This window comes from Herbidospora sakaeratensis (assembly GCF_001570525.1).
Classification (GTDB): Bacteria; Actinomycetota; Actinomycetes; order Streptosporangiales; family Streptosporangiaceae; genus Herbidospora; species Herbidospora sakaeratensis.
The window spans coordinates 272,290-329,960 of sequence record NZ_BBXC01000007.1; the positions used below are offsets into that span (position 1 = coordinate 272,290).

At 74.1% G+C, this 57,671-nt stretch carries 33 protein-coding genes (2 of these 33 only partly in view); 16 read left to right on the top strand and 17 right to left on the bottom strand.

Features of this window, described 5'->3' with window-relative positions:
• The 9 genes in view from AW271_RS01275 to AW271_RS01315 are tightly spaced (at most 42 nt apart) and all read left to right on the top strand, a layout consistent with a single transcriptional unit that may run on beyond the window.
• On the top strand, positions 1 to 5,042 hold the 3' portion of the coding sequence (locus AW271_RS01275) for a type I polyketide synthase (protein WP_062330484.1). The gene continues 355 nt to the left of window position 1, outside the view; 5,042 of the gene's 5,397 nt are visible here — the last part of the coding sequence; the start codon falls outside the window, past its left edge; its stop codon occupies positions 5,040 to 5,042.
• Positions 5,043 to 5,084: 42 nt separating this feature from the next.
• Positions 5,085 to 9,872: a type I polyketide synthase gene (locus tag AW271_RS01280; protein ID WP_062330486.1), complete on the top strand. Its 4,788-nt coding sequence runs from the start codon at positions 5,085 to 5,087 to the stop codon at positions 9,870 to 9,872.
• Positions 9,873 to 9,883: 11 nt separating this feature from the next.
• Positions 9,884 to 18,985 carry a type I polyketide synthase gene (locus AW271_RS01285; RefSeq protein ID WP_062330488.1) on the top strand — a complete coding sequence of 3,034 codons (9,102 nt, stop codon included), beginning with the start codon at positions 9,884 to 9,886 and terminating at the stop codon, positions 18,983 to 18,985.
• Between the two features lie 35 nt (positions 18,986 to 19,020).
• Positions 19,021 to 19,869: a 3-hydroxyacyl-CoA dehydrogenase family protein gene (locus AW271_RS01290; protein ID WP_062330490.1), complete on the top strand. Its 849-nt coding sequence runs from the start codon at positions 19,021 to 19,023 to the stop codon at positions 19,867 to 19,869.
• 10 nt (positions 19,870 to 19,879) lie between these two features.
• On the top strand, positions 19,880 to 20,128 hold the full coding sequence (locus AW271_RS01295) for an acyl carrier protein (RefSeq protein ID WP_061297865.1): 249 nt from the start codon (positions 19,880 to 19,882) through the stop codon (positions 20,126 to 20,128).
• Position 20,129: 1 nt separating this feature from the next.
• A complete protein-coding gene (locus AW271_RS01300; RefSeq protein ID WP_062330492.1) occupies positions 20,130 to 21,278 on the top strand; it encodes an acyl-CoA dehydrogenase family protein in 1,149 nt (382 codons plus the stop codon).
• Positions 21,278 to 22,357 carry an HAD-IIIC family phosphatase gene (locus AW271_RS01305; protein WP_062330494.1) on the top strand — a complete coding sequence of 360 codons (1,080 nt, stop codon included), beginning with the start codon at positions 21,278 to 21,280 and terminating at the stop codon, positions 22,355 to 22,357. The genes AW271_RS01300 and AW271_RS01305 overlap by 1 nt, the downstream gene beginning before the upstream one ends.
• The gene (locus tag AW271_RS01310) at positions 22,347 to 23,126 is read left to right on the top strand and encodes a thioesterase II family protein (RefSeq protein WP_083975915.1); all 780 of its coding nucleotides are present in this window, start codon (positions 22,347 to 22,349) and stop codon (positions 23,124 to 23,126) included. Before AW271_RS01305 ends, AW271_RS01310 begins: the two co-directional genes overlap by 11 nt.
• The gene (locus tag AW271_RS01315) at positions 23,123 to 23,749 is read left to right on the top strand and encodes a 4'-phosphopantetheinyl transferase family protein (protein WP_062330496.1); all 627 of its coding nucleotides are present in this window, start codon (positions 23,123 to 23,125) and stop codon (positions 23,747 to 23,749) included. The genes AW271_RS01310 and AW271_RS01315 overlap by 4 nt, the downstream gene beginning before the upstream one ends.
• Here AW271_RS01315 and AW271_RS01320 read toward each other — a convergent pair.
• From AW271_RS01320 to AW271_RS01340, 5 genes are read right to left on the bottom strand one after another with little or no spacing between them, the layout of a single operon-like run.
• A complete protein-coding gene (locus AW271_RS01320; RefSeq protein WP_062330499.1) occupies positions 23,712 to 24,872 on the bottom strand; it encodes an acyl-CoA dehydrogenase family protein in 1,161 nt (386 codons plus the stop codon). The genes AW271_RS01315 and AW271_RS01320 overlap by 38 nt on opposite strands.
• Positions 24,869 to 28,654 carry an SDR family oxidoreductase gene (locus AW271_RS01325; protein WP_062330500.1) on the bottom strand — a complete coding sequence of 1,262 codons (3,786 nt, stop codon included), beginning with the start codon at positions 28,652 to 28,654 and terminating at the stop codon, positions 24,869 to 24,871. The genes AW271_RS01320 and AW271_RS01325 overlap by 4 nt, the downstream gene beginning before the upstream one ends.
• Complete coding sequence (locus tag AW271_RS01330; protein WP_063817818.1) at positions 28,651 to 33,354, bottom strand: type I polyketide synthase; 4,704 nt, start codon at positions 33,352 to 33,354, stop codon at positions 28,651 to 28,653. The genes AW271_RS01325 and AW271_RS01330 overlap by 4 nt, the downstream gene beginning before the upstream one ends.
• 42 nt (positions 33,355 to 33,396) lie before the next feature.
• A complete protein-coding gene (locus AW271_RS01335; protein WP_062330502.1) occupies positions 33,397 to 34,191 on the bottom strand; it encodes an ABC transporter permease in 795 nt (264 codons plus the stop codon).
• A complete protein-coding gene (locus tag AW271_RS01340; RefSeq protein WP_062330504.1) occupies positions 34,181 to 35,017 on the bottom strand; it encodes an ABC transporter ATP-binding protein in 837 nt (278 codons plus the stop codon). Before AW271_RS01340 ends, AW271_RS01335 begins: the two co-directional genes overlap by 11 nt.
• A 301-nt stretch (positions 35,018 to 35,318) precedes the next feature.
• Between AW271_RS01340 and AW271_RS01345 the strand changes: the two genes are divergently transcribed.
• The 3 genes from AW271_RS01345 (at position 35,319) to AW271_RS01355 (ending at position 38,017) form a co-directional block, all read left to right on the top strand.
• The gene (locus AW271_RS01345) at positions 35,319 to 36,827 is read left to right on the top strand and encodes a glycosyltransferase family 39 protein (RefSeq protein WP_218007911.1); all 1,509 of its coding nucleotides are present in this window, start codon (positions 35,319 to 35,321) and stop codon (positions 36,825 to 36,827) included.
• Positions 36,828 to 36,906: 79 nt separating this feature from the next.
• Positions 36,907 to 37,596: a phosphotransferase gene (locus AW271_RS01350; protein ID WP_062330506.1), complete on the top strand. Its 690-nt coding sequence runs from the start codon at positions 36,907 to 36,909 to the stop codon at positions 37,594 to 37,596.
• Positions 37,580 to 38,017, top strand: coding sequence for a DUF1707 SHOCT-like domain-containing protein (locus AW271_RS01355; RefSeq protein ID WP_062330508.1), 438 nt, complete (start codon positions 37,580 to 37,582; stop codon positions 38,015 to 38,017). The genes AW271_RS01350 and AW271_RS01355 overlap by 17 nt, the downstream gene beginning before the upstream one ends.
• Here the strand turns inward: AW271_RS01355 and AW271_RS01360 are convergent.
• Both AW271_RS01360 and AW271_RS01365 read right to left on the bottom strand, forming a co-directional pair.
• Positions 37,978 to 38,640 (bottom strand): dihydrofolate reductase family protein, encoded by a 663-nt coding sequence (locus tag AW271_RS01360; protein WP_062330509.1) that lies wholly within the window; start codon positions 38,638 to 38,640, stop codon positions 37,978 to 37,980. The genes AW271_RS01355 and AW271_RS01360 overlap by 40 nt on opposite strands.
• Before the next feature lie 82 nt (positions 38,641 to 38,722).
• Positions 38,723 to 39,913: a hypothetical protein gene (locus AW271_RS01365; RefSeq protein WP_062330511.1), complete on the bottom strand. Its 1,191-nt coding sequence runs from the start codon at positions 39,911 to 39,913 to the stop codon at positions 38,723 to 38,725.
• 231 nt (positions 39,914 to 40,144) lie between these two features.
• On the opposite strand from AW271_RS01365, the gene AW271_RS01370 reads away from it, so the two are divergent.
• On the top strand, positions 40,145 to 40,876 hold the full coding sequence (locus AW271_RS01370) for a neutral zinc metallopeptidase (protein ID WP_062330512.1): 732 nt from the start codon (positions 40,145 to 40,147) through the stop codon (positions 40,874 to 40,876).
• Between the two features lie 144 nt (positions 40,877 to 41,020).
• Here AW271_RS01370 and AW271_RS01375 read toward each other — a convergent pair whose 3' ends face one another.
• Genes AW271_RS01375 through AW271_RS01390 form a run of 4 tightly spaced genes read right to left on the bottom strand, consistent with a single transcriptional unit; the run spans position 41,021 to position 44,406 of the window.
• Positions 41,021 to 41,323: a hypothetical protein gene (locus AW271_RS01375; protein ID WP_062330514.1), complete on the bottom strand. Its 303-nt coding sequence runs from the start codon at positions 41,321 to 41,323 to the stop codon at positions 41,021 to 41,023.
• A complete protein-coding gene (locus AW271_RS01380) occupies positions 41,320 to 42,018 on the bottom strand; it encodes a gamma-glutamyl-gamma-aminobutyrate hydrolase family protein (RefSeq protein ID WP_062330516.1) in 699 nt (232 codons plus the stop codon). Before AW271_RS01380 ends, AW271_RS01375 begins: the two co-directional genes overlap by 4 nt.
• A 2-nt stretch (positions 42,019 to 42,020) precedes the next feature.
• Positions 42,021 to 43,067, bottom strand: a complete 1,047-nt coding sequence (locus AW271_RS01385; RefSeq protein WP_062330518.1) for an aminotransferase class I/II-fold pyridoxal phosphate-dependent enzyme — start codon at positions 43,065 to 43,067, stop codon at positions 42,021 to 42,023.
• Positions 43,048 to 44,406 (bottom strand): PLP-dependent aminotransferase family protein, encoded by a 1,359-nt coding sequence (locus tag AW271_RS01390; RefSeq protein ID WP_157553849.1) that lies wholly within the window; start codon positions 44,404 to 44,406, stop codon positions 43,048 to 43,050. Before AW271_RS01390 ends, AW271_RS01385 begins: the two co-directional genes overlap by 20 nt.
• Positions 44,407 to 44,508: 102 nt before the next feature.
• Between AW271_RS01390 and AW271_RS01395 the strand changes: the two genes are divergently transcribed.
• From AW271_RS01395 to AW271_RS01405, 3 genes are read left to right on the top strand one after another with little or no spacing between them, the layout of a single operon-like run.
• Positions 44,509 to 46,194: a non-ribosomal peptide synthetase gene (locus AW271_RS01395; protein ID WP_062330523.1), complete on the top strand. Its 1,686-nt coding sequence runs from the start codon at positions 44,509 to 44,511 to the stop codon at positions 46,192 to 46,194.
• 18 nt (positions 46,195 to 46,212) lie between these two features.
• The gene (locus AW271_RS01400) at positions 46,213 to 46,581 is read left to right on the top strand and encodes a nuclear transport factor 2 family protein (RefSeq protein WP_062330524.1); all 369 of its coding nucleotides are present in this window, start codon (positions 46,213 to 46,215) and stop codon (positions 46,579 to 46,581) included.
• Between the two features lie 11 nt (positions 46,582 to 46,592).
• Positions 46,593 to 47,687 (top strand): branched-chain amino acid aminotransferase, encoded by a 1,095-nt coding sequence (locus AW271_RS01405; RefSeq protein WP_245652886.1) that lies wholly within the window; start codon positions 46,593 to 46,595, stop codon positions 47,685 to 47,687.
• Here AW271_RS01405 and AW271_RS01410 read toward each other — a convergent pair.
• The 6 genes in view from AW271_RS01410 to AW271_RS01435 are tightly spaced (each overlapping or abutting the next) and all read right to left on the bottom strand, a layout consistent with a single transcriptional unit that may run on beyond the window.
• Positions 47,684 to 48,889, bottom strand: a complete 1,206-nt coding sequence (locus AW271_RS01410) for an MFS transporter (protein WP_062330526.1) — start codon at positions 48,887 to 48,889, stop codon at positions 47,684 to 47,686. The two genes, AW271_RS01405 and AW271_RS01410, sit on opposite strands and share 4 nt — an antisense overlap.
• On the bottom strand, positions 48,886 to 49,674 hold the full coding sequence (locus tag AW271_RS01415; protein ID WP_062330528.1) for a class I SAM-dependent DNA methyltransferase: 789 nt from the start codon (positions 49,672 to 49,674) through the stop codon (positions 48,886 to 48,888). Before AW271_RS01415 ends, AW271_RS01410 begins: the two co-directional genes overlap by 4 nt.
• Positions 49,671 to 50,579 (bottom strand): alpha/beta hydrolase family protein, encoded by a 909-nt coding sequence (locus AW271_RS01420; RefSeq protein WP_062330531.1) that lies wholly within the window; start codon positions 50,577 to 50,579, stop codon positions 49,671 to 49,673. The genes AW271_RS01415 and AW271_RS01420 overlap by 4 nt, the downstream gene beginning before the upstream one ends.
• Positions 50,576 to 51,478 carry a COG3415 family protein gene (locus AW271_RS01425; RefSeq protein ID WP_062330532.1) on the bottom strand — a complete coding sequence of 301 codons (903 nt, stop codon included), beginning with the start codon at positions 51,476 to 51,478 and terminating at the stop codon, positions 50,576 to 50,578. The genes AW271_RS01420 and AW271_RS01425 overlap by 4 nt, the downstream gene beginning before the upstream one ends.
• Complete coding sequence (locus AW271_RS01430; RefSeq protein ID WP_062330535.1) at positions 51,472 to 53,058, bottom strand: MBL fold metallo-hydrolase; 1,587 nt, start codon at positions 53,056 to 53,058, stop codon at positions 51,472 to 51,474. Before AW271_RS01430 ends, AW271_RS01425 begins: the two co-directional genes overlap by 7 nt.
• A protein-coding gene (locus tag AW271_RS01435) for a non-ribosomal peptide synthetase (protein ID WP_062330537.1) crosses the window boundary here: on the bottom strand, positions 53,055 to 57,671 show its 3' portion. 2,772 nt of this gene lie beyond the right edge of the window; 4,617 of the gene's 7,389 nt are visible here — the last part of the coding sequence; its start codon lies off the right edge, out of view; the stop codon is at positions 53,055 to 53,057. The genes AW271_RS01430 and AW271_RS01435 overlap by 4 nt, the downstream gene beginning before the upstream one ends.

Consider the following 57,671-nt stretch of genomic DNA (forward strand, 5'->3'; position numbering starts at 1 on the left):
CCGACCCGCAGCACCGGCTCGTGCTGGAGTCGTCGTGGGAGGCGATCGAGCGGGCCGGCATCGACCCGGCCACCCTGCGCGGCAGCCTCACCGGCGTCTACGTCGGCAACATGTACGAGCACTACGCCGGCCGTTTCATCGGCACCGTTCCGGCCGGGGTCGAGGGCACGCTGTTCACCTCCAGCGCGTCGAGCGTGTTGTCGGGGCGGGTGTCGTACACCTTCGGGCTGGAAGGCCCGTCGATCTCGGTCGACACGGCCTGCTCCTCCTCGCTGGTGGCGATCCACCTGGCGGTGCAGGCGCTGCGGCGGGGGGAGTGCGAGCTCGCGCTCGCCGGGGGCGCGACCGTGATGGCCTCGGCGGAGCCCTTCATCGAGTTCTCCCGGCAGCGGGCCATCTCCGCCGACGGCCGCTGCAAGTCCTTCAGCTCGACCGCCGACGGCGCGGCCTGGGCCGAGGGCGTCGGCGTCCTGCTGCTGGAGCGCCTGTCGGACGCACGGCGCAACAACCGCAGGATCCTCGCGGTGGTGCGCGGCTCGGCCGTCAACCAGGACGGCGCGAGCAACGGCATGACCGCGCCCAACGGCCCGGCGCAGGAGCGGGTCGTGCGGCAGGCGCTGGCCGACGCGCGGCTCGACACCCGCGACGTCGACGCCGTCGAGGCGCACGGCACCGGCACCCGGCTCGGCGACCCGATCGAGGCCCAGGCCCTGCTCGCCACCTACGGACGCAAGCGGGCGGCCGACCGGCCGCTCTGGCTCGGCTCGGTGAAGTCGAACATCGGGCACACCCAGGCCGCCGCCGGCGTGGCCGGCGTGATCAAGATGATCAAGGCGATGGAGCACCGGACCCTGCCGGTGACCCTGCACGTGGCGGAACCGACGCCACACGTCGACTGGTCGTCGGGAGGGGTGCGGCTGCTCACCGAGCCCGTCCCGCTGCCCGCCGACCGGTTGGTGCGGACGGCCGTGTCGAGTTTCGGCATCAGCGGCACCAACGCGCACCTCATCCTGGAGGAGGCGCCCGCCGCCGAGACCGAGACCGAGGCCGAGGCGCCGGCCCCCGGCCCCCTCGTCTGGGTGCTCTGCGCGAAGTCCGCCGCCTCGCTGCGCGGCCAGGCCGCCCGGCTGGGCGGGTTCGCCGGTGGCGCACCCGAAGCCGACCTGTTCGCGGCCGGCCGGCTCCTGGCCCGCCGCTCCGGCTTCGCCCACCGCGCCGTCGTCGTCGCGGCCGACCGCGCCGAACTGGTCGACGCGCTGACCGCCCTCGCCGACGGCGCCCCGCACGCCGCGGTCGTGACCGGGGTCGCCCCCGCCGACCCCCGGCCGGTCTTCGTCTTCCCCGGCCAGGGCTCCCAGTGGGCCGGCATGGCGGTCGACCTGCTCGACTCCAACGAGGCGTTCCGCGCGCAGATGCAGCGCTGCGAGAAGGCCCTGCGCGTGCACACCGGCTGGTCGGTCACCGGCGTGCTGCGCGGCGACGAGGGCGCGCCGCAGCTGGAGGGCACCGACGTCATCCAGCCGGTCCTGTTCGCGGTGATGGTCTCCCTGGCGGCGCTCTGGCGCTCGCTCGGCGTCGAGCCCGCGGCGGTGGTCGGCCACTCCCAGGGCGAGATCGCCGCCGCCTGCGTGGCGGGCGCGCTCTCCCTGGAGGACGCCGCGAAGATCGTCGCGCTGCGCAGCAGGGCCCTGGTCAAGCTGAGCGGCACCGGCGGCATGCTCGCCGTGTCGCTGCCCGCCGGGAGGGTGCACGACCTGCTGGAGCCGTGGCTCGACCAGATCTGGATCGCGGTGCACAGCAGCCCCGCCGGCTGCGTCGTCGCCGGAGACGTGGACGCGCTCGACGCGTTCACCGCCGCCCACGGCGACACCGTCCAGATCCGCCGGATCGTGGTCGACTACGCCTCCCACACCCCGCACGTCGAGGCGCTCCGCGAGGAGCTGCTGGCCACCCTCGACGGGGTCGCGCCCCGCGCCACCGACATCGTGTTCAGCTCCGCGCACCGGGGCACCTTCATCGACACGGCCGAGCTGACCACCGCCTACTGGTACGACAGCCTCCGCAACCCGGTCCTGATCGAGTCGGCGGTCACCGCCTTCGCGGGCGAGGGCACCCCGCTGTTCATCGAGGCGAGCCCGCATCCGGTCCTCGGCCACGACCTGCGCGAGATCTGCGAGTCGGCCGGGATCCCGGCGGGCGTCGCGGCGACCCTGCGCCGGGGGGCGGGCGACTGGCGCCGGTTCCTGACCGCGCTGGCCGACGCCTACGTCCTCGGCGCGGAGGTCGACTGGAGCGCGGCCGTCACCCCCGGGCCCGACCGCAACGTCGACCTGCCGACCTACGCCTTCGAGCGCCGCCGCTACTGGCTGGGGGCCGCCGGGCCGGCCGGGATCACGCCCGCCGGGATCGACGTCTCCGGCCACCCGCTGCTCACCGCCGTGGTGCCGACGGCCGACGACGGCTTCCTGCTCACCGGGGAGCTGAGCGCGGCGACCGCGCCCTGGCTGGCCGACCACGCCGTCGAGGGCGGCGTGCTGCTGCCCGGCGCGGCCTTCGTCGAGCTGGCCCTCGAAGGCGGCGCGCTCGCGGGCTGCGACCACCTGGAGGAACTGGTCATCGAAGGGCCGCTGTTCCTCTCCGAGGGCGACGCCGTCCCCCTGCAGGTCATCGTCGGCCCGCCCGGCGACGACGGCCGCCGTACCGTCGCGGTCTTCGCCCGCACCGGCGTGACCTGGACGCGGCACGCGACCGGCCTCCTCGTCACCGGCTCGCCGGCCGCGCCGGACCCGTCCGCCTGGGCGGCCTCCTGGCCGCCCGCCGACGCCGAGCCGTTCCCGATCGAGGGCGGCTACGAGCGGCTGGCCGACCTCGGCTACGAGTACGGCCCGGCCTTCCAGGGCGTGCGCGCCATGTGGACCCGGGGCGCCGAACTGTTCGCCGAGATCGCCGTGGACGCGGACGTGGACGTGACCGGCTTCGGCATCCATCCCGCCGTGCTGGACGCGGCCTTCCAGCCGATGGTGCTGGCCGCCGGGCCGGGCGGCGGCACGCGCCTGCCGTTCGCGTTCCGGGGCGTCGGCCTGCGCGCGGCGGGGGCGACCCTGCTGCGGGTCCGGCTGGTCCCGTCGGGCGACGACGCGACCGTCGAGGCGGCGGACGCGTCCGGCCGCCCGGTGTTCTCCATCGGCGACCTGCGGGTGCGGACCGCCCCGGCGCGCACGTCCGGCGCGCGGGGCCCGGTCCTCCACGGGATGGACTGGGTGAAGGTCGCCGCACCGGCCGGAGACGCGAACGTGTTCGTCTTCCTCGGCGCCGGTCCGTTGCCCGCGGACGTGCCCGGTTTCGTCGTCGCCGCCGTCGGCGCCGACCCGTCGAGCGGGCTGCCGGCCGCGCTGCGCGAGGAGTGCGCTCGGGCGCTCGACCTGATCCGGATGTGGGCGGGCGACGAGCGCTTCGCCGACTCCCGCCTGGTGTTCGTCACCCGGCCCGGAGATCTGGTCGGCGCGGCGGTGCGCGGCCTGGTCCGCACCGCGATGTCGGAGCATCCCGGCCGGTTCGTGCTCCTGGACGCAGAAGAGGGGTTCGCCGACTGGCCCGCCGTGGCCGGCGCGGTCGCGGCGGGGGAGAGGCAGCTCGCGGCCGTGGAGGGCGCGCTGCTGGCCCCCCGCCTCGCCCGCCGCACCGCCGGACCGACCGAGTCTGGCGCGACGCCGGGCCTCGGCGACGGCACGGTGCTGGTCACCGGCGGCACCGGCGGCCTCGGCAGCCTGGTCGCCCGGCGGCTGGTGGAGCACCACGGCGTGCGGGACCTGCTGCTGGTCTCCCGGCGCGGCCTGGACGCGCCCGGCGCGGACGAGCTGGCCGGAGACCTGGGCGCGCTCGGCGCGCGGGTCACGGTCGTCGCGGCCGACGTCGCCGACCGCGACGCGCTGGCCGCCGCGCTCGCGCTGATCCCGCCCGACCGGCCGCTGACCGGCGTCGTGCACACCGCCGGCGTCCTGGACGACGCGACCGTCGAGCAGCTGACCGGCGACCGCCTCCACACGGTGTTCGCGCCCAAGGCCGACGCCGCCTGGCACCTGCACGAGCTCACCCGCGACCTCCCGCTGTCGGCCTTCGTGCTGTTCTCCTCGCTGGCCGGCACGCTCGGCAACGCCGGGCAGGGCAACTACGCCGCCGCCAACGTCTTCCTGGACGCCCTCGCCGCGCACCGCCGCGAAGCCGGCCTGCCGGGCGTGTCGATCGCCTGGGGCCTGTGGGACGCCGGCACCGGCATGACCGGCGGGCTCACCCACGGCGACGTGGCCCGGATGGCCCGCTCCGGCGTCTCCCCGCTCACCGCCGAGGCCGGTCTCGACCTGTTCGACGCGGCCCTCGGCAGCGCCGAACCGCTGGTCGTCGCCGCCGGCTGGGACACCGGCGGGCTCCAGGCCCGCGCCGAACGGGGCGACCTGCCGCCGATGCTGCTCGGCCTGGTGCGCGCCCCGCGCCGGCAGGCCGCATCGGGCGGCGCCGCGTCCGCGCCCGCCGGCGGCGACCTGCGCGGACGGCTGGCCGGCGTGCCCGAGACCGAGGCCAGGCGGCTGCTCACCGACCTCGTCCGCGCCCACGTCGCCGCCGTGCTCGCGCACGGCAGCGCCGCCGGGATCGACGTCGACCGGGCGTTCAGCGAGCTCGGCTTCGACTCCCTGACCGCCGTCGAACTCCGCAACCGGCTCAACGCCGAGACCGGCCTGCGGCTGCCCGCGACGCTCGTCTTCGACCACCCGACCGTCACCGCGCTGACCGGCTACCTGTTCCGGCACCTCGCCCCCGCCGCGCCCTCGCCCGAGGAGACGCTGCGGGGCGCGCTGGAGCGGGTGGAGGCCGAGCTCGGCTCCCTCAACGGCGAGGCCGACGCGGTCAGGAACAAGCTCGTCGCCATCCTCCAGACCGGCCTGACCCGGCTCGCGCCCGGTCCGGCCGCTCCGACCGAAGTGGTCGCGAAGATCGGCTCGGCCTCCGACGAGGAGATCTTCGCGCTGATCGACAACGAACTCTGACCACGTCCCGACCACCCCCTCGCTACTGGAAAGGCTCGACAGATGGGGAACGAGGAAAAACTCCGCGCCTACCTCAAGCGTGTGACCGTCGAACTGACCCAGCTGCGCCGTCTGCTCGCCGCCGCCGAGGACCGGACCCACGAACCGATCGCGATCATCGGCATGGCGTGCCGCTACCCTGGCGGCGGAGAGACGGTCGAGGGGTTCTGGGACATGTTGTCGCAGGGCCGCAACGGGGTCTCGGAGGTGCCGGCCTCGCGCTGGAACATCGACGACTACTACGACCCCGACCCGCGCACCCCGGCCGCCATGTACACCCGGCACGGCGCGTTCCTGCCGGAGATCACCACGTGGGACGCCGAGTTCTTCGGCCTGTCCCCGCGTGAGGCGCTCCGCGTCGACCCGCACCACCGGCTCCTGCTCGAACTGACCTGGGAGGGCCTGGAGGACGCCGGCGCCTCCCCGGCCCGGGTGGCGGGCAGCCGCACCGCCGTGATGATCGGCCTGATGGACACCCTCCAGTACGGCCGTCTCCAGCTCGACCGCCAGGGACGGGACGCGCTGGCCGACCCCTACCTGGCGTCGGGGGCGTCCGCCAGCGTCGCCGCCGGGCGGATCGCCTACCAGTTCAACCTGTCGGGCCCGACCCTCACGGTCGACACCGCCTGCTCCTCGTCGCTGATCGCGGTGCACCTGGCCGCGGAGAGCCTGCGGCGCGGCGACTGCGACCTGGCCATCGCGGCCGGGGCGTCGCTGACCATCCACCACACCAACTTCATCCAGGCCTGCGCCGGCGGCATGCTCTGCCCGGACGGCAGGTGCAAGACCTTCGACGAGGGCGCCGACGGCTACGTGATGGGGGAGGGCGCCGGGCTGGTCGTGCTCGAACCGCTCTCCAAGGCGATCGCGAACGGCCGCCGCATCCGCGCCGTGCTGCGCGGCTCGGCCGTCAACCAGGACGGCCGCAGCAACGGCCTCACCGCGCCCAGCCGCGGCGCCCAGGTCGCGGTGATCACCAGCGCGCTGGCCGCCGCCGGGGTGTCGCCCGACGACATCGACCACGTCGAGGCGCACGGCTCCGGCACCCACCTCGGCGACGCCATCGAGCTCGGCGCCCTGCACGACGTCTTCGGCGGCCGGCCGGCCGACCGGCCCCTGCGGGTCGGCGCGGTCAAGACCAACATCGGCCACACCCAGGCCGCCGCCGGCGTCGCCGGGCTGATCAAGTCGGTCTTGATCCTGGAGAACCGGCTCATCCCGCAGACCCTCAACTTGACCCGGCCGTCCCCGGCCGTGCCCGCCGACGGCTCGATCGAGCCGGCCGTCGACGCGGTGCCGCTGCCCGGCGAGGGCACGCCGCGCCTGGTCGGCGTCAGCTCGTTCGGCCTGTCGGGCACCAACGCCCACCTGGTGCTCGAATCGGCGCCACCGCCCGAACCCGCGACGGAGGTCGCCGAAGGGCCGCACGCGCTGCCGCTCTCGGCCGCCGGGGACGCGGCGTTCCGCGCCCACGCGGCCCGCCTCGCCTCCTGGCTGGAGGACCACCCCGACGCCGACCTGGCCGACGTCGCGCACACGCTGCGGGTCGGCCGCGCCGAGCACGACCACCGCCGTGTCCTGGTCTGCGACGACGTGGCCGGGGCCGTGCGCTCGCTGCGGAACGCCGCCGCGTCGGGGGCCGCCGCCCGCGTCAAGGGACGGCCGCGCGTCGCCTTCCTCCTCCCCGGCGTCGGCGACCAGTACGCCGGCCTCGGCCGGGAGCTCTACCGGTCCGAACCCGTCTACGCCGAAGCGGTCGACCGCTGCGTCGAACTCGTCGAGAGCGTCGACCTGCGCCCGCTGTTCGACCCACCGAAAGACCTACCGAAAGCCCCGGCGAAAGACCCGGCGAAAGACCCGGCAGAAGACGCGGCAGAAGACGCGGCCGAGCGGCCCGCCGCGCCCACCGGCGACCTGGCCGCCCTGCTCGGCCGCGCGCCGGCCGCCACGTCTTTTGGCGAGGGCGCCGACGAGCGGCTGGCGCACGCCGAGGTCGCCCACCCGTTCCTGTTCACCGTCGAGTACGCGCTGGCCCAGCTGCTCGCGCACCGGGGCGTGCGCCCGGACGTCCTGCTCGGCTACAGCCTCGGCGAATACGTCGCCGCCACCCTGGCGGGGGTGTTCACCCTGGAGGACGCGCTGCGCGTCGTCACCGAACGCGCCCGCCTGATCGCTGCCATCCCGGCCGGGAAGATGGTCGCGGTCGCGGCCGGCGAGGAGCGGATCCGCGCCCTCGGGGCCGGGACCGGCATCGCCGCGCTGAACGGCCCGTCGATGACCGTCCTCAGCGGCACGCCCGACGAGATCGACGCCGTCACCCACCGGCTGCTCGCCGAGGGCGTCGCCTGCCGCCCGCTGCGCTCCGCGCACGCCTTCCACTCGTCGCTGCTCGAACCCGCGCGGGAGAAACTGGCCGCGCTGATCGAGTCGGTGCCCCGGCAGGCCCCGTCCACCACGATCCTGGCCAACCTCACCGGCCTGCCGATGACCGCCGAACAGGCCACCAGTAGCGCCTACTGGGCCGACCAGCTCGTCAGCACGGTCAGGTTCGCCGACGCGGTCCGGCACTGCGTCGAGCAGGACGTCGACGTGTTCGTCGAACTCGGCGCGGGGCAGACGCTCGGCGGCCTGGTCCGGCAGAACCTCGCGGGCGGCTCCGGGACCGCCGTCCTCGGCACCCTGCCGGCCTCCTGGACCGGCGGAGAACCCCGCGACGCCCGGGTCGAACTCCTCGACGCCTGTTCCCGGTTGTGGGAACGCGGCGCGGGCGTGACCTGGGAGCACGTCCAGCCGGGACCGGGCCGCGTCGTCAGCCTGCCGGCCTACCCGTTCCAGCGCACCCGCTACTGGCCCGAGATCGTCGAGGGCGGCAGCGCGCCGGCGCCGCCGGCCCGGCCGGCCGAACCGGCGGACCTGTGCTTCGCGCCCACCTGGCAGCGGGACCCGGCGCGCCGGGCCGTGCCCGCCGGCCTGCGGCTCGACGGACCGCTGATCGTGTTCGCCGACTCCGGCGGCGTCGGCGCGGCGCTCGCCGACCGCGCCGCCGCATCGGGCACCCGGGTCGTCGAGGTGGTCGCCGGGACCGAGTTGCGCCGCGAGGGCCGTCGCCTGACCATCGACCCCCGCGACCCCGGCCACTACGCGGAGGTGTTCGCTCTCTTCGATGGTGACGGCCCGCTCCGGGTGGCCCACCTGTGGAGCCTCCTCGCCGACGACCCGCGCACCGCCGTCGAACACGGCTTCGACAGCCTGCTGCTCGCCGTCCAGGCCCTCGGCGACCGGGAGGTACGGCTGCTGACCGTCACCCGGGGAGCCACCGAGATCCTCGGCGCGGACGCGACGGCCCCCTACCGGGCCGTGACCCACGGTCTGGGCCGCGCGATCCGGCACGAGTACGCGGGCCTCGACTGGACCGGCGTCGACCTCGACCCCGCCGCGACGGACGTCGACGCCGAGGCCGGTCAGATCGGCTGGGAACTGCTGCTGGACGCCGACCGCGACGACACCGGGCACGACCGGGTGTCCGGCTGGCGGCGCGACCGGCGCTGGCTGCGCGGCTGGGCCGAGGTGCCCGCGGTCCCCGACCCGCCGAAGCCGTGGCGGGAGGACGGCGTCTACCTGATCACCGGCGGCGCCCGCGGCCTGGGCATGGCCCTGGCCCGGCACCTGGTGAAGGCCGGGGTGCGCCGGCTCGCGCTGGTCGGCCGGACCGCGCTCTCCCGCGACCCTGGTGTCGACCCCGGCTCCAAGGCCGGGCGCAGCCTGCGGGACGTCGCCGAGCTGGAGGCCGCCGGGGCCGAGGTGCTGCTGCTCACCGCCGACGTCGGCGTGCCCGCCGAGCTGCGGGCCGCGCTGGAGCGCTGCCGCGACCACTTCGGCACGCTCACCGGCGTGATCCACGCCGCCGGGTTGCCCGCCGGGGGGATGGCGCAGCGCCGGGCGCTCGCGGACGCCGGAGCGGTGCTCGCCCCCAAGGTGCTCGCGATGGGCCCGCTGGCCGAACTGGTCGGCCCGCAGACCCCCGCCGACCGGCGGCCCGAACTCCTCGTGCTGTACTCCTCGGCCGTCACCGCGTTCGGCGGCATCGGCGAGAGCGACTACTGCGCCGCCAACACCGTCCTGGACGCCTACGGCGAGGCGCTCGCCGCCTCGGCCCCCTCGACCAGGGTCGTGTCGATCGCCTGGGGCCCGTGGCAGCACGACGACTGGCAGGCCGAAAGCCTCAAGTCCGCCACCGGCCTGGCCGAGCGCGTGCGCGCCTACCGCGAGCGCTACGGCTTCGCCGACGACGCCGGCTGCGCCCTGCTGGACCGGATCGTGGCAGGTGGGCACGGCAGCGTGCTGGCGGTCCGCCAGCCGCTCCGCGAGGTGCTGCGCGACTGGTCGGCGATGGTCGACCTCGACGCGCTGGTCGGCGCGACCACGGCCGTCTCGCTCAGCGAGCGTTTCCCGCGCCCCGAGCTGCGCACCGACTACGCGGCCCCCCGGACCGAGGCGGAGACCGCCATCGCCGAGGTGTGGGGCGCCTACCTCGGCATCGACCGGGTCGGCGTGCACGACCCGTTCTTCGACCTCGGCGGCAACTCCCTGGTCGGGATGGCCATGGTGCTCGCCATCGAGAAGGAGCTCGGCGTGCCGATCGCGCCCGCCGTGTTGTTCGAACACCCGACCGTCGCGGAGTTCGCCGCGGCGGTGGCCGGAGACGCCGCAGAGGGCGCCCGCCAGGCTCTGGACACCAGCTCGGCGCGGGGGTCGCGGCGTCGCCGCGCCCGCTCGGGGACGCGGAAGTGAGGACGCCCGACATGAGAGCTGACGACGTGGTTGACGACGTGGTTGACGGCGAGGGCACGGACATCGCCATCGTCGGGATGTCCGGCCGGTTCCCCGGCGCGTCCGGGGTGGCCGAGTTGTGGGCCGCCATCCGGGCCGGCCGATCCGGAGTGACCCGCTTCACCGACGAGGAGCTGCGGGCCGCCGGCGTGCCCGAGGACCTGCTCGCCGACCCCGGTTACGTGAAGGCCGGGGCCGTGATCGACGGCGTGGAGCTGTTCGACGCGGGCTTCTTCGGGTTCAGCCCGAAGGAGGCGCAGATCCTCGACCCGCAGCACCGGCTCTTCCTTGAGCACAGCTGGGAGGCGCTGGAGGACGCGGGTTGCGACCCCACCCGGTTCGACGGCGCGATCGGCGTCTTCGGCGGCTCGGCCTGGAGTTCCTACCTGCAGAACAACCTGGTGCCCAGCGAGATCAGCGCCGTCATGGGCGAGCTCGCGGTGGGCCTGGCCAACGACAAGGACTCCCTCACCACCCGGGTCTCGCACACCCTCGGCCTGTCGGGTCCCAGCTACGCGGTGCAGAGCTACTGCTCCACGTCGCTGGTCGCGATCTGCGCCGCCGCCAGCAGCCTGGCCGCCTTCGAGAGCGACCTCGCGCTGGCCGGCGGCGTGGCGGTCGGCGTGCCGCAGCGGGTCGGCTACCTCTACCAGCAGGGCGGCATCGCCCCGCCCGACGGCGAGTGCCGCGCCTTCGACGCGGGTGGCCTCGGCGCGCCGCTCGGCAGCGGCGTCGGCGTGGTCGCGCTGCGCCGCCTGGAGGACGCGCTCGCCGACGGCGACCAGATCTACGCCGTCATCCGGGGCTGGGCGGTCAACAACGACGCCGGTCGCAAGGTCGGCTTCACCGCGCCCGGCGTGCAGGGCCAGGCGGCCGTGATGGCCGAGGCGCTCGCCGCCGCCGGTCTGGCCCCGGCCGACATCGACTACGTGGAGGCGCACGGCACCGGCACCGCGCTCGGCGACGCCGCCGAACTGGCCGCGCTGCAGCAGGTGTTCCAGGGCCGGAACCTGCTGATCGGCTCGGTCAAGCCCAACGTCGGCCACCTCGACCGGGCCGCCGGCGTGACCAACCTGATCAAGGCGGCGCTCGCGCTCCGGCACGGCGAGATCCCGCCCACCCGCAACCTGACCACGCCCAACGCCCAGCTCGGCGCGGGCGAGGCCCGGCTCGACGTGGTCACCGACCTGCGCGCGTGGCCGCGCGGGACCGGCCGGACCCGGCGGGCCGGCGTCAGCGCCTTCGGCATCGGCGGCACCAACGCGCACGTCGTGCTGGAGGAGGCCCCGCCGCTCACGCGGCCGGCGGGCCCGTCCGGGCCGCAACTGCTCGTCTGGTCGGCCCGCTCGGCCAAGGCCGCCGACGAGCTGACCGCCGGTCTCGCCGGCCACCTCGCCGACACCCCGGACCTGCGGCTCGGCGACGTCGCCCACACCCTGCGGGTCGGCCGCCGCGTCTTCGAGCACCGCCGGTTCCTGGTCGCCGCCACGGCGGAGGAGGCCGCCGCCGGGATGCGCGACGCCGGGGTGCTGGGCCGCGCGGAGAGCCGCGCCGACCGCCCGGTCGGCTTCCTGATCCCGGGCACCGGCGAGCAGTACCCGGGCCTGGCCGAGGACCTCTACGCCGCCGAACCCGCGTTCCGGGCCGCTCTGGACGAGTGCCGCGCGATTCTGCGCGATCACATGGACGGCGCCGACCCGCTGGAGGAGATGCTCCGCCCCCGCGACACCCGTTCGGGCGGCGGCCTGAGCGCCCTGCTCGGCCGCGACGCCCCCGCCTCCGGCGCGATGCCGACCGCGCTGCTGCACCCCGCGCTCTTCTCCGTCGAGTACGCCCTGGCCACCACCCTCATCGGCTGGGGCGTCACCCCGGCCGTGCTGGCCGGGTACAGCCTCGGCGAGTACGTCGCCGCCTGCCTGGCCGGGGTGCTCTCGCTGCCGGACGCGCTCGCGCTGGTTGCCCACCGGGCCACGCTGATCGACACGCTGCCCGAGGGCGTGATGAGCGCGGTCCCGCTCGGCGCGGCCGACCTGGCCGCCCGGATCACGCGCGCCGGGATCACCGGGCTCGACGTGGCCGCGGAGAACGGCCCCGACCTGACCGTGCTCGCGGGCGAGCCCGCCGCCATGGAGCAGGCCCGGGCGCTGCTGGCGGCCGACGGGATCCCGTGCCGCCCGCTGGCCACCGGGCACGCCTTCCACTCCCGGATGATGGAGCCGGTCCGGGCCCGGCTGACCGACTGGATCGCCGCCAACGTCGAGCTCGCCGCGCCGCGCATCCCGTACGTGTCGAACGTCACCGGCGCGCTGATCACCGACGCGCAGGCCACCGACCCCGGCTACTGGGCCGAGCACATGTGCGCGCCCGTCAGGTTCGACGCCGTGCTGGCCACGCTGCTGGCGCAGGGCGACCACGCCCTGCTGGAGCTGGGCCCCGGTCAGTCGCTGGGCGCGATGGTCCGGGCGCACCGCGACTGCCCGCGCGACCGCTGGCCGCTGGTCGTCTCCACCCTCCCGGCCGCCGCCGACCCGCGCCCGGCCGGGGCCGTGCTCGCCGAGGCCGTCGGGCGGCTCTGGCTGGCCGGCGCCCCGATCGACTGGGCCGGCTACCAGCAGGACCGGCCGGCCGCCAAGGTCGGCCTGCCCACCTACCCGTTCCAGCGGGAGCGCTACTGGATCGACGCCCCGGCCGGGCGTCCCGCCGAGGCGCCGCGCCTGGCCGCCGACCCCGGCCATGAGCACGTCGAGCTGCTGGAGTCGCGCTGGGCCGCCGAGCCGCTGCCCGCCGAGACGCACACCACCGGCCCCTTCGTCCTGTTCGCCGACGGCACGGGGGTCGCCGAGGCGCTGGCCCGGTCGCTGCGCGCCGACGGCGGCGAGGTGGTGACCGTCCGGGCGGGGGACGTGTTCGCCGAGATCCCCGGCGGCTTCACCGTCGACCCCGCCTCGGCCGCCGACCACGTCGCGCTCGCCCGGCGGCTGGCCGAGGGCGGCCCCGTCGTGGTGGCCGACCTGCGCCTCCTCGACCCGGCTGACGGCCCGGACGGCCGCGCCGTCGTGCCGCTCGCCCGGCTCATGGACGCCTTCGGCGACGAGGGAGGCGACAACACCCGGGTCGTCGTCGCCACCCTGGGCGGCCAGGCGGTCGCGCCGGGGGAGCACGCCGACCCGGCCCAGGCGGCCGCCGCGACGTTGCCGGTCATCGGCAACCAGGAGTACCTCGCCCTCGACTGCCGCGGCGTCGACCTGGACCCGCGCGCGGCCGCCGCCGGTCACGCCGACGCCCTGGCCGCCGAACTGCGGCGCGCGTCGGCCGACGTCCTCGTCGCCTACCGGAACGGCCGCCGCCACGTGCGGGAGTTCGTCCCGGCCGCCGCGGCCGCGCCCCGCCCGGGGGTGCGCCCCGGCGGCACCTACCTGATCACCGGCGGCCTGGGCGACGTCGGTCTGCTCGTCGGGGAGCACCTGATCCGGGCCGGCGCGGGCCGGCTGGTCCTGACCAGCCGGAGCGGACCGCGCGGCGACGCCGCCGAGCGGCTGCGCGCTCTCGGCGCGGAGGTGCTCACCCCCCGCGTGGACGTCACCGACGCCGCCGCGATGCGCACGATGCTCGCGGATGTCGGCCGGGTCGACGGGGTGGTGCACGCCGCCGCCGAGACGGGTCCCGACACGTTCCTCCCGCTCCGCGACGTCACCGAGGCCGCCGTCGCCCGCCACTTCGGCGCGAAGGTCACCGGCGCCCGCGTCCTGGCCGAGGTGCTGGCGGACCAGGAGCCCGACTTCTGTGTGTTGTTCTCGTCCACCTCCGCGATCCTGGGCGGCATCGCGTTCGGCAGCTACTCGGCCGCCAACGCCGCGCTCACCGCCCTGGCCCGGCGGCCGGGATGGACGGCCGCGAGCTGGGACACCTGGTCGGTCACGCTGGAGCGCCTCGAAGGCGGGATGGGCGCGACCATGGCCGCCCACTCGATGACCGCCGCCGAGTCCCTGGCGGCGCTCGACCGGGTGATCGCGACCGGGCGGCCCGCCGTCGTGGTGGCCGCGGGCGGCCTGGCCGACCGGCTGCCGGCGGTCGCCGCCGAGACCGGACCGGCGCACGCCGCCGAGCGCTTCCCCCGCCCCGAGCTGCCGCAGCCCTACAGCCCGCCGCTGACCGGCACCGAACGCGCGCTGGCCGAGTTGTGGTCGGAGGTGCTGGGCGTCGAGCCCGTCGGCACCCGCGACAACTTCTTCGACCTCGGCGGGAACTCGCTGGTCGCGCTCCAGATGCTGGCACTGGTCAAGAAGCGGTTCGGCGTCGCCGTCCCGACGGTGCTGCTCTTCGAGGCCCCGACGGTCCACCGGCTGGCGGCCATCCTGGACGAACGCGGCGTCACGGCCTCTCCGGTCAAACCGGCCAAGCCCGCCGCCCCTGTTGTGGCGACCCGGAGCGACGACGACCGGCGGATCGCCATCGTCGGCATGGCCGGCCGGTTCCCCGGCGCCGGCGACGTGGACGCCTTCTGGCGCAACCTGCGCGACGGCGTCGAGTCGATCAGCTTCTTCACCCCGGAGGAGCTCAAGGCCGCCGGCGTCGACGAGGCCCTCGTCCACGACCCGGCGTACGTGCCCGCCCGCCCGATCCTGGACGACGTCGCCGGCTTCGACGCCCAGTTCTTCGGCCTCAGCCCCCGCATGGCCGCCCTCACCGACCCGCAGCAGCGATTGTTCCTCGAAGTCTGCTGGGAGGCCCTGGAGCACGCGGGCTACGGCGCCCCCGAGCACCGCGGCCGGGTCGGCGTCTACGGCGGCGCCAACATCAGCACCTACCTCCTCCAGATGGGGGAGCGCCTGCTGCGCGAGGACGAGGACGTCAGCCACTACGAGATCATCATGGGCAACGACAAGGACGCCCTCACCACCACCGTCTCCTACCTGTTCGACCTGCACGGCCCGAGCGTCGCCGTGCAGACCTTCTGCTCCACCTCACTGGTCGCCACCCACCTCGCCGTGCAGAGCCTGCGCGCGGGGGAGTGCGAGATGGCCCTGGCCGGGGGCGTCTCGATCCGCGTCCCGGACAAGGTCGGCCACGTCTTCGGCCCCGGCGGCATGGAGTCGCCCGACGGCCACGTGCGCACCTTCGACGCGCAGGCCAGGGGCAGCATGTTCGGCGACGGGGCCGCCGTGGTCCTGCTCAAGCGCCTCTCGGACGCGATCAGGGACGGCGACCACGTCTGGGCCGTCATCCGCGGCTCCGCGATGAACAACGACGGCGCGCTCAAGGTCGGCTACACCGCGCCCAGCGTGGTCGGCCAGGCCCGGGTGATCGCCGACGCGATGGCCGACGCCGGGGTCACCGGTGAGGACATCAGCTACGTCGAGGCGCACGGCACCGCCACCGAACTCGGCGACCCGATCGAGGTGGCCGCGCTGACCCGCGCGTTCGGCCCGACCGAGGAGGCGGGGTACTGCCCGATCGGCTCGGTCAAGACCAACGTCGGCCACCTCGACCGCGCGGCCGGCGCGAGCGGCCTGATCAAGACCTCGTACGCGCTGACCAACCAGGTCATCCCGGCGAGCCTGCACTACACGGCCCCCAACCCCGAGATCGACTTCGACAACAGCCCCTTCTACGTGAACGCCGAGCTCTCCCCGTGGCGGACCCGCGCCGGCCGGCCGAGGATCGCCGGGCTCAACTCGCTCGGGATGGGCGGCACCAACGTCCACATGGTCATCGAGGAGGCCCCGGCGCGGCCCGCGAGCGTCGAGGACGAGAAGGGCCGCCGCCACCAGATCCTCCCGGTCTCGGCCCGCAACGCCGTCGCCGCCGAGGAGGCCGCCCGGCGGCTCGGCGACCACCTGGCGGCCGCTCCCGGCACCCGCCTCGCGGACGCCGCGTACACGCTCCAGGTGGGCCGCAAGACGTTCGAGCACCGCAAGGTCGCCGTCGCCACCACCACCTCCGAGGCCGCCCGCGTCCTCACCGGTGACGGGCTGCTCTCCCGGGTCGACACCGTGCAGGGCCGCCAGACGGCGTTCCTGTTCGCGGGCGTCGGCGAGCAGTACCCGGGCCTGGTCACCGAGATCTACCGGCGCGAACCCGCTTTCCGCGCGGCCCTGGACGAGTGCCTGGAGATCCTGCGCGGGCCGCTCGACGGCGTCGACCTGCCCGGCCTGGTCGCCGGCGGGCGCGGCGCGGGCGCCGACCTGGCCGTCCTGCTGGGCCGGGCCGAGCAGACCGGCGACGACCGGGCCGGCACGCTGAAGCGCACCGAGATCGCCCAGCCGGCCCTGTTCGCCGTCGAGTACGCCCTGGCCCGCACCCTGACGGCCTGGGGCGTGCAGCCCCGGCTGATGCTCGGCTACAGCCTCGGCGAGTACGTCGCGGCCTGCCTGGCGGGGGTGCTCTCGCTGCCGGACGCGCTCGCCCTGGTGGCGTACCGGGCCGAACTCATCTCCACGTTGCCCGCCGGGTCGATGGTGGCCGTCTCGATGGCGGCCGAGGACGTGCGCCGCAAGTTCCGGCTGGAGCGGCGCGGCCTTGACCTCGCCGCCGTCAACGGCCCGCAGGTCTCGGTCGTGGCCGGACCGTCGGACGAGATGGAGCGGCTCGTCGCCGAGCTGCGCCGGGCCGAGATCCCGTGCCGGGCGCTGGACACCACGCACGCGTTCCACTCCCGCATGCTCCGGCCGGTCGGCGGCGAGCTGACCGACTGGGTGAAGGCCAACATCCGGCTGAACCCGCCGGAGCTCCCGTACATCTCCAACCTGACGGGCGAACTCGCCCACGCCGACCTGGTCTGCGACCCGGGGTACTGGGCCGAGCACATGTGCGGGACGGTGCGTTTCGGGGCGGGCGTCGAGACGCTGCTGGCCGACCCCGAGCTGGCCGTGGTCGAGATCGGGCCCGGCCAGTCGCTCGGCGCGCTGGTCCGCGGCGCGGGCTGCCCGCCGCGGCGGTGGCCGCTGATCCTGCACGCGCTGCCCGGCGCGAGCGACCCGCGCCCGGACGACGAGGTGCTGGCCGGGTGCCTGGCCCGCCTCTGGCTGGTCGGCGCGGAGCTGGACTGGAACGCCTACCACGGGCGGCTGCCCGAGGCCGCGACCGCCGGCCTGCCGGGCCGGATCCCGCTGCCGACCTACCCGTTCCAGCGCCGCCGCCACTGGATCGAGGGCACGCCGGGCGTTTCGACGAGCCCGGCCGGACCGGCGAAGCCGACGGCCGTGGACGCCGGGACCATCTTCGACGCGATCACCAGCCTGCCCAAGCTGCCCGAGGAACAGTGGCTCCACCTGCCGGTCTGGCGGCAGACCGCGGCCCCCGCGCCCAGCCTGGAGCGGCCCGGCTCGTGGCTCGTCCTCACCCGTGAGGGGGCGGCCGACGACGTGACCGCCGAACTCGCCGCGACCGGCGCGACCGTCACCACGGTCCGCCCCGGCGAGGGCTACGCCGCCACCGGAGCCGGTTACACGATCCGCCCGGGAAACGTGGCCGACGCGCTCGCCCTGCTGCGCGACCTGCGCGCCGCCGGCCGGGGCCTCGACCGGGTCGTGCACCTGTGGAGCCTGGAGCCCGGTGACGACACCGCCGAGTACGGCCTGCACACCCTGGTCGCCCTGGCCAGGGCGGCGGGCGACTCGGGCGTCGACCGCTGGTCGCTGGACGTCGCGGTCTCCGGCACCCAGGAGGTGCTCCCCGGCGAGGTCCGCGACCCCGACGGCTCGACGTTGCTCGGCCCGGCGCTGGTGATCCCCCTGGAGTACCCGAGGGTGACCACCCGGTTCATCGACGTCGACACCCCCGCCGGGCTGGTCGCCGAGCTGGCCCGCCCGCAGACCGACCGGATCGTGGCGCTGCGCCGGGGCCGCCGCCACCTCCCCGGCTACGAGACCATGGCCACCCCGGAAGCCGCTCCGCTGCGCGACGGCGGCGTCTACCTGATCACCGGCGGCCTCGGCGGCATCGCGCTCGGCCTGGCCGAACGCATGGCCCGCGACGTCAAGGCCAGGCTCGTCCTGCTCGCCCGTTCCGGCCTGCCTGGCCGGGACGAGGCCGCCCGGCGGGTCCAGGCCGTCCGCGACCTCGGCGGCGAGGTCGAGATCGTGGTCGGCGACGTGTCCGACCCGGCCGCCGTGCGGCGGGCGGTGGACACCGCGATCGAGCGGTTCGGCGCGCTCCACGGCGTCCTGCACGCGGCCGGCCTCCCGGCCATGGGCCTGATGCAGTTCAAGCGGCCCACGGAACTGGACGCCGTGCTCGCCCCCAAGATCGCCGGCACGCTGGCGCTGGCCGAGGCGCTCCGCATCGGCGAGCCCGGCGAGACCGAGCTGGACTTCCTGGCGCTGTTCTCCTCCATCACCTCCGCCACCGGCGGCGGCCCCGGCCAGGTCGACTACTGCGCCGCCAACGCCTACCTGGACGGCTACGCGCTGCGGCTGGCCGCGACCGGCCGCAGGGTCGTCTCGATCGACTGGGGCGAGTGGACCTGGAACGCCTGGGAGGCCGGCCTGGCCGGCTACGACGAGGGTCTGCAGACCTTCTTCAAGGAGAACCGGGCCAGGGTCGGCATCGGCTTCGAGGAGGGCTACCGCTCGCTGCTGCGCGCCCTGGCCAGCGGCGAACCCCGGGTGATCGTCTCCACCCAGGACTTCGAGACCGTCGTCTCCGGCAGCGCGCTGTTCAACCTGGAGGCGGTGACCGCGCCCGCCGTGGCCGGCGTCGCCGGGGACCGGCATCCCCGGCCCGAGCTGCTCACGCCCTACCAGGAGCCGTCCGGGCCGAAGGAGGAGGCCATCGCGGCCATCTGGGGCGACGCGCTGCGCCTCGACCAGATCGGCGTGCTCGACAACTTCTTCGAACTGGGCGGCAACTCGCTGCTGGGCGTCACCATCGTGGCCGCCCTGCGCCGTGAGTTCGCCCTCGCCGAGCTCCCCCCGCACATCTTGTACGAGGCGCCGACCGTGGCCGCGCTCGCCGCGACCATCGAGGACCTCGTCTCGGGACCCGTACCGGCGGCCGAGAACGGGGGCAGCCATGTGCGCGCCCAGCTCCGCCGCTCGGGCCTGGAAGCGTCGGCGTCCCGCCGGCGCCGATGAGCCGTCAGCAGCACAACCAGAGAAACGGAGAGGTCATGACACTTATCGGTGTGGTGGGCGCCGGCGTGATGGGCGTCGGCGTGGCCCAGAACCTGGCCCAGACCGGCCACGACGTGGTCCTGGTGGACAAGGACGAGGAGATCCTCGCCGCGGCCCGCGCCACCATCTGGCGCAACGCCAGGATGAGCCGCCTGATGGGCGGCCCGGCCCTGGACCCCGACGACGTGCTGTCGCGGATCACCACCGCGGTGGGCGCCGAGGCGGTCGCCAAGTGCGACGTCGTCATCGAGAACGTGACGGAGAACTGGGACGTCAAGCGGGCGGTCTACGAGACGATGGACGCGGCCTGCGGGCCGGACACCGTCTTCGTCGTCAACACCTCCGCGATCCCGATCACCAAGGTCGCCGCCGTCACCGGCCGCCCCGACAAGGTGGTCGGGGTGCACTTCATGAACCCGGTCCCGGCCAAGCCGGCGTGCGAGCTGATCCCCGGCTTCCACACCACCGCCGAGACCGTCGAGCGGGTCCGCGACCTGCTGTCGGCGATGGGCAAGAAGGCCATCGACGTCAAGGACGCCTGCGGCTTCGTCTCCAACCGCGTCCTGATGCTGACCGTGAACGAGGCCGCGTTCCTCGTCCACGAGGGCGTCGCCACCGCCGAGTCGGTCGACGAGGTGTTCCGGAGCTGTTTCGGCCACCCGATGGGCCCGCTGGAGACGGCCGACCTGATCGGCGTCGACACCATCCTCTACAGCGTCGAGGTGCTCTACGAGCACTACGCCGACAGCAAGTACCGCCCCTGCCCCCTGCTCAAGCAGATGACCGACGCGGGCCTGCACGGCCGCAAGTCGGGCCGCGGTTTCTACACCTACGACGCCAACTAAGGAGCCAGACATGTCCGGCAACGCCAAAGAGCAGATCCTCGACTTCGTGCGCGCCCGCTACCCGCAGGCGGAGATCGACGAGACCCAGGACATCTTCGCCCTGGGCTTCGTGAACTCGCTGTTCGCCATGGAGCTGGTGATGTTCATCGAGAAGACGTTCGAGGTCACCATCCCCAACGACGAGTTGAAGATCGACAACTTCCGGTCCGCCAACACCATGGCGGAGCTGGTGGACCGGCTTTCGCCCGCACGAGTCTGACATGACGACCCAGGCTGAGATCGCGCCGGGCGTGCTCCAGGTCACCGACCGGAAGTCCGCCCGGGCGTTCGTCGACACCCACATCGTCCCGTACGCCGACGCGTACGACCGGCAGGGCCGGGTGCCCGAGGAACTGCTGGAGCGGATGACCGCCGCCGGGCTCTGGGCGCCCTTCCTGCCCGGGGACTCCGGCGGCGGGGGGATGGACCTGGTCACCCTCGGCGAGGTCCACGAGGAGGTGGGCCGGGGCTGCTCCTCCGTGCGCAGCCTGCTCACCGTCCACACGATGGTGTCGTGGGCGGTGCAGCGGTGGGGCAGCCCGGCGCAGCGCGAACAGTGGGTGCCGGCGCTCGGCCGGGGAGACGTGCTCGCCGCGTTCTGCCTGTCCGAGCCCGGCGCCGGCAGCGACGCCTCCGGGATCGCCAGCAACGTCGTGGAGAAGAACGGCGGCTGGGTGCTCAACGGCGTCAAGAAGTGGATCACCAACGGCCAGCGCGCCGACCTCTTCCTGGTCTTCGCCCGCACGGCCACCAGCATCGGGGCGTTCCTGGTGCCCAGGGACACCCCCGGCGTCGAGGTGACGCCGATCGAGGACGTGCTCGGCACCCGGGCGTCGATGATCGCGGAGATCTCCTTCCGCGACGTCGCGCTCGGCCCGGACGCGCTGCTCGGCCCGAGCGGCTTCACCGCCGGCATGGTGCTGACCGGCACCCTGGACCTCGGCCGCTACAGCGTGGCGACCGGCTCGGTCGGCATCATCCAGGCCGCGCTGGAGGCCTGCGCCGCGTACGCCTCCCGCCGCACCGTCGGCGGGTCGCTCCTCAAGGACCTGCCGCTGATCCAGGCGAAGCTCTCCGACATGGTCACCGACGCGCGGGCGGCCCGCCTGCTCGTCGCCGAGGCCGGTCGCCTCAAGGACGCCGGGGAGGCGTCCACGATCATGGCGACCTGGGTGGCGAAGTACTTCGCCTCCACCGCCGCCGCCCGGCACGCGTCCGAGGCGGTCCAGATCCACGGCGCGAACGGCTGCTCCCACGACTACCCGGTGGCGCGGCTGTACCGGGACGCCAAGGTCATGGAGATCATCGAGGGCAGCAACGAGATCCAGCGCATCACCATCGCCAGCCAGGCAGAACGGGAGATCATCTGATGACCGTGGTCGACGAAACGCCTCTTGTCGTCCCGGAGAAGCCGGTCCAGGGCCGGATCAAGTGCGTGGTCTGGGACCTGGACAACACGCTCTGGGACGGCGTGCTGCTGGAGGACGGCGAGGTCACCCTGCGGCCCGCGGTGGCGGCGCACATCCACCGGCTCGACCAGATGGGCGTGCTGCACTCGATCGCCAGCAAGAACGACAGTGACGCCGCTCTGGAGAAGCTGCGCGAGTTCGGCCTCGACGAGATGTTCCTGCACCCGCAGATCAACTGGAACGCCAAGTCCGAGTCCATCGCGCGCATCGCGAAGGCGCTCAACCTCGGGCTCGACGCGTTCGCCTTCGTCGACGACCAGGAGTTCGAGCGCGGCGAGGTCGGCCACGGCCTGCCCGCCGTCACCCTCGTCGACGTCGTCGACTTGGAGGAGGCGATGGCGCGGCCGGAGTTCATCCCCCGGTTCGTCACCGACGAGTCCGCCCAGCGCCGCCCCATGTACCAGGCGCAGGCCGCGCGCGACGACCTGGAGTCGGGCTTCGTCGGCACCAACGAGGAGTTCCTGGCCGGGCTGGACATGCGGTTCACCATCGCCCCCGCCGTCCGGGACGACCTCCAGCGGGCCGAGGAACTGACCGTCCGCACCAACCAGCTCAACTCGACCGGCCGCACCTACTCCTACGAGGAGCTCGACGAGCTGCGCGAGTCGCCCGACCACCTGCTGCTGGTCGCCTCGCTGACCGACCGGTTCGGTAGTTACGGCAAGATCGGCCTGGCCCTGGTGGAGAAGGGCGAGACCGAGTGGCGGCTCAACATGATGCTGATGTCGTGCCGGGTGATGTCCCGCGGCGTCGGCATGGTGCTGCTCAACCACATCATGCGGCTGGCCCAGGCGGCCGGGGTGAGCGTGCGCGCCGACTTCGTGGAGACCGGCCGGAACCGGATGATGCAGATCACCTACGCCTTCGCCGGGTTCCGCGAGGTCGGCAGGGACGGCGTCCACGTGGTGCTGGAGGCCGACCTGAGCACCGTCCAGCCGCCCCCGCCCTACGTCCAGCTGGAGATCATCGATGAGCTTTGACGACGCGGCCGGCCGCTGGATGCCGTTCGCGGGCCAGACCGGCGCCGGCCCGGGCGCGCTCGCGCTGTACTGCCTGCCGCACGCCGGCGGTGCCGCCTCCACCTTCCGGAGCTGGTTGCGCGTCCTGCCGGGGGTGGCCGTCCAGCCCCTCCAGCTCCCGGGCCGCGACAGCAGGCTCAGGGAGCCCGCCTACGACCGGATGGGCCCGCTGGTGGCCGACCTCGCCGAGATCGTCCAGGCGGACGTCTCGCTCGGCTCGATCGACCGCCGGTACGCCCTGTACGGCCACAGCCTCGGCGCGCTCGTCGCGTTCGAGCTGGCCCGCGAGATCCGCCGCCGCGGCGGCCCGCCGCCGGTGCACCTGTTCGTCTCCGGTTCGGTCGCCCCGCAGCTCGCCTACGAGGACGGCAAGCCGGTCGGGCAGATGTCCCGGCCGGAGGTCGTCTCGATGCTCCGCGAGCTGGGCGGCACGCCGGAGTGGCTGCTGACCGATCCCGGCGTGCTGGACATGATCCTCCCGGCCGTGGTCGCCGACTTCACCATCAAGGAGACCTACGAGTACCGCGACGAGAAGCCGCTGGACCTGCCCATCACGGCCATGCCCAGCACCGACGACGCGCGGATCAAGGCCGAGACGGTGACGCCGTGGGGGGAGCAGACCACCAGGGAGTACGAGCTCCAGCCGTTCGTCGGCGGCCACTTCGCGGTGTTCGAGCAGGCCGCGCTGACCCACAAGCTCATCTCCAAAGCCCTGCTCAAATGGATGTGACGGACTCCTTCGTGTGGCGGGTCCACCTCGATCAGCCGGATGGCGCGAGGTGGGCCTCGCTGCTTTCCGGGCCCGAGCGGGCCCGAGCGGCGGCGCTGGCGACCCCGGCCGAGCGCCGCCGCTTCACCGTCGCGCACGGCGTCCTGCGGGTGCTCCTCGGGCGGCTCACCGGCCTGCCGCCGGCCGGTCTCGTCTTCGGCGCGGAGTCCGGCGGCCGACCGTACCTCGTCGGCCGGCCGATCGACTTCAACCTGTCGCACTCCGACGAGTGGGCGCTGATCGGGGTGGCCCGGCCGGGCCTGCGGGTCGGCGTCGACGTCGAGCGCGTGCGCGACGACCTCGACCATCTGGCCATGGCCCGGCACCTGTACCGGCCCGCCGAGGTCGAGCGCCTGACCCGGGCCGCGTGCCCCCGCGAGGAGTACTTCCGGTTGTGGTGCGCCAAGGAGGCGTACATCAAGGCGACCGGGGCGGGCCTGGCCGGCCTGCGCGACGCGCCGGTGACGCACGAAGGGAACGCGACGGTGGGTTCGTCGCGTTCCCTTCGCTGGCTCGACGTGGCGCCCGGCTACGCGGGCGCCATCGTCACGACCGTTGGGACACCGGCACCACGTACCGGTTGAACACCAGGTCCCGCAGCACGTCGTCGCCGCCCTCGACGATCGACACGTACCGCACGTCGCGCAGCAGCTTGCCGATCACGGCGTCGTGGGTGTAGCCGACGCCGCCGAACATCTCCGAGGCGGCCGAGGCGATCTGCCACCCCGTCTGGCCGCAGAACATCTTGGTGGTCAGCGCCGCCTTCAGCGTGCCCACCCGGAGGAACTCCGCGGCCGCGTCCGGGCGGGCCGCGATCTCGTCGTAGCGGCGGGCCGCCGCCAGGCACTGGTTGGCCATCACGTCGATCTGCATCTCGAACTGGCCCAGCTTGGCGGCGAACACCGCGTTGCCGGCCAGGACGGCGCCCTTGACCTGCTTGGTCCTGCCGTACTCCAGGCACACGTCCCGGATCCGGCGGGCGATGCCGAGCGCCGTGGTGGCGATCAGGATGCGGCTGGCGTTCAGCCCCACCTCCAGCAGCCGCACCCCGTTGCCGCGCAGCACGTTGGCGGCCGGCACCCGGCAGTCGGTCAGCGTCACCTGGTACGTCGCCGAGGAGCGCAGCCCCAGCACGTCCCAGCGTTTGTCGATCCGGATGCCCGGGGTGTCGCGGGGGACCAGCACCGCGAGGTAGCCGGCCGGGTCGTGTTCGGCCCGGGCGACCACCACCAGGAACTCGGCGAAGTCGGCGTTCGTGGAGAACGCCTTCTCCCCGTTCAGCACGACGTCGTCCCCGTCGCGGCGGGCCGTCGTGGTGATCCTGGCCAGCTCGCTGCCGGCCGCGTGCTCGCTGCCGAGCGTCGCGCAGAACCCGCTGCCGGCCACCAGCTTGCCCAGGTAGTGGTCCCGCAGGTCGGGGGAGCCGTACCAGGACACCATGCTGGTGGTCAGGACCGGGATGAACAGGGTGAACGCGGCGCCGGCGTCGGCGTAGGCGAGTTCGGCGACGATCCGCACGCCGTCCTCCAGGCCGAGGCCGGGGCCGCCGTACTCCTTCGGCACCCACCAGTTCGCCAGGCCGGTGTCGGCGAACCGCTCGTACAGCGGGAGCGGCGCCTCGGCCAGCGAGTCGAGGTAGGCGTCCTTGCCGATGAGCTCCCTGCGCGCGAAGGCCTGGACGGCCCGCACGTGCTCCGGCTGCCTCATCCGGTCTCCCGTTCGTCGAGCAGCTCGGCCAGCAGGCGCACCGTCGGGCACTCCAGCAGCCCCGTCACCGGGACCGACGCGTTCAGCGACTTGCGGATCCGGGTGGTCAGCTCGATCGCCAGGAGCGAGTGGCCGCCCAGCTCGAAGAAGTTGTCGGTGGCGCCGATCGGCTCGATGCCCAGCACCCGCGACCAGATCTCGGCGAGCGCCGCCTCGGTGCCCTCCCTCGGCTCCACGTAGGGGTTGTTGAGGTCCGGCCTCGGATGGCGTTCCTGGTCGTCGGGGGTGTCGTCGGCGCCGTGGATGTCGCCGGTGACCCACTGCGCCAGCCGGCCTTCCAGCGGGCCGGTCGAGATGACCAGATGGCCGACCCGGTCGGTGGCCGACAGGGCGCGCTCGAAGACGTCGACGCCTTCGGCCGGGGCCATCGCGAAGCCGACGACGGCCTCGCTGTGGCCTTCCAGACGGCTGGCGTCGATGCTCCAGGTGTCCCAGTCGACGGTCACCCAGCGGCTGCCGCCCGCCACCCGGGACTGCCGGATGTAGGCGTCCAGCGCCGCGTTGGCCGCCGCGTACGGCGCGAGCGTCATGCCGCCCAGCACCGCCGCGATGGACGACAACGTGATGCGCCGGTCGGCGGCGTGCCCGCCGAGCACCTTCTGCAGCACGTGGAAGCCCGTGACCTTGGTGGCCAGGTGGGCGTCGCACTGCGCGCGGTCCATCAGGTGGGCGAAGTTGAAGTACGCCCCGTCCTGCACGCCCGCGCCGTGCACCGCCACGTCGATCCCGCCGAACCGCTCGACCGCGGCCTCGACCACGGCCGCCATCGCCTCCTCGTCGGCCACGTCGGCCGACAGGCAGAGCACGGTCGCGCCCCGGCTCTCCAGGTCCAGGATGTTGCGGATGTGCCGGGCGGTGCGCTCGCCACCCTGGGGCGTTCCGGCCAGGAACTCCTCCCACTCCTCGCGGGGCGGCAGCGGCGACCGGGCGGTGAGCACCAGGTTGCAGCGGTACGCGGCGGCCAGGTGCCGGGAGAGCACGAGCCCGACGTCGCCGAGGCCGCCGGTGATCAGCACGGTCTCGCCGTGCTTGATCGGGCGGGTCTCCTCGGTCAGCTCGTCGATCGGGAACTGCTCGTAGGCGCGCAGCCAGGTCTCGCCGGCGCGGACCGCGACCGGGCCTTCGTGCGGGGCCAGGATCGCGGCCAGGATCTGGACGGCGTCGCCGGCGGCGTCGACGTCGATGGTGCGGGCCCGGATGCGCGGGTTCTCCTGGGCCAGGCTGGGGGCCAGCGCCGCCAGCGTGGAGTGCTCCGGGTGGCGCAGGTCCGAGCCGACCACGCCGACCGCACCCGAGGTGAGCAGGGCGAGTTCGGCGCGCGGCGCGGAGCCGCTGTTGTCGACCAGTTCCCTGGCCAGCGCCAGCACGGAGTAGAAGCCGCGGTGCTGTTCGGCGTCGAAGTGCGCGGCCGGGTCGTGACCCGGTCCGGGCTCGGCCGAGGCCAGGCTGAACCCGTGGACGATCGCGCGGGGCGCGACCAGCAGCGAGTAGAGCAGCTCGGCCATGTCGTCGGGCTGGTCCAGCCGGATGGTGAAGTCGCCGGAGTCGTCCTGGTCGAAGCTCTCGCCGCTCCGCACCGCCGTGACCTCGGCGCCCGCCGCGTTCAGCCGGTCGATCAGGGCCTCGCCCCGGGCGTCGTCGGCGAAGACCAGCCAGGGACCGGCCGCGCGCAGCCGCTCGTCGAGGTCGGCGACCGCGAACGGCCGCTGCCTCCAGGTCGGCAGGTACGTCCACTTCGACCGGTCGAAGGTCTTGTCGTTGCTCACCGGGGCGGCCTGGGTGTTCGGGGTGGCCTTCACCCAGTAGCGGCGCTTCTGCCACGGGTAGGTGGGCAGTTCGACCCGGCGGCCCGCGCCCCGGTGCAGCGCGGTCCAGTCGATCGTGCTGCCGGCCTGCCACAACCGGGCCAGCGTGGCCAGCAGCCACTCGGCCGCGGGCGCCCCGTCGACGGGGGCGACGGCGATCTCCTCCGACGCCTGACCGGCGTCCTCGCGCGTCACCTGGACGCCGAGCCGCCGCAGCCCGTCGGCCAGCGCGCCGACCGCGTCGTGCCGGTCGGTGCCGTCCTCGATGCCGAGCACGGCGTCGACCGCCGCGAGCAGCTCCGGCCACCAGCTCTCCGGCACGCCCTCCGGCGTGACCAGGCGCACCTTCGGGTTGCGGCGCTGGGTCTTGGCGTCGATCCAGCGGGCCGGGTCGGTCAGCGCCACGACCGCGTCGTCGCGGTCGGCGACCACGACCGCGCGCCGCAGCGCGAACCCGCCGCGCGACACCTGCAGCGTGAACGCCACGTCCGCGACGTCGTCGCCGGAGTCGCCGGCCAGGTGGGCGGCCAGCCGCTCGCCGAGCGCGTTCAGCGCCTTCTCGTCGGCGGCCGAGAACGTCAGCAGGTGCGGGCCCGGCCGGTGCGGGAGGGCCGCGCGCGGCGGCGCCTGCTCCAGCACCACGTGCGCGTTGGTGCCGCCGAGGCCGAACGAGCTGACCCCGGCCCGGCGCGGGTGCGGGCCCTCCGGCCACGGCCGGTGCTCGGTCAGGACCGTGAACCGGTCCTGCGCGGTGGCCAGCGCCGGGTTCGGCTGGACGTAGTCGGGCACGCCCTGCAGCAGCTCGTGCTTGAGGCTCAGCGCGGCCCGCATCAGCCCGGTCACGCCGGAGGCCCGGTCGAGGTGGCCCAGGTTCGGCTTCAGCGAACCGAGCACGGCCGGGGTCTCGCGCGGCTGGGTGAACACCCGGTTCATCGCGGCCAGCTCGATCGAGTCGCCCAGCATGGTGCCGGTGGCGTGGCACTCGACGTACCCGATGGTGTCGGGCTTGACCCCGGCCACGCCGAGCGCCGACTCGATCACGTCGGCCTGGCCGTCGACGCCCGGCGCGGTGTAGCCGGCCCGCATGCGGCCGTCGTTGTTGGACGCCGAGCCGAGGATGACGGCGTGGATCACGTCGCCGTCGGCGAGCGCGTCCTCCATGCGCTTGAGCGCCACCGTGCCGACGCCGCTGCCCATCACGGTGCCGCCCGCCTCGGCGTCGAAGCTGCGGACCTTCCCGTCGGGCGACATGATGCCGCCCTGCTCGTACAGGTAGCCGGCCGGCTGGGGGAGCGGCGTGAACGCGCCGCCGGCCAGCGCCATGTCGCACTCGTAGGTCAGCAGGCTCTGGCAGGCCAGGTGCACCGCCACCAGCGACGTGGAGCAGAAGGTCTGCACCGACACCGCCGGTCCGCGCAGCCCCAGCTTGTACGACACCAGCGAGGCCAGCGAGTCGCGCTCGTTGCCGATCGCCATCAGCATCGCGCCGCCGGGCTGGCTGGCCTGGTGGAAGATGTTCTTCACGACGTAGTCGGGGAACCCGCACCCGCCGAACACCGCGACCTGGCCCGGCACGTCGGTGGGGCAGTAGCCGGCCCCCTCCAGCGCCTCCCACGAGCACTCCAGGAACAGCCGGTGCTGCGGGTCCATCATCTCGGCCTCGCGCGGGTTGATCCCGAAGACCCCCGCGTCGAAGTGCTCCAGGTCGGCCAGCGGGCCGCCGATCCGCACGTAGCGCGGGTCGGCGATCTGCCCGGGCTCGACGCCGGCCTCGCGCAGCTCCGCGTCGGTGATCTCGCGCAGCCCCTTGATCCCGGACAGTACGTTGCGCCACAGGTCGGCGACGCTGTCGGCGCCCGGGAAACGACCGGACATGCCGATCAGCGCCACCGCCGAGGCGTAGTCGGTTTCTGTCATGACGTCCTTCCGCTCCGGAGCATGTTCCGCCGCTGTTCGATGCGCGAGGTGCGCTGCTGTTCGCGCACGTCGGCCGTCTGCTCTTCGCTGGCCTCGCCCGCGGTGGCCGCTTCGGCGAGCGACGAGATGGTGGGCGACTGGTAGAGGATGTGCGGGGGGAGGTAGGTCAGGCCGAGCGCCTTGCGGACCTCCGCGATGATCTCCATGCCCAGCAGCGAGTTGCCGCCCAGCTCGAAGAAGTTGTCGTGGACGCCGACCGACTCCAGCCCGAGCGCCTCGGTCCACACCTCGGCGATCTTCTCCTCGGTCTCGTTCTGCGGCTCCACGAACGCGGTCGACAGGTCGGGCCTGGGGTGCCGCCCGAAGGCGTCCCGCAGCTTCTTGACCGTCGCCTGGTGGCTCTCGATCGACGACTTGCGGCTCATCGCGACCAGCGGCGCGAAGTCCTGCGTGGAGGCGACGACATGGCGCTCGCCGCTGGCCAGCACCCGGACGAGCGCCTCGAAGCCGTCCTCGAAGCTGAGCCCGAACAGGCCCCGGTACCAGGTGAAGTACTGCTTGGAGCCCTCGTCGTAGTTCTCCAGGCCCTCCGTCCAGCCGTTCCACGTCCACTCGCACCAGTCGACCGAGGTGACCAGCGCGCCGGGCAGCGGGTCGCTGAGCGCGAAGGAGTCGAGGAACGCGTTGGCCGCGCAGTAGTCGACCTGGCCGGCGCCGCCGCCGGTGGCGGAGGTGGTGGAGGAGTAGAGGGCCAGGAAGTCGACCGGCACGTCCTTGAGCACCTCGGCCAGGGCCAGCGAACCGGCCACCTTCGGCGCGAGCGTGCGCTCGATGTCGGCCACGGTCTTGAACTGCATCAGGCCGACCGCCGGCACGCCCGCGCAGTGCAGCACGCCGTTGAGCTCGCCGAAGTGCTCGATCGCCGCGTCGACGGCCCGCCGCACGTCGGCGACCTTGGACACGTCCCCGGCCACGGTGACGACCCCGGCGCCGTTCGCCTCCAGCCGGCGCAGCCCCTCGACGCGCCGCCGCACCTCGTCGGCGGTGCCGGGGGCGGCCAGGATCTGGTTCCACTGGTCCTTCGGCGGGACCGCGGTGCGCCCCATGAGGACCACGTTGGCCTGGTATTTGCCGGCCAGCAGTTCGGCCATGCCCAGGCCGATGCCGCCCAGGCCGCCGGTCACCAGGTAGGTGCCGCCGCGCCGCACCTCCACGGCCGGGGCGGTCCGGTCGATGTTGGCGGCGTCCAGCACCTCGTAGCCCGGCGTCCAGCGGCGGCCCTCGCGCAGCGCGACGACCTGGTCGGCGGGCTCGGCCCGCAGCTCGGCCAGCAGCCCCCGCAGGGCGGCCGGTCCGGTGCCGGCGTCGACGTCGATCAGGCGGGTCCTGACCCTGGGGTACTCGACCGGGATGAGCCGGGTCGGGCCGAGCAGCGTGTTGCGCTCGGGGATGACGTCGTCGCCGGTCAGCACCTTCTGGCTGCCGACGGTGACGATGTCCAGCGCCCAGGTCGGCAGGCCGAGGTCGACCGCGGCCCGGGCGAACGAGACCAGCGTGTGGAGGCCGCGCTTCAGGCACTCCTGGGTGGCGTCGCCGCCGGCGGGGGCCGGGTCGGCGGTCCACAGGTGCACGACCCGCTCCGGCGCGAAGTCACGGCCGCCGAGCGTCCGCAGGGCGGCGACGACGTCGTCCTGTGACCCGGGGCGGACGACGAAGCCGTCGGGGGTGTCGGCGTAGGCGTCGCCGGGCCGGACCAGGACCACCTCGTGGCCGAGCGCGGCCAGGGCGGCGCGCACCGATCCGGTCAGCGTGTCGGCCAGGCCGGCGTCGGTGAAGAGCAGCCACTTGGTCTGCTCCTCCTCGCGCACCAGCTGGGGCGCGGTCTGCCGCCACACCGGGACGTTGATCCAGCGCTCGTCGGGCAGCCGCGGCAGCGCGGTCGCGATGCTGGTGGGGTCGCTCTCGTCCAGCAGGGGCACGCCGGTGGTCAGCGCCGACTGGTCGATCTCCAGCCAGTAGTCCTGGCGGTCGAAGGGGTAGGTCGGCAGCGGGACACGGCCGGGCGTCCAGCCGTCGTGCAGGGCGTCCCAGTCGATCGGAACCCCGGCCAGCCAGAGTTTGGCGACGGCGGTCGCGGTGGCGGCGAGCGTCTCCACCTGGTCGCCCTGGCCGGGCAGGGTGGTGACGATCAGCGGCCACTGGTCGCGGTCGCAGTCGGGGTGGCCGCGGGTCAGCGCGCCGAGCGACGAGCCGGGGCCGATCTCGGTCAGGGTCAGGTCGCCGCCGCGCAGCACGTGCGCGAGCCCGGCGCCGAACTCGACCGTCTCGCACATGTGGCGGGCCCAGTAGCCGGGGTCGGTGACCAGGCCGGCGGTGGCGATCTCGCCGGTGACGTTGCTGACGTACGGGATGACCGGCGGGTGCAGCGTCACGTTGGCGCTGATCCAGGAGGTCAGCTCGGCCGCGACCGGTTCGAGCATCCGGGAGTGGAAGGCGTGCGTGGTCTGGAGGCGGCGGCAGCCGATCTCGGCCGCTCTGAGCCGCGCCGCGGCGGCCTCGACGACGTCGTCGGGCCCGGCCAGCACGAGCTGCGAGCCGGTGCGGACCGCGACGTCGAGGTCGAGGTCGCCCAACACCGCCTTCAGCCGCCGCTCGTCGGCGGCCACGGCCAGCATGCCGCCCTCCGGCTGGGAGGTGATCAGCTTGGCCCGGTAGGCGACCAGCTTGAGCGCGTCGGCCAGCGACAACACGCCGGACAGGCAGGCCGCGACGTACTCGCCGAGGCTGTAGCCGACCATGATCTCCGGCTTGACGCCCCAGCTGGTCAGCAGCCGGGCCAGCGCGTACTCGGCGACGAACACGGCGGGCTGGATGAGGTGCGCGTTCGGCACCGACCGCGCCGAGGTGTCACCGGTCCGCCCGAGCAGCGCGGCCAGGTCGGGGGCGCTCGCGGGTGCGGCCGGCACGAAGACGTCGGAGAGCTGCGACGCCTCGGTGAGGCCCAGCAGGCTGACGCACTCGTCCACGTCGGCCCGGAAACCGGGCTCGGCCTCGTACAGGGCGGCGACCATGCCCGGGTACTGCTCGCCGACGCCGGCGATCAGGAACCCGGTCTTGCGGCCGACCGCCGTGTCGGTCCGGCCCAGAGGCCCGGCCGGGTCCGCGAGCAGCGCGGCGGCTTTGGCGTTGCCGTCGGCGACGACGACCTTGCGGTGGTTGAAGACCTTGCGGCCCTTCTGCAGGGTGTACGCGACGTCGCCCAGGTCCAGCCCGGGGTCGGCGGCGAGGCGCTCGCCCAGGCGGGCCGCCATGCGCTCGGCGGAGGCGGCCGACCGGGCCGACACCGGGAGGATCTGCCAGCGGCGCGGCCGCTCCCGGCGCGCGGCCGGGACGGGGGCCTCGACGATGATCGCGTGCGCGTTCGTGCCGCCCATGCCGAGTGAGCTGATCCCGGCGATGCGCGGCCGGTCGGCGCTGCGCGGCCAGGGAGTGGGCTGGGACGTGACGTAGAACGGGCTGGTCTCGAAGTCGATCTCGGGGTTCGGCGAGGTGTAGTGCAGCGTCCCGGGGATCAGCTCGTTGCGCAGCGACTGGACGACCTTGATCAGGCCGGTCGCGCCGGAGGCGCGGTCGAGGTGGCCGACGTTCGGCTTGATCGAACCGAGGATGCAGTACTGCTTCTTCTCGGTCTGGCCGAACGCCCTGGTCAGGGCCGCGACCTCCATCGGGTCGCCGACCTCGGTGGCGGTGCCGTGCGCCTCGACGTAGGAGATCTGCGACGGGTCCACGCCCGCCTTCTCGATCGCCTTGGAGACGCAGCGGCGCTGGCCGTCGATGCTGGGGGCCAGGTAGCTGAACTTCATCGCGCCGTCGTTGTTGATCGCCGAGGCGCGGATGACCGCGAGCACGGTGTCCCGGTCCTCGATCGCCTTGCCCAGACGCTTCAGCGCGACCACGGCCGCGCCGTCGCCGAACATGCTGCCGCGGCCCTGCGCGTCGAAGGTCCGCACGTGGCCGTCGGGCGACTCCTGGCCGCCCTCCTCCCACAGGTAGCCCGTCCGGTCCGGGATGCGGACCGACACGCCGCCCGCGAGGGCCATGTCGCACTCGTCGCGGCGCAGCGCCTCGCCGGCCAGGTGCACCGCGACCAGCGAGGTCGAGCAGAACGTCTGCACGGTCACGCTCGGCCCCGACAGGTCGAGCCGGAACGACACGTTCGTGGCCAGCGAGTCCTTGTCGTTGCCGATCATCAGCGCGGAGGTGTCGATGCCCATGGCGAACGCCTGCAGCCGGGTCAGCAGGTAGCCGCTGATGTTCATGCCGGCGAACACCCCGACCGAGCCCCGGCTCTCCGGCGAGCCGTACCCGGCCGACTCCAGCACCTCCCACACGCACTCGAGGAAGAGCCGCTGCTGCGGATCGGCCAGCGTGGCCTCGCGCGGGTTGTAGCCGAAGAACGCCGCGTCGAAGCCGCGGATCTCGTCGAGAATCGGCCGGCTCCGGACGTAGTTCGGCTTCGAGAACGTCGCCGCCGGCACACCCGCCTCAATGAGTTCCTCATCCGAGAAACGCGTGAAGGATTCGACTCCGGTGCTGATGTTCCGCCAGAACGTTTCTACGTCATTGGCTCCCGGGAATCGACCGGCCATGCCGATGATCGCAATATCGGAATCGTCCGCGGGTGGATGTTGCTGCGTCATCAACACGCCCCTATTCACCGAGTTTTTTAAGTGGGAATTCTCTTAGAGCAGCCCGCCGCGGCCCCAGCCGCGGGTGAGCCGGCGGATCGCGAACACGCCGCAGACCAGCGCGATGCCCAGCAGGATCGCCGCGGGCAGCAGGACTCCGGCCGTGTCGCCGACGACCGCGGCCTGCAGCATCTGCAGGGCCCAGTAACCGGGGGACGCCTGCGCGGCGACCTGCGCCCACTCCGGCATCAGGCTCAGCGGCACCAGCGCCCCGCCGAGCGAGCTGAGCGTCAGCGCGCCCACGTCCGTGATCACGCTGAGCTCGCCGTGGCTGCGCACGACGGCGGCCAGCAGCGCGCCGATCGCCAGCAACGTGAACGCCCAGAGCAGGATGGCCCCCAGGACCAGCGGGACGTTGCCCGGGATGGGCAGGCCGATGACCAGGCAGCCGTACACCAGCAGGATGGTCTGCTGCGCGACCATCACCACGTAGATCGGCAGGGTCTTGCCGATCAGCAGCTCGGCGGCCGGCGCCCGGCTCACCCGGAGCCGGTCCCAGGTCTTCCAGGTGCGCTCGGCCAGGATCGCGTTGCCCGCGATGGAGATCGCGAACACCGAGAACATGACCAGCAGCCCGGTCACCACCTTGGTGGTGCCGCCCTCGACCGCCCGTACGTAGAGCGGCTTCAGGACCAGCATCAGGACCATCGGCATGACCACGTAGCTGATCGTCTGGCCGGGGTCGCGGAGCCGGATGAGGGTGTTGTTGCTCGCCAGCGCGCGGATCCGGTAGAGGGATTCGCGCAGGGTGGCGGCCGGCCCGGCGCGGTAGCCGGTGTCAAGGAGCATCGCTGACCGCCAGGGATCGGTAGAGGTCGTCCAAGGAGGGGTTGTGCACCTCGATCGTGCTGATCGGCCGCTCGGCGCGGCCCAGCAGGTCGATCAGGGTGGCGGCCGGCTGCGTGGTGGAGACGCGGACCTCCTCCTCGTTGTCGTGGATCAGCCGCACCTCCCCGGGCAGTCCGTCGACCAGTTCGTCGTAGGTGCCCCGCGCGATGATCTTCCCGTTGCGCGCCACCGCGATGGTGGCCTGCAGCTCGACCAGTTCGGGCAGGTAGTGGGTGGTGTAGACGACGGCCGCGCCGTCGCCCGCGCGCTGCTTAACGACGTCGAGCATCGCCTCGCGGGTCTCCAGGTCGGCGCCCGCGGTCGGCTCGTCCAGCAGCAGCAGGCCGGGCCGGTTGATGAGCGCGGTGGCCGCCTGGACCCGCCGCTGCTGCCCGCCCGACAACCCCGCCGTCCGGCGGTCGATGAACGCGCCCATCCGCAGCGCGACGGTCAGCTCCTCGACGGCGCCGTCGAGCGCGGCCCGGCGCAGCCCCGCGAGCTTCCCGAACAGGGTGAGGTGCTCGCGCACGGTGACGGACGGATAGAGCGCGATGTGCTGCGGCGCGACGCCCACCCGCCCCCTGCTCGCCGACGGCGGACGTCCGTCGATGGTCACGTGACCGCCGTCCTGACGGATCAGGTACGACACGATCTCCACGAAGGTCGTCTTGCCCGCGCCGTTGTGCCCGACCAGGCCGACGATCTCGCCGGCCGCCACACTCAGGCTGAACCCGTCCAACGCCAGGACCGGGCCGTATCGCTTGACAAGATCGATGGCTTGCAGCAACGTGTCACCTCCTTGAGTATTCACCTCGAAAAGACGGTGCTTTTCGCGTGCTCGCGAATTGATAATTCGAGAATTCGGCTGGGGAAATCGAGTTACCGCTACAGTAGCGGCGGGCGGCCCGGCCGCTATTGGCAGGAAGTGGCCGGGGACAACCGGCCAACGGCGCGCAGGGGTTTCCCCCTACCGCCCGCGCGGCGAAGACAGGGGTTCCGGCTCCGGGCCCGCTGAACTGCGAAAACGGCCGTTTCCGCTTGACATGAACTCGCTGTTCATATTGACCCGTCGATGTCAGACTCTCCGGGTGACTATCGAACGCTCTGACACGAAGCTGCCGGAGGAAGGCGACAGTCGCCTCAGGGGGCTGCCCTCCCTCGCGGCAGGCCCGGTCGCCGCGGTCGCGGCGGCGCTCGCGGCCGTGCTGACCGCCCTGTCCGGCCGCTACGGATTCCACCGGGACGAGCTCTACTTCATGGTCGCCGGCGACCACCCCGACTGGGGCTACGTCGACCAGCCGCCGCTGACCCCCCTGCTCGCCCGCGCGAGCACCGCCCTGCTCGGCGACTCCCCGTCCGCGCTCCGCGTCGTCGCGACGATCCTCTGCGTGGCCTCGGTCGTGACCGTCGCCCTGATCGCCCGCGAACTCGGCGGCGACCGCCGGGTGCAGACCGTCGCCGCCTGCTGCGCGGCCGCCTCGGCGATCGTGCTGGGCCTGGGCCACCTGCTCGCCACCGCGACCTTCGACATGCTCGCCTGGCTGGTGATCAGCCTGCTGGTGCTGCGCCTGCTCCGCACCGGGGACGGCCGCTGGTTCGTGGCGATCGGCGTCGCGGTCGGCGTCGGCATGGAGAACAAGCAGCTGCTGGGCCTGCTGGTGGTGAGCCTGTTCCTGGCGCTGCTGCTGGTCGGGCCGAGAGACGTGCTGCGCACCCGGTGGTTGCCGATCGGCGCGCTCATCGCCGTGGTCATCGCCGCGCCCAACCTGATCTGGAGCGCCGCCCACGGCTGGCCGCAGTTCACGGTCGCGGCCGGGATCAGCGAAGACGGCGCCGACGACCGCGCGATGCTCTTCCCGCTCCTGATCGTGCAGCTCTCCCCGCTGTTCTTCCCCATCTGGGCGGCCGGCCTGATCCGCCTGTGGCGCGACCCGTCGGTCCGCTGGGCCCGGCTGATCCCCGTGGCGACCGTGTTGCTGTTCGCCGCCGTGCTGGTCGCGGGCGGCAAGTCCTACTACGTGCTGCCGCTGCTGCTGGTCTCGCTGGCGGCCGGCGTGGCGCCCGTCGTCCGCCGGGTCCGCCCGCGCCTTCTCGTCGCGGGCATCGCGGTCGCGGCCGCCGTCAACGCCGTCATCGGGCTGCCGGTCCTGCCGCCCGCCGCCGCGGGGGTGCCGAACGCGGTGAACGCCGAAGTGGGGGAGCAGATCGGCTGGCCGGAGTTCGTGAGGTCGGTCGCCGGCGCCTGGCGCCAGATCCCCGAAGCCGACCGCGCCCGCGCCGTCATCCTCGCCCAGAACTACGGCGAGGCCGCCGCCATCGCGCGCTACGGCCCGGAGCACGGCCTCCCCGACGCCTATTCGGGGCACATGAGCTACGCCGACTGGGGGCCGCCCCCGGACAGCGCCGACGGCCCCGTCCTCCTGGTGCACGCCGCCGAGAACCGCCGCATCCCCGCGCGGTTCACCGACTGCCGTCTCGTCGGCCCGGTCGACATCGGATACGACGTCGACAATCAGGTGAGCGAGAACGTCATCCGCCTCTGCGGGGCCGCTCCGGTCCCCTGGTCGGCCCTGTGGCCGAGCCTCCGGCACGCCTGATGCCGACATCGATCAGCGGTGAGAAGATGTCACCGGGAGGCCCGACAAATGCGGCCCTTGACCGCTTAACCTGACTACCATGCGCGTGGGTTGCCTGATCGGATCGGGGCGTGACTGCGACATCTACGAGGCCGGAGCGGGCAAGGTCATCCGGCGGGCCAAAGACGGCCGCAGCCTCGAACGCGAGGCGTCGGTCATGCGCCACGCCAGCCGTGGCGGCTTCCCCGCGCCGCAGGTCTACGACGCCGAGGGTCCCGACATCCTGATGGAGCGCCTCGACGGCCCGAGCCTCTTCCAGGACGCCGCCGCCCACCCGCGCCGCGTCCGCGACCACGGCACCCTCCTCGCCGACCTGCTCGAGAAGTTGTCCGCCGTCCGCGCCCCCGGCTGGCTGCCCGCCGCCTGTGCCGGCCACCACCTGCTCCACCTCGATCTCCACCCGCACAACGTCCTGCTGACCGGCGACGGCCCGCGCGTCATCGACTGGGCCACCGCCGGCCGGGGCGCCTCGGCCGCCGACGTCGCCGCCACCTGGCTGGCCCTCGCGTCGGGCCACGTCGACCCCGCGCTGCGCCACAGCCGCGATCTGATGCTGGCGGCCTTCCTCGACCGCGTCGACCGCGAGGCGGCCCGGCCCTACCTGACCGTTATGGCGGAACGCCGCCGTACCGACCGAAACGCCGACAACGCGGAGACGGCCGCCATCGACCGCCTCCTGGCCCGCGAACACATGACCCTCGAGGAGACAGTCAATGGCAGACCGACGTGACGTCCGGGTTTCTGACAACGATCGCGAGGCCGCCGTCGCCCGCCTGCTGGCCGCCGTGGACGAGGGCCGCCTCAGCCTCGACGAGTACAACGACCGCATGAGCCGCGCCTACACCTCGGTGACCTTCGGCGACCTCGACAACCTGCTGCTCGACCTCCCCAGCGCCCAGACGGCGGCCCCCACCGTCACCCAGACGAAGGCCCCGGCGGTGGCGACGTCGTCGTTACCCCGCTGGCTCAAGGTCGTCTGGATCGCCTGGGCCGCCAAGGTCGCCCTCAACCTGGTCATCTGGGTCATCCTCAGCCTGACCGAGGGCGAACTGCTCTACTTCTGGCCGATGTGGGTCTTCCTCCCGCCGGCCCTGATCCTCCTCGCCGTCAGCTACGCCGTCACCGCGTCGCGCAAGAGCGTGCGTTCCTGACGGGTGAACGTCAGGTGCGTGACACCTGAGGGCGTCGAGACCGCCTCGATCGTGTACGTCTCCTCCAGCGCCTCCAGCCCGTCCCAGAGCCGCACCCCACGGCCGAGCAGGATCGGCACCTGCACCACGTGCAGGTGATCGACGAGCCCCGCGGCGAGGAAGTCGCGAACGACCGTGGGCCCGCCGCCGACGCGCACGTCCAGCCCGTCGGCGGCCTTCCGCGCGCGCCCGAGCGCCTCGGCGGGCGAGGCGTCCAGGAAGTGAAACGTGGTGCCGCCGTCCATCTCGATCGACGGCCTGGGCCGGTGCGTGAGCACGAACACGGGCGTCCGGAACGGCGGCGTCTCCCCCCACCAGCCCCGCCAGGCAGGGTCGTCCTGCCAGCCGGGCGGCCCGAACTTCCCGGCCCCCATGATCTCGGCCCCGATGCCGTGACCGTGCCGCGCCGCGAAGACGTGGTCGGCCCCGCTGCCCCCTCCCGTCTCGTCCCAGAAGCGGGTGGCGAACATCCACTCGTGCAGCCGTTCCCCGGCGTGCCCGAACGGCGCGTCGAGGGCCTGACCGTCACCGGTGGCGAAACCGTCGAGCGAGATCGAGAGGTTGTGCACGCGTACCGCGGACATGAGCGGGCTCCTTTGGTCGGGCTTCCACCCATGAGTCGGAGCCGCCGGCCCGTTTTCTACACGCCTCTCGGCGGACGGTTCCTCACGAGCCCGCGATGATCCGCCGCAGGTCGACGAACACGAGCTCGTCGCCGCGCCAGTAGGCGATGGCGTCGCGGGTCATGACGTCGGTGTAGAGCAGCACGAAGGACTCGTTGGTGACCTCGGGGATCACCACCCCCAGGTCGGCGACCTTCCCGGTCCGCAGGTCGACCAGCCTCCCGGTGCCCTCTTTCAGGTGCTGGAACCGGTCGGCGGCCAGCGCGGGCCCGAGGCCCTGGATCGCCCGTTCGTGCGATCCGTCGCGGTCGCGGACGAACGACCGGTGGCCGCCGTCCACCTCGCGCGCGCCCGTGCAGGTGGTCACCCCGCACTGCACGTACAGGTCGCCCGGTCCGACGACGGCGTCGGCCGTCTCGCCGGTCTGCAGGTTGACCAGGTGACGGAACAGGACCTTGTCGTCCCCGTCCACGGTGGGCGGCGTGCCCGCCCACGGCCACTCCAGCAGGGTCAGTCCCTGCCCGCCCGGCACCGGCGCCGCCGTTCCGCCGTCCAGGGGGAGGCTGAGCACGTCGCCGCCCTGGAGGGAGTAGACCAGCCGGTCGCCGACGAGCTCGACGCGCCCGAACGCGCCACGCGGCAACTTGGCCAGCCGGACCGGCGGCCCGCCGGCCAGCGGCGCCGCCCACACCTCTCCGTCGGCGTATCTCTCGGTGTTCACCCACCAGACGAGCCGGTCGCCCGCCACGGCGTGACCGCCGGAGAACCGCCGCTCCGGCACGAGGGCGTCGGTGATCTTGCGGAACTCCCGGGTGGTCAGGTCGTAGGCGTAGAAGGCGGCGGTACGTTCGTGGTCGACCTTGCTCCGCAGCACGAGAGTCGTGCGGTCGGCGAACAGGAGCCCTTCGAGAGAGGTCCCGTCGTCGAGTTTCCGCGGCACCGTCACCACGGCCTCCGGCCACACCTCCTCCGGAGGCGCGCCGTCGGGCAGTATGACCTCCGCCGGCTCGGGTGATCCCGACGTGGGCAGGACCGTCCGCCGGCTGTCCGCCGGCTCCTCGCCGATCCCGGCCGCCGGATCTGCGGGGAGCAGGTCCGAGCCGACCCCGGCCACCGCCCCGACGACGACCACGACCGCCACTGCGGCGGCCGCGATGAGGGTCGAAATGAGCAATCGGCTCCGCCGCTCGCGGTGAACGAGCCGGTTCCGGCCGAGGTCGTCTTCGACGGTCACCGCGAACTCCTGTCGTCAGCGGGAGTCTCGCCCATGGCAGCTCGAAGCCTAGCCAGACCGCCGGCGCCGTCATTGACTCCGCGCGCCAGATGTGGGTGGCCGAGACGGGTCCTGGAACCTTCTGCCCCGCCCGCCGCGATAGAGGACACATGAGCCCCGACGGCGACGCCGCCCGCAAGGGTGCGGCGGGCGCCGGCTGGTGGTGGGCGGTGGCCCGCTACCCTCCGGTGCATGATCATGAAATTAGCCGGCGTCGCCGTCGCGGCGTTCGTCCTGTTCGCCGGGCCCGCCCAGGCCGCCCCCGTCAAGGGCCAGCCCACCCTGACCGACAACGCCGTCTACAAGAAGCCGGCGCTCAAGAAGGTCTCCTGCAAGGCGGTCAAGGGCACCACCAAGGCCTCGGCCGAGAAGTACGTCAAGAAGATCGTCTCCTGCCTGAACACCGCCTGGAAGGGCACGATCAACGGCTTCCAGCCGGTCAAGGTGCGTTTCAAGCAGGACGAGCAGGCGTGCGCCAGCGGAAACGACATCGCCGGTTCCTACGCCGAGATCTGCTCCCGGTCCCTGGACGTCCGGCTGGCCGACGACTGGATCAAGGCCAAGAGCGACACGAAGGTGTTCGCGGCCCTCATCAGGGCCTGGAACGGCGTCGTCCAGGGCATGACGGGCATCGGCGCGGCCTACTCGGCCATGCCCAACGACCGGAGCGGCGAGGACATCGCGGAGCAGACGCACCGCTACTTCCTGCAGGGCGACTGCTTCGCCGGGGTGTCGGCCAAGAGCCTGGGCCGCAAGGTCACCGACTTCAAGCAGGTGATCTCGGGCATGGAGCCGCCGGAGTACTCCTACCTCAAGCACAACGGCAAGCCCGCCAACCGCGTGTACTGGATGAAGAAGGGCTACCAGTCGGGCCGGCCCGGCGCCTGCAACACCTGGACCGCGCCCGCGGCGAAGGTCGCCTAGAGAATCCGGCGGCGGGTGGGAGCTCTACGAGCGCATGGTCGTCGTCGGCGTCGAGCCCGAGTGGGTCAAGCTGCTCGACTTCGCGACCACCCTGCCCCAAGCCGTCGAAGACCTGATCCTGGCCCGGGCCTGAGGTCGCCGTCGTCAGGCCCAGTGGAGGCCCTCGGGGGCGGGCCGCGCCCCGGTCGTGGCGCTGAAGAGCGACTCCTCGCCGCGCACCAGTTCGCCGCCTTCGTTGGCGCTGGTCAGCCGGTGCCACGTCCGCTCGACCCGGTCGGGCGTGACGCCCATCGAGGCCAGGGCCCGGTGGACGGCGGCCTCCAGCGGCTCGCCCGGAGCCCGCGTCACCCTCGGGAGTTCCCCGGCGGGGTCGCGCAGCACCCGGCCCGAAGGGTCGGCGATCGACAGGTGGGCGATCGGATCGCGGTGGCGGGTCAGGACGATCATCGCAGCACCGTCGTCCGGACGTTGTCGACCAGGGCCGCGAACAGCCGGTCGTCGCCCATCTCCTCCGGGTGCCACTGCACGCCGAGCACGAACCGGCGCGCCGGGTCCTCGGCCGCCTCCGGCAGGCCGTCGGGCGACCACCCGGTGACGGTCAGCGTGCCGGGGTCGGCGACGCCCTGGTGGTGGTAGCACTTGACGGTGGCCGACGGCCCGAGGATCGAGGCCGCCAGGCTGCCGGGCGCGAGGGTGACGGGCACCTCGCCGTAGACGGCGACGGCCGGTCGGTGGGCCGAGGTGCCGAGCGCCTCGGGGAGGTGCTGGTGGAGGCGGCCGCCGTACACGACGGCGAGGAGCTGCAGGCCCCGGCAGACGGCCAGCACCGGCAGGTCGCGGGCGAGCGCCTCGCGCAGCAGGGTCAGTTCGGCGGCGTCCCGGTAGGGGGCGGTCCGCGTCTCGCGGTGGGCCGGTGAACCGTAGAGGGCGGGGGCGAGGTCGGCGCCGCCCGAAAGGATCAGGCCGTCGAGCCGGTCCAGGACGCCCACATCCTCCTCGTCGGGCGGGATCACGACCGGGCGGCCGCCCGCGCGGGTCACGCCGTCGACGTAACCCTGCGGGACGAGCGTGACCGGCACGTCCCAGACCCCCCACGCCGCCTTCTCGATGTAGGAGGTGATGCCGATGACCGGTCTGCTCATGGTCAGACCCCGCTTTCTCTCAGGGCGGCCGCCAGCAGGGGCAGCTCGGACTCGGTGGGGGCGGTGATCCGCAGGCCGGGCACGCGGCCGGGTTCGGCGCCGTCGAAGGCGCGCACCGCCACCCCGGCGCGCAGCAGGCGGGCGTGCAGGCCGGCCGCGTCGGCGGTGGGCACGAACCGGTAGTGGACGGGCGCCGCGACGACCGGCCCGAGGTGCGCGGCCAGCAGGGCGTCCATGCGCCGCGCGGTGCGCAGCAGGCGGGCCCGCGTGTCGGCCAGCCAGCCGGTGGAGGCCAGGGCGACGGCGGCGACGAGGGCGTCCAGGTAGGAGATGGGCCAGTTCATCTGCCGCCGCCTGATGCGCTCGCGCAGCTCGGCCGACGGCGTCCACATGATGCCGGTGCGGGTGCCCGCGATCCCGAACGGCTTGTTCGGCGACATCAGCACGACCAGGTTGCGCGCCCCCGACCAGGCCGTCGAGCCCCGCGCGCCGTCGGCGGTGAACTCGATGTACGCCTCGTCGACCACCAGCGTCGAGCCCGGGTGGCGGGCGCAGACCTCGGCCAGCCGGGCGGGCGGGACGTGCAGCCCGAGAGGGTTGTTGGGGTTGGAGACCACGACGTGGGAGAACCGGCTCATGGCCAGGTCGATGCGGTCGAGCCGGGTGTCGACCGTGTCGACGAGACCCGGCGGCGGGCCGACGTGCCGGGGGAACACCCGGATCGTGTCGGTGTAGTCGGGGGTGACGACGGCGGTGCGCCCGGCGGGCAGCACCTGGCCGAGCAGCCGGATGAACTCGGTGATGCCGCGCCCCGCCACCAGTTCCTCCTCGGGCAGCCCGAGGTGGTCGGCGCAGGCGGCGGTGAACAACCGCTCGGCCTCGTACGGGTGGGGCATCAGGTGACGCGCGTCGAGCCCGTTGAGCGCGGCCCCGACGGCGGGCGGCGGCCCGTAACGGTTGACGCAGGTGCTCAGGTCGAGCACGGCGTCGCCGAGGTCGCGCAGGTCGCCGCCCTGACGGCGGGTGGGGTCACGCAGCGTGAGCGGCATCGGGCACCTCCTCGGGAGAGACGTCGAGCAGCGCCGCCAGGCACAGCCGCACCGCCGTGTCCCGCAGCGGGGAGATCGTCAGGTCGGGGCTGGTCGCCGTGCGCACGCTGTGCCGGAGCGCGGCCGTACGGGCGGCGAGCACCGACGCCGGGGCGGAGTCGGTCACGGCGGCGGCGAACACGTCCGACAGTTCCTCCACCTCGGCCTTGCCGAGCCCCCGGTAAGTGACCTCGTTGAGGCCGATCCGGACGGCGGGCCGCGGCAGGCCGGGCAGGTCCTGGAAGTTCACCCGGATGCCCGCCCGGTAGAGGCGGCCGGCGGCCTCGCGGGCGGGCAGCCCGGCCGCCTCGGTGTCGAGCCAGAGCTGGTGGCCGGCGGTGAAGCCGCGTTCGGCGGCGACCACGGGCAGCCCCCGGTCGTGCAGCAGGCCGCCGAAGCGGCGGGTGTTGGCGACCACACGCCCGGCGTACTCGGCGCCGCCGAGGTCGCGGAACTCGGCCAGGGCCAGGCCCAGGCTGAGCACCGCGCCGAAGTGGTGGCTGCTGATCAGGTAGTCCTGCGCCTGCCTGATCCGGTCGGCCACGTCGTCGCGGTTGGTGCAGAAGACCGCCTTCTGCGGGCCGGGGAACGTCTTGTGCGTGGAGCCGCCGAAGCTGTCGGCGCCGCATTCCAGCGGGTTGGCGAAGACGCCGCCGAGGATGAGGCCCATCCAGTGGCTGGCGTCGACGTGCACGAGCACGCCGGGGTCGGCGGCCCGCGCGGCGGCCACCAGGCGGGCGACGTCCACGGGGAACAGGCAGTTCGACTGGTCGACGTACACCAGGGCGGGCCGGTGGGCGGCGACCACCCGCGTCACCCCCTCGTAGTCGAGTTCGTGCGGGTTCGGCCCGGCCAGGGTGACGACCCGCTGGCCGAGACGCCCGGCGATGCCCTCGGTCGCGTAGTGGCCGCCGTTCTCCTGGGCGATCGTCGCGACGGTCGAGCCCGGCGGGCCGCCGAGCGCGGCCAGGACCAGCAGCATGCCGTTGAGGCCGCTGAGCGGGCGCACGGTCACGTGCCCGGCGCGGGCCAGTTCGCGCAGCAGCGGGATCGTGACGGACGTCTCGACGTCCGCCGCCGGCGCGCCGCTGGGGAAGTGCCAGCGGCCGGGGTCGTGGAGTTCGTTGAAGAAGTAGCGGTGATACGTGTCGAGGAGCAGCGGCAGCTTGGCCAGGCCCGACATGGCGTTCTCGGATGGGACCATCGTCAGCGTCCTACGCGCGGCGTGCTCGTTGTCCACGAGCGTGCGCAGAATGCGCTCGATCGCCGCTTCGGTACGTACAGCGTCATCATCAGCCACGATGGCGAGTCTGGGAGCGGCCGTTATCCCCGCGCCCTCACGCAGGTATCGCCGAGGTCGCGGAGAAACCGCCCGGATACCGGCGGCCCCGACAGTGACCGCATGGCCGTCATCCACGAGCTCTTCGAGGAGCGGGCGCGCATCGCGCCCGCCGCCGTCGCGCTGGAGTCCGCGTCCGGGCTCATGTCGTACGCCGATCTCAACGCCGCCGCGAACCGGCTGGCCCGGCACCTGGCCGGGCGGGGCGTGCGCCCGCGTGACGTGGTCGGCGTCTCGATGCCGCGCGGCATCGAGACGATCGTCACCATGCTCGCCACCCTCAAGGCGGGCGCCGCCTACCTGCCGCTCGAACCGGGGCTGCCCGCCGACCGGCTCGCGGCGATGACCGAACGGGCCCGCCCCAAGCTGATCGTCTCCGCGCCGCCCCCCGAGAGCGAGCTCGCGGGCCTCCCGGCGACCGACCTCGGCCTGCCGGTGGACCCGGACGACCTGGTCTACCTCCCGTTCACGTCGGGCTCGACCGGGGTGCCGAAGGGCATCGAGGTGCCCCACCGCGCCGTCCCCGGGTTCTTCGCCGGCACGCCCTGGGGCGCCCCGCGGGTCGCCCTGCACCACTCGGCGCAGTCGTGGGACGGCCACGTGCTCGACGTCTACCCGGCGCTCCTCACCGGCGGCCGGGTCGTCGTGTGCCCGCCGGAGGTCACCGACCCGCTCGACGTGGCCCGGCTGGCCCGCGACGCGGGCGTGACCGTCCTGTGGCTGACCGCGACGGCGTTCAACGTCGTCGTCGACACCGAGCCCGGCCTGCTGGCCGGGGTGCGCTGGCTGCTCACCGGCGGTGAGACGCTCTCGCGCGCGCACGTCGCCCGCGCCCGCGCCGCGTTGCCCGGCACCCGCCTGGTCAACGGCTACGGCCCGTCGGAGTGCACGGTCTTCGCGACCACCCACGAGATCACCTCGGCCGACGGGGAGATCCCGATCGGCCGGCCGGTCGGCGACCGGCGGGTCAGCCTGTCGGAGGAGGGGGAGATCCACGTCGGCGGCCCGGCCGTGGCGCGCGGCTACCTCGGCGACCCCCGGCTCACCGCCGACCGGTTCACGCCCGACCCCGACGGCCCGCCCGGCGCCCGCCGCTACCGCACCGGCGACCTGGGCCGCCGCGAACCCGACGGGAGCTACGCCTTCCTCGGCCGCGCCGACGACCAGGTCAAGATCCGCGGGTTCCGCGTCGAGCTCGGCGAGGTCGAGACCGCGCTGCGCGAGGTCGCCGGGGTCCGCGACGCGGCCGTCGCCGTGCGCGGCGCGGCGGCGCTGGGCGCGGCCACGCTCGTCGGCTACGTCGTCGGCGGCCCCGCCCCGGCCGCGATCCTGGCCACGCTGCGCGCCCGCCTGCTGCCCGCGATGGTGCCCTCGGCGATCGTGCCGCTCGACCGGCTGCCGCTGACCCGGACGGGCAAGGTCGACCGCGCCGCCCTGCCCGCGCCGGCCCGGACCGCCGACGCGCCGGTCACCGACGTGGAGCGGCTGATCGCCGGGATCTGGCGCGAGGTGTTCGGCGTCGCCGACGTCGGCCGCTCGGACGACTTCTTCGGCCTCGGCGGCCACTCGCTGACCGCGACGCGGACGATCTCCCGCATCCGCCGCCACCTCGACGTCGACCTCCCGATCAGGGCCCTCTACGAGACGCCCCGGCTGGCCGACCTGGCGGTCGCCGTCGAACGCGCCAGGAGCGCGCCGCCGCCGGCCCCGCTGCCCCCCATCGTCTCCCGGCGCTCCGGCCGGGCCTGACCCCCGAAGGCGGTCATCATGAGCACCACCATCCGCGACGACGTCGCGCTCGTCCGCGCCTACTACGACCGGGTCGACTCCGACGACGTCGACGGCCTGCTGGCCCTGTTCGCCGACGACGCGGTCTACGAACGCCCCGGCTACGTGCCGCTGAACGGGCGGGCCGCGCTCAAGCGCTTCTACCAGGACCAGCGCATCATCGAGCACGGCCGGCACACCCTCGACGAGGTGATCGCCGGCCCCGACAGGATCGCGGTCAGCGGCGCGTTCGCGGGCCGCCTCAAGGACGGCAGGAACGTCGACCTGCGCTTCGCCGACTTCTTCACCTTCGCCCCGTCGGGGCGGTTCGCCCGGCGGACGACCTTCTTCTACACGCCCCTGGTCTGAGGAGGACCACCATGACCATGCTCACCGGGGCGCCCTTCCGGATCGAACCGGCCGCCGCGCCCACCCCGGCCGCGCGGCGGCGCGAGCTCGTCGCCGACCCGGGGTTCGGCCGGGTCTTCACCGACCACCTCGTCTCGCTGCGGTGGTCGCCGCGGGACGGCTGGCACGACGGGGCGCTGACGCCGTACCGGCCGATCAGCCTCGACCCCGCGACGGTCGGCCTGCACTACGGGCAGGTCGTGTTCGAGGGGCTCAACGCCCACCGCGGGGAGGACGGCGGCGTCGCCGTCTTCCGGCCGCACGCCCACGCGGCCCGGTTCCGGCGCTCGGCTCGGCGGCTGGCGATGCCCGAGCTGCCCGACGACCTGTTCGTCGCCGCCGTGGACACGCTGGTGCGGCACGACCGCGACTGGGTCGGCGAGGCGCCCGGAAGCTGCCTCTACCTGCGGCCGCTGATGTTCGCCTCGGAGGCGACGCTGGCGCTGCGGCCCGCCCTGGAGTACCGCTTCCTGCTCATGGCCTTCGCCAGCGGCGGCTACTTCGCCTCCGGGTTCGGCGCGGTCACGGTCTGGGTGAGCGAGACCTTCACCCGGGCCGCGCCCGGCGGCACCGGCTCGGTCAAGTGCGCGGGCAACTACGGCGGCGCGCTGCTCGCCCAGGCGGAGGCCGCCGGGCAGGGGTGCGACCAGGTGGTCTGGCTCGACCCGGTCGAGCGCCGCCAGGTCGAGGAACTGGGCGGCATGAACCTCTTCTTCGTGTACGACGACCGCCTGGTCACCCCGCCGCTGACCTCGACCGTGCTCCCCGGCGTCACCCGCGAGTGCCTGCTCGACCTCGCCCCGCGGCTCGGCCTCCCGGTCGAGGAGGCCCCGATCACGGTCGACCGGTGGCGGCGCGACTGCGCCTCCGGCGCGCTCACCGAGGTGTTCGCCTGCGGCACCGCCGCGCGGGTGACCCCGGTCGGGACCGTGCGCTCCGCCGGGGGAGAGTGGCGGATCGGCGACGGCACGCCCGGCCCGGTGACCACCCGGCTGGCCCGGCACCTGTCGGCCGTGCAGCGCGGCGCGGTGCCCGGCCCCCCGGGCTGGCGGTACGAGATCGGCTAGAGCCGCAGCCGCCGCACCCCCGGAACGGCCAGCGCGGCGGCCACGGCCCCGACGATCAGCACCCCGCAGAACGCGACGGTGGGCCCGAGTCCGAACACCACGGACACGGGCCCGGCCAGCGCCTGCCCGACCGGGATCGCCACGAACGAGCCGAGCGCGTCGTAGGCGTACACGCGCGAGAGCACCTCCTGCGGCACGTTGCGCTGCACCGAGGTGTCCCACAACACGCCGAAGACCTCCATCGCCGCCCCGGCCAGCGCCGACAGCGCGACCAGCGGCGCCAGCGCGGGCGCCAGCCCCAGCACGAACAGGACGGGCGCGGTCGCCAGCATCGCCGCCATCGCCGTCAGCAGCGGCCGGTCGGCCCGCAGCCGCAGCGCCGCGAGCCCGCCGAGCAGGAAGCCGGCCGCCTGCGCGCCGACCACCAGCCCCCACCCGGCCCGGCCGACGGACGTGTCGGCGACCACCGGGCCCAGCGTCGCGAACGCGGCCGCGAAGGCGGCGTTGATGACGCAGAACGCGGCGACCACGACCCACAACCAGGTGCGGGCGGCGAACTCGCGCCACCCCGTCCGCAGGTCGGCGGCGAACCCGGCGCCCTCCTCCCCGCCCTCGGGGACGGCGCGGCCGACCCGCATCAGCGTGAAGATCCCCGCGGCGAAGGCGAAGGCGGCGGCGTCGATGGCCAGCCCCCAGCCGGGCCCCAGCGCCGCGACGGCGAAGCCGCCCAGGCTGGCGCCGCCGACGGCCGCCGCGTTGGTGCCGATCCGCAGCAGGGTGTTGCCCCGCTGCAGCAGCGTCGGCGGCAGCGTCTGCGGGATGATCCCCGACGCGGCCGGCAACACGAACGCCGCCGCCGCGCCGTTGACCGCCTCCAGCCCGATCAGCGCGGGCACGCTCGCGTTGCCCGTCAGCACCACCGTCGCCGCCACGGCCTGCGTGGCCGCGCTGACGAGGTTGGCCGCGACGAGCACCGCGTTGCGCGGCAGCCGGTCGGCCCACACCCCGCCGACCAGCACGAACACGCCGAGCGCCAGGCTGCGGGCGGCCAGCACGAGGCCGACGTCGCCCGCCGAGCCCGTCAGGTCGAGAACGGCGAACGCCACCGCCACGGGGGCCACCGCGTTGCCGAGGAAGGCGACGAAGCGGCCCGCGAACAGCAGCGTGAACGCGTGGTGCCGGAAGGGCGCCCAGCCGGTCATCCGGCGGCGCGGACGGCGACGAACAGGGCCTTGTCGGCGGCGTGCTCGTCGAGCTCGTCGAACAGGGAGCCGTCGACGAACCCGTACACCCGGGCGACCGTCAGGCCGGCCTTCTCCAGCAGGGCGCGCACGTCGGCCGCCGGATGGTGGCGCTGGTGGTGGCTGGAGTCGGCCCGGCGCCAGTGGTCGCCGTCGTGGCTGAAGGTGGCGAAGTCGAGCGTCAGGCGCTCGCCCGGGGCGTGGTCGGGGCGGGCGGTGCCGGTCAGCACGACGTACTCGGTGTCGGTGTCCATGATCACGGTGGTGGTGGCGCCGACGCCCCGGTAGGCGTGCAGGGTGTTGAGGTCGAAGACCAGCACGCCCCCCGGCGCGAGCAGCCCCGCCAGGCCGGTGAGCGCGCGGTCGAGGTCGGCCGGGTCGAGCAGGTAGTTGAGGGCGTCGTCGAGACAGGTGACGACGTCGAAGCGGCCCAGGCCGGGCGGCGGATCGAGCAGGTCGCCGACCTGGAACGCGACGCCGGGGCCGCGGGAGAGCGCCGCCGCGATCATCGACGGGCTGAGGTCGAAGCCGGCCACCTTGTAGCCGAGGTCGCGCAGCGCCAGCGTGGTCTTGCCGGTGCCGCAGGCGGCGTCCATGAGCCGGACGCCGGGCGGGCCCGCCTCCCGGATCACGCCGTCGAGCAGTTTGGCCCAGTTCCCGGTGTTGTTGCCGGCCTTCATGGTGTCGTAGACGGGCGCGAGCGACTCGTACGCGGCCAGTGCCGCCTCGGCGGAACGGGTGGTCATGACGGGGCTCCGATCGTGATGGGGTCGTGGACCACCCGGCCGAGCCAGGAGGTCATGCCGTCGAGATAGCCTGCCGCCAGGTCGCCCCGGGAGTCACGCAGGCGGTGGCCCGCGCCGGGGACGACCTGAAGGGTGAAGTCGGCGCCGCCCCCGTCGGCGAGGGCGGCGGCGGTGATCGCGGCGCAGCGCGCGGCGGGCATGTGCGGGTCGAGCGCGCCCCAGATCGCCAGCAGCGGGCAGCGCAGCGCCGCCAGGTGGGGCAGCACGTCGAAGTGCCAGATGGGCCGGATGAAGTCGAGCTCCTCCGCCGTCGTGGCGACGTGCGGGTACCAGGGCAGCAGGGCCAGCTCCGGCGGTTCGCCGGCCAGGATGCGGGCTCCGGGCACTCCGTCGGCCAGCAGGGCGGTGCGTTCGGCGAGCAGGCCGAGCGCCGCGCCGACCTCGTCCTCGGTGCGGCCGGCCGCGCGCAGTTCGCCGCCGATCTGGTGGGCGGCCTGCTCGTACGGCGTGATCGGCGAGGCCGACACCAGGATCGCGAAGGCGATCTCATCGGGCGCCGCCGAAGCGGCCATCGGGCCGATCCAGCCGCCCTGGCTGATGCCCCACAGGCCCACCCGCCGCGCGTCGACGCGGGGGTGGGCGGCCAGGAACCGGCAGGCGGCGACCGTCTCGGCGGCCCGGTCGTCGAACGTCTGGGTCTCCCAGTGGCCCGGCTTGTCGGAGGACAGGACGGCGTATCCCGCCGCGGCGAAGTGCCCGATGATCGGGCGCAGGGTGCCCTCGGCCCCGAAGCGGTCGACCGCGCCCGACCCGTGCACGATCACCACGCCCGGATGGGGTCCCGGCGTCTCCGGCCACGCGATCAGGCCCGTGAGGCCGTCGAACACGATCTCCTCGGCGGTCATGACAGGACCTCCTTCAGCAGTTCCGGCGTGACGTCCTCCAGCAGCCCCTCGGCGACCAGGAACTCGGCCAGGGCGGCCGGGCTCCAGCAGACGTCCGGGCGGCCGAAGTCGGCGGGCGTGCGGCGGGCGGCGGCGCGGGCGGCGGCCCGCCGGTCCGGGCCGGGCTCGACCTGGTGCACGCCGGTGTAGTCGGGCGACAACGAGGCCAGGCCCGCCGTGTTGAACTCGTCGACGAGCGCCCGCACCCGGCGCTCGCTCAGCAGCAGGCGGCGGGCGACCGAGCCCGCGTTCCAGCCCTGCGAGCTGGACAACACCGCGGCGGCCCGGCGGCGGGTGATCTCCGACCCGGACGGGTCGATCAGCCGCCACAACTCGCCGGTCTCGCGCTCGGTGAGCGGCCGCAGGCGGGGTTCGGCGGGCCCGCGCGCCGGGATCGGCACGGTGGCCCGCCCGGCCACGGTGATCAGCCGCGCCTGCCAGAGGGCCAGCGCCGGGTGCCACTCGACCTGGACGGGCGGGGCGCCCCGGTCGAACCGGGCCAGGTCGAGGTCGAGCAGCGCCGTGTACGCCGCCGGCGGCAGACCGGCGTCCATCAGGACGGCGTGGCCGGTCTGCGCGTCCTCGAACTTGAGCCTGTGCGGGCGGCCCCAGCGCGCCGGGTCGGCCCGCAGGGCGAGCAGGTCGGCGGTCAGGGCGGCCAGGTCTCCGGGGGTGAGCCGGTCGAGGAAGGGGGCGAGCAGGGTGTTGACGACGATGAGGAAGGCCGAGGTCGGCGGCGGGCCGCCGTAGGAATGGCCCTCGGTGGTGACGGTCAGGCCGTGCGCGGCGAACCGCGCCTCGACCCGCGCCACCTCGGCCTCGGTGGGGCCGGTGTCGAGGAGGAGCCGGACGTCTACCACCGCAGTTCCTTCCTGACGAGCAGCGCCTCGGCGCCGAGACCACGGGCCCGGGCCCCGGAGAGGAACTCGGCGACCTGCTTGAGCTGGTACGACTCGGGGGTGTAGCTGGTGGCCATGATGTGCTGGAGCCAGTCCTCCTGGCCCATGGCGTACACGTAGGCCTCCTTGGCGCGCAGTTCCCCGGCGATGCCGAGCGCCTGTTCGGCGTTGGAGCCCGACAACTTGCGGGTGATGGCCATCTTGCGCGGCACCGGCTGGGTGAACAGATGGCTGTAGAGCCAGGTCAGCGGCGCGCCGTCGCACTCCATGCCGATGAAGGCGACGTCCACGGGGCCGACGTTCTCGCGGATGCGCGCGTAGCAGTCGCGGTCGAGGCCGGAGGAGTCGGCGCCGACGAAGACGCTACGGCCGGCGATCCTGACCCAGTAGGTCGACTTGGCCCGGATGTCGAGGTCGCAGTGCTCGCCTAGGAACGGGGTCGCGACGATCGAGCCGCCCTCGAAGGGGATCTCGTCGTAGTCGTCGACCTCCTTGACCGTGAACCCGGCCGCCTCCAGCATCAGCCGCAGCGACGGGTCCTGCCGGTGGCCGCCGCCGTTGCGGGGCACGACCACGACGCCCAGCTTGTGCCGGATCTGGAGCAGTGACTCCAGCACGATGTGGTCCTGGTGGCCGTGGGTGATCAGGCAGTAGTCGAGGTGGTCGGGCAGGTCGACGTAGGTGAACCGGTCGCCGGTGCCGCTGTCCGAGCTGATCAGCGGGTCGACGATCACCGACGTCGACGGGCTCTGCAGCACCAGGCAGGCGTGGCCGTAGTAGCGGATCCGGCCGCCCTCGCCGAGGTTGCGGTCGCGGGGCAGGCGGGGGTCGTCGGTGAGGAGGGTGCGCAGCGTGCGGGCCGTCGCGTCGTCGCCGACCTGGAGGAACTCCCGGATCTCGGAGAACGGGCGGGGCTTGTCGCGCAGCGCGAAGAACGCGTCGATGCCGGGGTGGGCCAGCGCCAGCGGCAACTGGACGTGGCCCGGCTCGGGCAGCCGCGGCGTGCTCAGGATGAACGGCGGCTCCGAACCGTCGTCGAGGGACAGGTCGATCGACTGGCGCGACTCGCGGTGGTAGTCCGAGCGGTAGAGCAGCGGCTCCATGAACCGCAACGAGGGGGCGTGGTCGAGGTCGTACACGAGCTCGGTCAGGCCGCGCAGCTCCGGGGGGAGCTGGGCGTAGAGCGGGGTCAGGTCGTAGCCGGTCGCCTGGGCCCGGATCATGGCCTCCGCGCTCTTGACGGCCTCGGCCAGGGCGAGCGGGGCCCGGTTCGCCGACCGGATCTCCTCGGTCAGGGCGCGCACCTCCGCCAGCCGCGCCCGGTCGACGTTGACGAAGAAGCCGCCCTTCATCTTGGGGTTGGCGACGGCGGCGGCGTGGACGTCGGGCTGCTGGAGGTAGGAGTCGAGCATCGGCAGTTGCAGGTTGGCCAGGTTCATGGCGCCCGCGACCGGCGCCAGCGTGTGCAACCACGCCGCGAACCGGTCGACCAGGCCCTGGATCCGGACGTTCGGTCGCACGTAGAGGTCTTCGCCGTTCATGACGCCTTCCCTTCCAGAAGCGCGCGGAGTTCGGCCAGGTGGTCGAGAGCGAGCCCGCGCACGGTGGCCTCGGCGTGCGCGTTCGGTGAGTAGGCCCAGGTCACGGTGAGGGCCCCGGTGCGGGCGGCGGCGTCCACCTCGAACAGGCGGGACCGGCGGCCGGTGACGGCCCGCGCGGGGGAGGGGCCGCCGGGTGCGGGGGTGAAACGGTCGCCGCCGCGCCCGGCGTCGCCGGCGCCCGTGTAGTTGAACCTGATCTGCGGCTCGGGCAGGTCGGCGAGCCGGTCGCGGAGCACCCCGTGGCCGACCCCGCCGCCGGGGACGGCGCGCAGCGCCCGCGCCACCTCGGCGGCCTGGTCGTCGGCCTGGTCGGCCAGGCCCAGCTCGACGGGGTGCAGCACGGTGAACCAGCCGACCGTCCGCGAGACGTCGGGGTCGGCGGGGCGGCCGTGCGCCTCCACCTCGACCAGCAGCCGGTCGCCGCCGGTGCGGCGGGTGAAGGCGCGGACCAGCGCCGCGAGCAGCAGGTCGCGCAGCCCGGCGACCGGCCCGCCGAGGTCGAGCCCGACCGTGAGCTCCCGCTGGCCGGCCTGGGTGTTCTCGCCGTCGAAGTCGACGGGGATCGGGTGGTAGGGCCCCCGGTCCCGCCAGTAGGGCAGTTCCGCCGCCGCGTCGGCCGACCGGAGGCGGGCGGCCCAGTCGCGGAACGCGGTGGTCTTGGGCGGCGGCGCGGGTTCCCGGCCGGTCTCCCTCCTGCGGTAGGCCTCGTTCAGGTCGTCGACGACGAACCGCCAGGACACGCCGTCGACGGTCAGCCGGTGGGCCGCGACGAGCAGGTCGGCCGGGCCGGCGCCGCTCTCGACGAGCACGGCGGCGACGGCCGGGCCGGTGGCGGGATCGGGGGACAGCGCGGCGGCCTCGGCCCGCAGCGTCTCCGCCGCGAGTCCGGGGGCGACGGTGCGCACCCGCAGCAGCGGCCGGTCCTCGGCGGCGGGCAGGACCATCCGGCCGCCGTCGAGCCGCAGGCGGAGCATGTCGTGGTGGGCGACCACGTCGTGCAGCGCCCGCTCCAGCAGGCCGGGGTCGGGCGCCGGATCGACCCGCAGGTGCGCGATCTGCGGATATTCGCGCAGGTCGGCGCCCTCGTCGGCGAAGGCCAGCATGATCGGGGTGACCGGCACCTCGCCGGTCACCGGCCCCTGCTCGGCGGCCGAGCCCACGGCCTCCTCGGCCAGGGCCGCCGCCACGGCGGCGGGCGTGCGGCGCTCCAGCACCATGCGCGGCGTGACGGCCAGCCCGGCCCGGCGGGCCGCCGCGACCGCGTGCACGGCCAGGATCGAGTCGCCGCCGAGGTCGAAGAAGTCGTCGTCGCCGCCGGCGCGGCCGACCCCGATGACCCGGGCCCAGACCTGCGCCACCAGCGCCTCGGCGCCCGGCCGGGGCTCGCGGTACGGCCGGGGCGCGGCCGCGCCGGGCTCCGGCAGCGCCCGGCGGTCGACCTTGCCGCCCGCGCCGAGCGGCACCTCGGCGATCGGCACGACCACCGACGGCACCATGTACGCCGGCAGCCGCCCGCCCAGGAAGCCGATCACGTCGGCCTCCCCGTCGGCCACCACATGGGCGGTCAGCCGCCCTCCCGGCGCCGTCACCACGGCGTCCCGGACGGCCGGATGGGCGCGCAGGTGCGCCTCCACCTCGCCCGGCTCGATGCGGTGGCCGCGCACCTTCAGCTGGTCGTCGAGGCGGCCGAGGTACTCCAGGTCGCCGTCGCCGCGCACGACCCCCAGGTCGCCCGTCCGGTAGAGACGGGCTCCCGGCGGCCCGAGCGGGTCGGGCACGAACCGCTCGGCGGTCAGCGCGGGCCGGTTCAGATACCCGCGCGCCACCCCGTCGCCGCCGATGCACAACTCGCCCGCGACACCCGGCGGCACCGGGACGAGGGAGGCGTCCAGGACGCGCATGACGGTCCCGGCGATGGGCCGGCCGATGGGGACGACGGCGCCGGGCGCGCCGGGGCGGGCCTCGTGCACGCAGCAGCCGACGACGGTCTCGGTCGGGCCGTACTCGTTGACGAACCGGGCGTGCGGGGCGAGGGCGCGGACCGCCTCGACGGCGCCGGTCCGCAGCTGCTCGCCGCCGACGACGAAGGTCGCCACGTTGCCCGCGTCGGCGACCCCGCCGCGCAGCGCCTCCAGATGGGCGGGGGTGATCTTGAGGAGGGTGTACTCCTCGGCGGTTCCCATGGCCCGTGCGACGTCCTCGAACACGACGTCGCGGCCCAGCACGAGCGGCAGCAGCAGCGAGGTGACGGCCAGGTCGAAGGCGACCGACCCGGCGACCACCGCGCCGTGGGTCCGGGCGGGGCCGTAGGCCGCCGCCGCCCAGGCGAGGTAGTTGCCGAGGCCGCCGTGGGTGACCATGACGCCCTTCGGACGGCCGGTGGAGCCCGAGGTGTAGATCACGTAGGCGAGGTCGCCGGGCGACACGGGCACCTCGGGGTCGGTCGCGGGCCGGGCGGCGACGACGGCGGCGTCGCGGTCGAGCAGCACCGCGCCCCCGGCGTCGCCGAGCACCTCGGAGCGGGTGATCACGGTGAGCGCGCCGCTGTCGGCCAGGCAGCCGGTCAGCCGGTCGCCCCGGTGGGCGGGGTCGAGCGGCACGTACGCCGCGCCCGAGCGCAGCACGGCCAGCACCGAGGTGACCAGCTCGGGGCCGGGCGGCAGGCAGACCGCGACCAGCGTCCCGGGCCCGGCGCCCAGGCCGCGCAGGTGGTGGGCGAGGCGGTTGGCGCCGGCGTCCAGGTCCGCGTAGGTGGTGACGCCGGCGGCGCACACCACGGCGGCCGACTCCGGCCGCTCGCGGGCGTGCCGGGCGACCGCCTCGTGGACGGCGACCGTGCCGCCCGTCGGGCCGTGCAGGGACGATCCGGGGAACGCGGGCAGGGCGTCGCGCGGGTCGCCGTCGAGCCCTTCGGCGAGCGCCTCCAGCACCGACCGGTACATCGCGGCCAGCAGTTCGCCGTGCTCCCGGCCGATGACGTCGGCGTGGATCGTCAGGTCGACGACGCCGAGCCGGAACACGGTGACCGAGAGCGGGAACTCGTTGGGGCTGTCGTCGATGCTGTGGTGGATGTCGACGAGCTCCTCGTCGACCGACCGGAAGTCCAGGTAGTTGAACATCACGTCGATGAGCCGCCGGCCGCCCGCGAACTCGCGCTGCATGGCGGGCACGGGGAACCGCCGGTGCGGCCAGAGCGCGATCTCGCGCGCGAAGACGTCCTTGACCGTCTCGCGCCACGTGGGGGCCGAGAGCCGGAACGCGAACGGGACGGTGTTGAGGAACATGCCCAGCACCCGGTCGGCGCCGCTCGCCTCCGGCCGGGCGTCGCACACCAGGCCGGTGAAGAAGTCGCGCTCGTGGGTGAGCGCGTTCATGACGGTGAGATGGGCGGCGTGCAGCACGCTCTTGAGCGGCACCTCGGCGTCGCGGGCGAGCGTCGTCAGCTTGGGCAGCAGGTCGTCGAAGGCGACCTCGATCTTGTACTGGCCGCCCTCCCCGCGCCACGCGGGCGGCGGCTCGAACCGGGCCGCGCCGCCGACGACGCCCGCCCAGAAGGCGCGGTCCGCCTCGCCCGCCAGGGAGTCCCGCTCGGCGGCGACGAAGTCGGCGAACCTGACCCTCGGGATCTCGGGCGTGACCGGGTCCCGGCCCGAGACGAGGTCCTGGTAGGTGGTGAGCAGCTCCATCAGGAGCTGGTGGTAGCTCCAGCCTTCGAGGATGGCGTGGCACTCGGTGATCGTCAGCGCCCACCGGCCGGGCCCGAAGACGAAGGCGCGCATCCGCAGCAGCGACGGCCGGGCCAGGTCGAACAGGGTCCGCCGCTCGGCGGCCATGAACGCGCGCACCCGGCGGTCCTGCTCGGCGGGGGTCAGCCCGGTCAGATCGGTCAGCTCGACCGGCAGCTCGGCCCGGTCGTGCACGAGCTGCAGGGGCTCGCCGTAGCCCGTCAGGTCGATCGAGGTGCGCAGCAGCTCGTGCCGTCCGGTCATCAGGGCGGCGGCGGCCCGCATGGCCTCGGGGGAGAACGGGCGGCCGTCGCGGATCTCGTAGGTCGTGGTGTTGAGGTAGTGGTTGGCGCCGTCGCCGGTGAGCATCTCGTACACCATGCCGGCCTGGACCAGCGACAGCGGATAGGCGTCCTGGACGCCGGCCGGGAGCAGGGCCCGGTCGGCCTCGGTGATCAGCGCGAACGGGGGCGTGCCGGGCTCGTCTTCGGCGTCGGGGCGGTCGGCGGCCAGGGCGGCCATCGCCGCGATCGTGGGGCGTTCGAACACGTCCTGCACCGACAGGTCGAGCCCGAGGTCGCGCAGCGCGCCGACGAGGGCGACCGCGCGCAGCGAGTCGCCGCCCACGTCGAAGAAGTTGTCGCCGGCCCCGACCTCGTCCAGGCCGAGCACCGTCCGCCACACCTCGGCGACCCGGGTCTGCGCGCCGCCGCCCGGCGCGACGTAACCGGCGTCGAGATCGCGGTCGTCGCGCGTCGGGGCGGGCAGCGCGCGGCGGTCGACCTTGCCGTTGGCGGTCAGCGGCAGCGCGTCCACGGCGACGAACGC

What these genes read in the sequence shown, in the direction of transcription:
- AW271_RS01280 (WP_062330486.1), top strand. Translation starts at nt 5,085, where the DNA reads ATGGGGAACGAGGAAAAACTCCGCGCCTACCTCAAGCGTGTGACCGTC.
- AW271_RS01285 (WP_062330488.1), top strand. Translation starts at nt 9,884, where the DNA reads ATGAGAGCTGACGACGTGGTTGACGACGTGGTTGACGGCGAGGGCACG.
- AW271_RS01290 (WP_062330490.1), top strand. Translation starts at nt 19,021, where the DNA reads ATGACACTTATCGGTGTGGTGGGCGCCGGCGTGATGGGCGTCGGCGTG.
- AW271_RS01295 (WP_061297865.1), top strand. Translation starts at nt 19,880, where the DNA reads ATGTCCGGCAACGCCAAAGAGCAGATCCTCGACTTCGTGCGCGCCCGC.
- AW271_RS01300 (WP_062330492.1), top strand. Translation starts at nt 20,130, where the DNA reads ATGACGACCCAGGCTGAGATCGCGCCGGGCGTGCTCCAGGTCACCGAC.
- AW271_RS01305 (WP_062330494.1), top strand. Translation starts at nt 21,278, where the DNA reads ATGACCGTGGTCGACGAAACGCCTCTTGTCGTCCCGGAGAAGCCGGTC.
- AW271_RS01310 (WP_083975915.1), top strand. Translation starts at nt 22,347, where the DNA reads ATGAGCTTTGACGACGCGGCCGGCCGCTGGATGCCGTTCGCGGGCCAG.
- AW271_RS01320 (WP_062330499.1), bottom strand. Translation starts at nt 24,872, where the DNA reads ATGAGGCAGCCGGAGCACGTGCGGGCCGTCCAGGCCTTCGCGCGCAGG.
- AW271_RS01325 (WP_062330500.1), bottom strand. Translation starts at nt 28,654, where the DNA reads ATGACAGAAACCGACTACGCCTCGGCGGTGGCGCTGATCGGCATGTCC.
- AW271_RS01330 (WP_063817818.1), bottom strand. Translation starts at nt 33,354, where the DNA reads ATGACGCAGCAACATCCACCCGCGGACGATTCCGATATTGCGATCATC.
- AW271_RS01335 (WP_062330502.1), bottom strand. Translation starts at nt 34,191, where the DNA reads ATGCTCCTTGACACCGGCTACCGCGCCGGGCCGGCCGCCACCCTGCGC.
- AW271_RS01350 (WP_062330506.1), top strand. Translation starts at nt 36,907, where the DNA reads ATGCGCGTGGGTTGCCTGATCGGATCGGGGCGTGACTGCGACATCTAC.
- AW271_RS01355 (WP_062330508.1), top strand. Translation starts at nt 37,580, where the DNA reads ATGGCAGACCGACGTGACGTCCGGGTTTCTGACAACGATCGCGAGGCC.
- AW271_RS01360 (WP_062330509.1), bottom strand. Translation starts at nt 38,640, where the DNA reads ATGTCCGCGGTACGCGTGCACAACCTCTCGATCTCGCTCGACGGTTTC.
- AW271_RS01370 (WP_062330512.1), top strand. Translation starts at nt 40,145, where the DNA reads ATGATCATGAAATTAGCCGGCGTCGCCGTCGCGGCGTTCGTCCTGTTC.
- AW271_RS01375 (WP_062330514.1), bottom strand. Translation starts at nt 41,323, where the DNA reads ATGATCGTCCTGACCCGCCACCGCGATCCGATCGCCCACCTGTCGATC.
- AW271_RS01380 (WP_062330516.1), bottom strand. Translation starts at nt 42,018, where the DNA reads ATGAGCAGACCGGTCATCGGCATCACCTCCTACATCGAGAAGGCGGCG.
- AW271_RS01385 (WP_062330518.1), bottom strand. Translation starts at nt 43,067, where the DNA reads ATGCCGCTCACGCTGCGTGACCCCACCCGCCGTCAGGGCGGCGACCTG.
- AW271_RS01395 (WP_062330523.1), top strand. Translation starts at nt 44,509, where the DNA reads ATGGCCGTCATCCACGAGCTCTTCGAGGAGCGGGCGCGCATCGCGCCC.
- AW271_RS01400 (WP_062330524.1), top strand. Translation starts at nt 46,213, where the DNA reads ATGAGCACCACCATCCGCGACGACGTCGCGCTCGTCCGCGCCTACTAC.
- AW271_RS01405 (WP_245652886.1), top strand. Translation starts at nt 46,593, where the DNA reads ATGACCATGCTCACCGGGGCGCCCTTCCGGATCGAACCGGCCGCCGCG.
- AW271_RS01410 (WP_062330526.1), bottom strand. Translation starts at nt 48,889, where the DNA reads ATGACCGGCTGGGCGCCCTTCCGGCACCACGCGTTCACGCTGCTGTTC.
- AW271_RS01415 (WP_062330528.1), bottom strand. Translation starts at nt 49,674, where the DNA reads ATGACCACCCGTTCCGCCGAGGCGGCACTGGCCGCGTACGAGTCGCTC.
- AW271_RS01420 (WP_062330531.1), bottom strand. Translation starts at nt 50,579, where the DNA reads ATGACCGCCGAGGAGATCGTGTTCGACGGCCTCACGGGCCTGATCGCG.
- AW271_RS01430 (WP_062330535.1), bottom strand. Translation starts at nt 53,058, where the DNA reads ATGAACGGCGAAGACCTCTACGTGCGACCGAACGTCCGGATCCAGGGC.